This window comes from Pontibacter sp. LHS1, from assembly GCF_058932855.1.
In genome coordinates, this window is the sequence record NZ_JBZYWF010000001.1 from 921,355 (window position 1) to 979,025 (window position 57,671).

General features: G+C 50.4%; 54 protein-coding genes. 38 read left to right on the forward strand and 16 right to left on the reverse strand.

Annotated features, from left to right (window positions below; translation table 11 throughout):
* Positions 1-39 precede the first annotated feature (39 nt).
* Positions 40-717, reverse strand: coding sequence for a dienelactone hydrolase family protein (locus tag AC5FXQ_RS03905; RefSeq protein WP_493601178.1), 678 nt, complete (start codon positions 715-717; stop codon positions 40-42).
* Positions 718-884: 167 nt separating this feature from the next.
* On the opposite strand from AC5FXQ_RS03905, the gene AC5FXQ_RS03910 reads away from it, so the two are divergent.
* From AC5FXQ_RS03910 to AC5FXQ_RS03935, 6 genes are all read left to right on the forward strand, one after another.
* The gene (locus tag AC5FXQ_RS03910) at positions 885-1,550 is read left to right on the forward strand and encodes a hypothetical protein (protein WP_493601179.1); all 666 of its coding nucleotides are present in this window, start codon (positions 885-887) and stop codon (positions 1,548-1,550) included.
* Between the two features lie 193 nt (positions 1,551-1,743).
* Positions 1,744-2,430, forward strand: a complete 687-nt coding sequence (gene nfi / locus AC5FXQ_RS03915; RefSeq protein WP_493601180.1) for a deoxyribonuclease V — start codon at positions 1,744-1,746, stop codon at positions 2,428-2,430.
* A gap of 68 nt (positions 2,431-2,498) precedes the next feature.
* Positions 2,499-3,476: a hypothetical protein gene (locus AC5FXQ_RS03920; RefSeq protein WP_493601181.1), complete on the forward strand. Its 978-nt coding sequence runs from the start codon at positions 2,499-2,501 to the stop codon at positions 3,474-3,476.
* 187 nt (positions 3,477-3,663) lie between these two features.
* On the forward strand, positions 3,664-6,279 hold the full coding sequence (clpB, locus tag AC5FXQ_RS03925) for an ATP-dependent chaperone ClpB (RefSeq protein WP_493601182.1): 2,616 nt from the start codon (positions 3,664-3,666) through the stop codon (positions 6,277-6,279).
* 145 nt (positions 6,280-6,424) lie between these two features.
* Positions 6,425-6,862, forward strand: coding sequence for a nucleoside deaminase (locus AC5FXQ_RS03930; protein ID WP_493601183.1), 438 nt, complete (start codon positions 6,425-6,427; stop codon positions 6,860-6,862).
* A gap of 292 nt (positions 6,863-7,154) precedes the next feature.
* Positions 7,155-8,027 (forward strand): DUF4142 domain-containing protein, encoded by an 873-nt coding sequence (locus AC5FXQ_RS03935; RefSeq protein ID WP_493601184.1) that lies wholly within the window; start codon positions 7,155-7,157, stop codon positions 8,025-8,027.
* A gap of 83 nt (positions 8,028-8,110) precedes the next feature.
* Here AC5FXQ_RS03935 and AC5FXQ_RS03940 read toward each other — a convergent pair whose 3' ends face one another.
* Complete coding sequence (locus tag AC5FXQ_RS03940; RefSeq protein WP_493601185.1) at positions 8,111-8,479, reverse strand: SpoIIAA family protein; 369 nt, start codon at positions 8,477-8,479, stop codon at positions 8,111-8,113.
* A 159-nt stretch (positions 8,480-8,638) separates the two neighbouring features.
* Between AC5FXQ_RS03940 and AC5FXQ_RS03945 the strand changes: the two genes are divergently transcribed.
* Positions 8,639-9,496 carry an alpha/beta hydrolase gene (locus tag AC5FXQ_RS03945; RefSeq protein WP_493601186.1) on the forward strand — a complete coding sequence of 286 codons (858 nt, stop codon included), beginning with the start codon at positions 8,639-8,641 and terminating at the stop codon, positions 9,494-9,496.
* A 2-nt stretch (positions 9,497-9,498) separates the two neighbouring features.
* Here the strand turns inward: AC5FXQ_RS03945 and AC5FXQ_RS03950 are convergent, their stop codons facing one another.
* Complete coding sequence (locus AC5FXQ_RS03950; RefSeq protein WP_493601187.1) at positions 9,499-10,713, reverse strand: lactonase family protein; 1,215 nt, start codon at positions 10,711-10,713, stop codon at positions 9,499-9,501.
* 222 nt (positions 10,714-10,935) lie between these two features.
* Between AC5FXQ_RS03950 and AC5FXQ_RS03955 the strand changes: the two genes are divergently transcribed.
* On the forward strand, positions 10,936-11,529 hold the full coding sequence (locus AC5FXQ_RS03955; protein WP_493601188.1) for a HupE/UreJ family protein: 594 nt from the start codon (positions 10,936-10,938) through the stop codon (positions 11,527-11,529).
* 73 nt (positions 11,530-11,602) lie between these two features.
* Positions 11,603-13,939, forward strand: a complete 2,337-nt coding sequence (locus AC5FXQ_RS03960) for a M1 family metallopeptidase (protein ID WP_493601189.1) — start codon at positions 11,603-11,605, stop codon at positions 13,937-13,939.
* 139 nt (positions 13,940-14,078) lie between these two features.
* Here AC5FXQ_RS03960 and AC5FXQ_RS03965 read toward each other — a convergent pair whose 3' ends face one another.
* Both AC5FXQ_RS03965 and AC5FXQ_RS03970 read right to left on the reverse strand, forming a co-directional pair.
* Entirely contained in the window at positions 14,079-15,425 is a 1,347-nt protein-coding gene (locus AC5FXQ_RS03965; RefSeq protein ID WP_493601190.1) for an NAD(P)/FAD-dependent oxidoreductase, read from the reverse strand.
* Positions 15,426-15,638: 213 nt separating this feature from the next.
* On the reverse strand, positions 15,639-16,226 hold the full coding sequence (locus AC5FXQ_RS03970) for a carboxypeptidase-like regulatory domain-containing protein (protein WP_493601191.1): 588 nt from the start codon (positions 16,224-16,226) through the stop codon (positions 15,639-15,641).
* Between the two features lie 160 nt (positions 16,227-16,386).
* On the opposite strand from AC5FXQ_RS03970, the gene AC5FXQ_RS03975 reads away from it, so the two are divergent.
* From AC5FXQ_RS03975 to AC5FXQ_RS04035, 13 genes are all read left to right on the forward strand, one after another.
* Positions 16,387-16,773 carry an ArsR/SmtB family transcription factor gene (locus tag AC5FXQ_RS03975; RefSeq protein ID WP_493601192.1) on the forward strand — a complete coding sequence of 129 codons (387 nt, stop codon included), beginning with the start codon at positions 16,387-16,389 and terminating at the stop codon, positions 16,771-16,773.
* A gap of 139 nt (positions 16,774-16,912) precedes the next feature.
* Positions 16,913-17,614 (forward strand): YjjG family noncanonical pyrimidine nucleotidase, encoded by a 702-nt coding sequence (locus AC5FXQ_RS03980; protein WP_493601193.1) that lies wholly within the window; start codon positions 16,913-16,915, stop codon positions 17,612-17,614.
* A 117-nt stretch (positions 17,615-17,731) separates the two neighbouring features.
* The gene (gene pruA, locus AC5FXQ_RS03985) at positions 17,732-19,366 is read left to right on the forward strand and encodes an L-glutamate gamma-semialdehyde dehydrogenase (RefSeq protein ID WP_493601194.1); all 1,635 of its coding nucleotides are present in this window, start codon (positions 17,732-17,734) and stop codon (positions 19,364-19,366) included.
* 354 nt (positions 19,367-19,720) lie between these two features.
* Positions 19,721-20,095, forward strand: a complete 375-nt coding sequence (locus tag AC5FXQ_RS03990; RefSeq protein ID WP_493601195.1) for an NADH-quinone oxidoreductase subunit A — start codon at positions 19,721-19,723, stop codon at positions 20,093-20,095.
* An 80-nt stretch (positions 20,096-20,175) separates the two neighbouring features.
* Positions 20,176-20,730, forward strand: a complete 555-nt coding sequence (locus AC5FXQ_RS03995) for an NADH-quinone oxidoreductase subunit B (protein WP_007655226.1) — start codon at positions 20,176-20,178, stop codon at positions 20,728-20,730.
* A 5-nt stretch (positions 20,731-20,735) separates the two neighbouring features.
* Positions 20,736-21,242 (forward strand): NADH-quinone oxidoreductase subunit C, encoded by a 507-nt coding sequence (locus AC5FXQ_RS04000; RefSeq protein WP_493601196.1) that lies wholly within the window; start codon positions 20,736-20,738, stop codon positions 21,240-21,242.
* Positions 21,243-21,257: 15 nt separating this feature from the next.
* Complete coding sequence (nuoD, locus tag AC5FXQ_RS04005; protein ID WP_493601197.1) at positions 21,258-22,508, forward strand: NADH dehydrogenase (quinone) subunit D; 1,251 nt, start codon at positions 21,258-21,260, stop codon at positions 22,506-22,508.
* A gap of 52 nt (positions 22,509-22,560) precedes the next feature.
* Positions 22,561-23,094: an NADH-quinone oxidoreductase subunit NuoE gene (gene nuoE, locus AC5FXQ_RS04010; protein WP_493601198.1), complete on the forward strand. Its 534-nt coding sequence runs from the start codon at positions 22,561-22,563 to the stop codon at positions 23,092-23,094.
* Positions 23,095-23,157: 63 nt separating this feature from the next.
* Entirely contained in the window at positions 23,158-24,504 is a 1,347-nt protein-coding gene (gene nuoF, locus AC5FXQ_RS04015) for an NADH-quinone oxidoreductase subunit NuoF (protein WP_493601199.1), read from the forward strand.
* A gap of 59 nt (positions 24,505-24,563) precedes the next feature.
* Positions 24,564-25,544, forward strand: coding sequence for an NADH-quinone oxidoreductase subunit G (locus tag AC5FXQ_RS04020; protein WP_493601200.1), 981 nt, complete (start codon positions 24,564-24,566; stop codon positions 25,542-25,544).
* Positions 25,545-25,547: 3 nt separating this feature from the next.
* A complete protein-coding gene (nuoH, locus tag AC5FXQ_RS04025; RefSeq protein ID WP_493601201.1) occupies positions 25,548-26,609 on the forward strand; it encodes an NADH-quinone oxidoreductase subunit NuoH in 1,062 nt (353 codons plus the stop codon).
* 74 nt (positions 26,610-26,683) lie between these two features.
* On the forward strand, positions 26,684-27,193 hold the full coding sequence (locus tag AC5FXQ_RS04030; protein WP_493601202.1) for a NuoI/complex I 23 kDa subunit family protein: 510 nt from the start codon (positions 26,684-26,686) through the stop codon (positions 27,191-27,193).
* 4 nt (positions 27,194-27,197) lie between these two features.
* Positions 27,198-27,716: an NADH-quinone oxidoreductase subunit J family protein gene (locus AC5FXQ_RS04035; RefSeq protein ID WP_493601203.1), complete on the forward strand. Its 519-nt coding sequence runs from the start codon at positions 27,198-27,200 to the stop codon at positions 27,714-27,716.
* A gap of 53 nt (positions 27,717-27,769) precedes the next feature.
* On the opposite strand, the gene AC5FXQ_RS04040 is transcribed toward AC5FXQ_RS04035, so the two are convergent.
* Positions 27,770-28,711 carry a DUF6929 family protein gene (locus AC5FXQ_RS04040; RefSeq protein WP_493601204.1) on the reverse strand — a complete coding sequence of 314 codons (942 nt, stop codon included), beginning with the start codon at positions 28,709-28,711 and terminating at the stop codon, positions 27,770-27,772.
* 507 nt (positions 28,712-29,218) lie between these two features.
* Here AC5FXQ_RS04040 and nuoK point away from each other — a divergent pair.
* The 4 genes from nuoK to AC5FXQ_RS04060 are packed head-to-tail and all read left to right on the forward strand — an operon-like array spanning position 29,219 to position 34,454.
* Positions 29,219-29,548 carry an NADH-quinone oxidoreductase subunit NuoK gene (gene nuoK / locus AC5FXQ_RS04045; protein WP_191182755.1) on the forward strand — a complete coding sequence of 110 codons (330 nt, stop codon included), beginning with the start codon at positions 29,219-29,221 and terminating at the stop codon, positions 29,546-29,548.
* 46 nt (positions 29,549-29,594) lie between these two features.
* The gene (gene nuoL / locus AC5FXQ_RS04050) at positions 29,595-31,556 is read left to right on the forward strand and encodes an NADH-quinone oxidoreductase subunit L (RefSeq protein ID WP_493601205.1); all 1,962 of its coding nucleotides are present in this window, start codon (positions 29,595-29,597) and stop codon (positions 31,554-31,556) included.
* 12 nt (positions 31,557-31,568) lie between these two features.
* Complete coding sequence (locus tag AC5FXQ_RS04055) at positions 31,569-33,029, forward strand: complex I subunit 4 family protein (protein ID WP_493601206.1); 1,461 nt, start codon at positions 31,569-31,571, stop codon at positions 33,027-33,029.
* Positions 33,030-33,062: 33 nt separating this feature from the next.
* On the forward strand, positions 33,063-34,454 hold the full coding sequence (locus tag AC5FXQ_RS04060; protein WP_493601207.1) for an NADH-quinone oxidoreductase subunit N: 1,392 nt from the start codon (positions 33,063-33,065) through the stop codon (positions 34,452-34,454).
* Positions 34,455-35,137: 683 nt separating this feature from the next.
* Here AC5FXQ_RS04060 and aspS read toward each other — a convergent pair.
* Together aspS and AC5FXQ_RS04070 are read right to left on the reverse strand one after the other, a co-directional pair.
* Positions 35,138-36,895 (reverse strand): aspartate--tRNA ligase, encoded by a 1,758-nt coding sequence (gene aspS, locus AC5FXQ_RS04065; RefSeq protein ID WP_493601208.1) that lies wholly within the window; start codon positions 36,893-36,895, stop codon positions 35,138-35,140.
* 444 nt (positions 36,896-37,339) lie between these two features.
* Entirely contained in the window at positions 37,340-38,188 is an 849-nt protein-coding gene (locus AC5FXQ_RS04070) for a glycerophosphodiester phosphodiesterase (RefSeq protein WP_493601209.1), read from the reverse strand.
* A 146-nt stretch (positions 38,189-38,334) separates the two neighbouring features.
* Here AC5FXQ_RS04070 and AC5FXQ_RS04075 point away from each other — a divergent pair, with 146 nt between their 5' ends.
* Complete coding sequence (locus tag AC5FXQ_RS04075; RefSeq protein WP_493601210.1) at positions 38,335-39,957, forward strand: glycosyltransferase family 39 protein; 1,623 nt, start codon at positions 38,335-38,337, stop codon at positions 39,955-39,957.
* Here AC5FXQ_RS04075 and AC5FXQ_RS04080 read toward each other — a convergent pair.
* Positions 39,954-40,370 (reverse strand): GtrA family protein, encoded by a 417-nt coding sequence (locus tag AC5FXQ_RS04080; protein WP_493601211.1) that lies wholly within the window; start codon positions 40,368-40,370, stop codon positions 39,954-39,956. The two genes, AC5FXQ_RS04075 and AC5FXQ_RS04080, sit on opposite strands and share 4 nt — an antisense overlap.
* Positions 40,371-40,936: 566 nt before the next feature.
* Positions 40,937-41,368, reverse strand: a complete 432-nt coding sequence (locus tag AC5FXQ_RS04085; RefSeq protein WP_493601212.1) for a hypothetical protein — start codon at positions 41,366-41,368, stop codon at positions 40,937-40,939.
* A 212-nt stretch (positions 41,369-41,580) separates the two neighbouring features.
* Here AC5FXQ_RS04085 and AC5FXQ_RS04090 point away from each other — a divergent pair, with 212 nt between their 5' ends.
* The 3 genes from AC5FXQ_RS04090 (at position 41,581) to AC5FXQ_RS04100 (ending at position 43,377) form a co-directional block, all read left to right on the forward strand.
* The gene (locus AC5FXQ_RS04090; protein WP_493601213.1) at positions 41,581-42,132 is read left to right on the forward strand and encodes a hypothetical protein; all 552 of its coding nucleotides are present in this window, start codon (positions 41,581-41,583) and stop codon (positions 42,130-42,132) included.
* 97 nt (positions 42,133-42,229) lie between these two features.
* Complete coding sequence (locus tag AC5FXQ_RS04095; RefSeq protein WP_262502671.1) at positions 42,230-42,679, forward strand: nucleoside deaminase; 450 nt, start codon at positions 42,230-42,232, stop codon at positions 42,677-42,679.
* 89 nt (positions 42,680-42,768) lie between these two features.
* Positions 42,769-43,377: a superoxide dismutase gene (locus tag AC5FXQ_RS04100; protein ID WP_493601214.1), complete on the forward strand. Its 609-nt coding sequence runs from the start codon at positions 42,769-42,771 to the stop codon at positions 43,375-43,377.
* 164 nt (positions 43,378-43,541) lie between these two features.
* On the opposite strand, the gene AC5FXQ_RS04105 is transcribed toward AC5FXQ_RS04100, so the two are convergent.
* Complete coding sequence (locus AC5FXQ_RS04105) at positions 43,542-45,782, reverse strand: protein-disulfide reductase DsbD family protein (RefSeq protein WP_493601215.1); 2,241 nt, start codon at positions 45,780-45,782, stop codon at positions 43,542-43,544.
* A 403-nt stretch (positions 45,783-46,185) separates the two neighbouring features.
* Between AC5FXQ_RS04105 and AC5FXQ_RS04110 the strand changes: the two genes are divergently transcribed.
* Positions 46,186-46,497 carry a hypothetical protein gene (locus AC5FXQ_RS04110; RefSeq protein WP_493601216.1) on the forward strand — a complete coding sequence of 104 codons (312 nt, stop codon included), beginning with the start codon at positions 46,186-46,188 and terminating at the stop codon, positions 46,495-46,497.
* 189 nt (positions 46,498-46,686) lie between these two features.
* Positions 46,687-48,024: a hemolysin family protein gene (locus tag AC5FXQ_RS04115; RefSeq protein ID WP_493601217.1), complete on the forward strand. Its 1,338-nt coding sequence runs from the start codon at positions 46,687-46,689 to the stop codon at positions 48,022-48,024.
* Positions 48,025-48,063: 39 nt separating this feature from the next.
* On the opposite strand, the gene AC5FXQ_RS04120 is transcribed toward AC5FXQ_RS04115, so the two are convergent.
* Positions 48,064-48,585: a gamma carbonic anhydrase family protein gene (locus tag AC5FXQ_RS04120; RefSeq protein ID WP_493601218.1), complete on the reverse strand. Its 522-nt coding sequence runs from the start codon at positions 48,583-48,585 to the stop codon at positions 48,064-48,066.
* A 189-nt stretch (positions 48,586-48,774) separates the two neighbouring features.
* Positions 48,775-49,755, reverse strand: coding sequence for a radical SAM protein (locus AC5FXQ_RS04125; protein WP_493601219.1), 981 nt, complete (start codon positions 49,753-49,755; stop codon positions 48,775-48,777).
* 188 nt (positions 49,756-49,943) lie between these two features.
* Between AC5FXQ_RS04125 and AC5FXQ_RS04130 the strand changes: the two genes are divergently transcribed.
* Together AC5FXQ_RS04130 and AC5FXQ_RS04135 are read left to right on the forward strand one after the other, a co-directional pair.
* Positions 49,944-50,336: a RidA family protein gene (locus AC5FXQ_RS04130; RefSeq protein ID WP_493601220.1), complete on the forward strand. Its 393-nt coding sequence runs from the start codon at positions 49,944-49,946 to the stop codon at positions 50,334-50,336.
* A 209-nt stretch (positions 50,337-50,545) separates the two neighbouring features.
* Entirely contained in the window at positions 50,546-51,148 is a 603-nt protein-coding gene (locus AC5FXQ_RS04135; protein ID WP_493601221.1) for a porin family protein, read from the forward strand.
* A 93-nt stretch (positions 51,149-51,241) separates the two neighbouring features.
* On the opposite strand, the gene AC5FXQ_RS04140 is transcribed toward AC5FXQ_RS04135, so the two are convergent.
* Positions 51,242-52,774: an AbgT family transporter gene (locus AC5FXQ_RS04140; RefSeq protein ID WP_493601222.1), complete on the reverse strand. Its 1,533-nt coding sequence runs from the start codon at positions 52,772-52,774 to the stop codon at positions 51,242-51,244.
* 164 nt (positions 52,775-52,938) lie between these two features.
* On the opposite strand from AC5FXQ_RS04140, the gene AC5FXQ_RS04145 reads away from it, so the two are divergent.
* Positions 52,939-53,838, forward strand: a complete 900-nt coding sequence (locus tag AC5FXQ_RS04145; RefSeq protein WP_493601223.1) for a S66 peptidase family protein — start codon at positions 52,939-52,941, stop codon at positions 53,836-53,838.
* Between the two features lie 26 nt (positions 53,839-53,864).
* Complete coding sequence (locus tag AC5FXQ_RS04150; protein WP_493601224.1) at positions 53,865-54,422, forward strand: hypothetical protein; 558 nt, start codon at positions 53,865-53,867, stop codon at positions 54,420-54,422.
* A 92-nt stretch (positions 54,423-54,514) separates the two neighbouring features.
* On the opposite strand, the gene AC5FXQ_RS04155 is transcribed toward AC5FXQ_RS04150, so the two are convergent.
* Positions 54,515-55,222: an endonuclease III domain-containing protein gene (locus AC5FXQ_RS04155; RefSeq protein WP_493601225.1), complete on the reverse strand. Its 708-nt coding sequence runs from the start codon at positions 55,220-55,222 to the stop codon at positions 54,515-54,517.
* Between the two features lie 189 nt (positions 55,223-55,411).
* Here AC5FXQ_RS04155 and AC5FXQ_RS04160 point away from each other — a divergent pair, with 189 nt between their 5' ends.
* The gene (locus tag AC5FXQ_RS04160; RefSeq protein ID WP_493601226.1) at positions 55,412-56,104 is read left to right on the forward strand and encodes an MBL fold metallo-hydrolase; all 693 of its coding nucleotides are present in this window, start codon (positions 55,412-55,414) and stop codon (positions 56,102-56,104) included.
* 90 nt (positions 56,105-56,194) lie between these two features.
* Positions 56,195-56,857: a DUF2238 domain-containing protein gene (locus AC5FXQ_RS04165; RefSeq protein WP_493601227.1), complete on the forward strand. Its 663-nt coding sequence runs from the start codon at positions 56,195-56,197 to the stop codon at positions 56,855-56,857.
* A gap of 62 nt (positions 56,858-56,919) precedes the next feature.
* Here AC5FXQ_RS04165 and AC5FXQ_RS04170 read toward each other — a convergent pair whose 3' ends face one another.
* Positions 56,920-57,585, reverse strand: a complete 666-nt coding sequence (locus AC5FXQ_RS04170) for a YiaD family glycine zipper/OmpA-like lipoprotein (RefSeq protein ID WP_493601228.1) — start codon at positions 57,583-57,585, stop codon at positions 56,920-56,922.
* Between the last annotated feature and the right edge of the window lie 86 nt (positions 57,586-57,671).

Here is a 57,671-nt window from a genome sequence, read left to right on the forward strand (position 1 = left end):
TCAATTAATCATTCACTCCTTCACTCAATCACTCATTCACTAACTTTCTCTCAGCGGGTGCTGTTTGCCAGGCTCCAGATATTTCCGGAACCAGTCGGTGGCTAGTTGGGCGGCCATTTCCAGTGCTCCCGGTTCTTCGAACAAGTGGGTGGCATCCGGCACAATCTCCAGGTCTTTGAGGCAAAGCATCTGGTCCTGCGCCCGTTTGTTCAGTTCCAGCACGTCTTCGTCTAGTCCTCCTACGATCAGCAGGGTCGGGGCTTGCACATCGGCCAGCACCTCGTTGGCCAGGTCAGGACGCCCACCACGACTTACGACAGCACCAATTATGTCTGCCCCCAGGGCAGCAGCGGCGCTTATAGCAGAGGCCGCTCCGGTACTGGCTCCAAACAGACCGATGCGCAGGTTTTGGGTATGCTCGTGATGTTGCACCCAATTCACTGCGTCGATCAGGCGCGTCGTGAGCAACTGTATATCAAACCGGTTTTCCTCTCGCTGGTCTTCCTCTTCGGTGAGCAGGTCGAACAGCAGGGTTGCAAATCGGGATCGCTGCAGATGGTCTGCCACAAAGCGGTTGCGCGAACTGAGTCGGCTACTGCCGCTGCCATGCGAAAAGATCACCAGTCCTTTTGCATTCTCCGGCACGGCCAGGTCGCCGATGAGCCGCACGTTCCCGGCCTCTATCTGTACGCTATCGTTGAATATTAAATTTGCCATTTAGTTTGTTTTCGTTTGTAAAGCTTCAGTTTGATTTACGTCTTGAAATAGCAATAGTTAAAATACGGTGTTTGTCAAAGTCCTCAGGTATAAGCCGCACGGCTCAAAACAGCGTATAGTAGCTATACCTAGAATCGAGACCTATGCGTAGCACTATTTTAACTTTAATGGCTTGCCTGCTACTGTTGCCATGTGTAACATCCTGTGGGTCCGGCGACTCAGAGCAGAGTATGGCAGAGCAGCGGGCAGATGAGCATCAGCGGCTGGAAGAGGTACAGGAAGAGCATCTCCGTAGAGGACTTGTCCCAAACCAGGATACCATGGCTTTTGCGCAGGCCTTTTCTCTCTTCATGACCTCCTTACAGACATCCGATGCTGACATTTTGAATCAGTTCATCCATCCAGACCATGGGTTTTGGGTCATCGAACAGCCTGGAGCCATGCCTAAGATGACGCGCGTCACCAACATCCGTGATTTCAAGCGGGAGTTCCAAGGCAGGTCTTTCTTCACTGTCGGGGACGAGGTAAAAACCTGTGACCTGCAGGAAGAGGCATGGCCTTCCTTCGACTGCGCAGACATGAACTACGACAAAGGCCAATCGGGCTATAGCAAAGACGGCTGCTTCGTTTCAGGTCCCTCTCAGTTTCAGCAGAGCGGCTACTGGGACTACGCCAGCCTCTCAGATACAGAGATTAAGCAGATAAAAGCCACCCTGCCTCTTTTGCAAAGATCAGTGTTGCACACGGCCACTTCCTTCGAGTTTCACTTCGGCCCTGTAGACGGTCAGTGGCGATTGCTTTTCGCTAAACTGATCCACCCCTGCAGTGCTTAAGTCATTTTTGAATGGGTGAATGAGTGATTAACACGAAATCGGCTCCTTAAAGCTAAATATGTCTGCGTTATAAGCAGAGAAGAAATAAGAGAAATAAAGAAAACTGAACAGCTAGAGCAACCAAACGTAATTTCAATCAAAAAAACATTCACACATTCACTCATCCACTCAATCACTCCTTCAGAAATTCCCCATGGCCTACTACCGACGCTTCGATCAGCCTGCTCCCGATCCTGCCCTGCTTGCCCGCCTGACCGAGCAGCAACGGGAAATGCAGGAGCGAATCATCATCCAGAAGCCTGATTTTGATCTGAAGCTGATCTCCGGCTGTGACTCTTCTTTTGTGGGGGAGGATCATATACTTTCGGTTTTTGTGCTGCTCTCGTACCCAGAGCTGGAGGTGCTGGAAAAGGTATGGCATTACGGTGAGGTGGAACTACCCTATGTCCCAGGCTTTCTGTCATTCCGCGAAGCGCCCAACCTGCTCAAGGCCTACGAGAAACTGCAGCAGAAGCCCGACCTGATTATGGTGGACGGTCACGGCATCTCCCACCCGCGCCGCTTAGGTATAGCCACTCACCTGGGTCTGCACCTCAATAAACCTACTATGGGCGTCGCCAAAAAAGTGCTCGTGGGCAGGTATAAGGAGCCGGATGTGTTCAAAGGAGCCATCTCACCACTCGAATATAAAGGGGAAGTGGTAGCCAATGTGCTCCGCACCAAAGACAATGTAAAGCCTGTTTTTGTGTCTCCCGGCCACCTGATGAACCTGGCATCAGCCACCGAGATTGCATTGGCTTGTGCGACGAAGTATAAACTGCCGGAGCCGACAAGATTGGCGGATCATTATGCGGCGGTGTTCAAAAGTGAGGTCAAATAATCTCTCCCTCCTGCTTCACTATCTGAAGGATAAGTATAGTTTTGTAATTTATACTTTACCTAATATATATGAAGCAACTTTACTCCCTTTTTATCCTATTCTTTCTTTGTACGACCAGCCTACTGGCTCAGCAGGATTCAACCGTTTCTTATATCGCTTACTGGCACAAAGGGGAAGTTCAGAAGTACAAGGTGATCAAAAAGAAACTTGAGCACCGAAACGGCAAAGAGACAAAGAACGAGGTGAAGTCGTACCTCACCAGCTTTACCGTGCTTGACTCTACTGCCACATCCTATCTGATCGAGTATAAATATGAAAATACGCTTTTCGACAGTTCACCTGATATGACCAGGCAGGCGGCATCCCTAGGCGAAAAATATCGCTACCTGACGGTTAAGTACAGAACTGATGAATACGGCACATTTGAGGGTATCGAAAACTGGAAGGAAGTCAGCAAAATGATGAATGACGCTTTCGCCCTGGTCATAAAGAACACGGAGGGCGCTAAAAAACGTGATCTTGAAAAAGCCATGCAGCCTCTAAAAGAAATGTTTTCATCAAAAGAAGGCATAGAAGGCCTTGTATTCAAGGAATTACAAAGCTTCCATGGTCCTTATGGGGGTATGTTTAGTCTGGCAGATACCATTCGGTATGAAGACGTTTTACCTAACCTAATGGGAGGCGACCCAATAAAAGCAAATGCCTCCATATACTTTCAACCTATCGACTATGAAAACGGAACTTGTACTTACATCAACGAGCTCAATCCTGACTCAGAAGATATCCGCAACATGATCACCGACATGATGGGCAAGATGTTGGCCGGAACAAGTTTTAAATCCGCTGCTGAAAAGAAAGAACGGATGGAGGAAATGCGCAAAGCATTTGCCGAAATGAAAATGGATATAAGGGATTACAACACCTATACCTATGACCTGGCCAATTCATGGCCGACTTTGGTAACATCAAAACGCACGATCGTGATGGAGCTACCCGAAGATGCTGGCACAAGAGTAGACGAGACAATCATAGAACGGGTATACTAGCCAAATCAACATGCCATTGAAGGCTTCGCTATACAAGTGAGGCTTTTTTATGCCATTGTGTCTACTTAAATCGAAATCGCCCAATTTAAACTGCCATAATTTCAGTAAAATCACATTTAAATCCCATTGGTGCATCCTTTGCTCTCTAGCTCGTAGAACTAAAACTAAGGGGAAAACACATAGGGATATGAACTTTAATAACTATACCATCAAAGCCCAGGAGGCCATTCAAAAGGCCACTGAGATAGCAGGCGGGTTTCAGCAGCAGGCTATCGAGACTGGGCACATTTTAAAAGCGATACTGGAGACGGATGAGAACGTCACCAGCTTTTTACTCAAGAAACTGAACATCAATGGCAACATCCTGCACACCAAGCTGGATGAGACGGTAGCGGCTTACCCGAAAGTGAGCGGTGGCAGTCCATACCTGGCGAACGATGCGGCGGCGGCCTTGCAGAAGGCCACGGCATACCTGAAAGAATTCGGCGACGAGTATGTGGCCATCGAGCACATGCTGCTGGGCCTGCTGGCTGGCCGCGACAAAGTGGCTGGCATTATGAAGGATGTGGGCTTCAATGAAAAAGATCTTAAAAAGGCGATCAAGGAACTGCGTGGCGGTGCCAAGGTAACGGACCAGAATGCGGAGGCGAAGTATAATTCGCTTAAGCGCTACGCCCGTGATCTGAACGAAATGGCCCGCAACGGCAAGATCGATCCGGTGATTGGTCGTGACGAAGAGATCCGTCGTGTGCTGCAGATCCTGAGCCGCCGCACCAAAAACAACCCGGTATTGCTGGGTGAGCCTGGTGTGGGTAAGACTGCCATTGTGGAAGGTCTGGCACAAAGAATTGTAGCCGGCGACGTACCTGAAAACTTGAAGAACAAGACGTTGATGAGCCTCGACATGGGTCTGCTGGTGGCAGGTGCCAAGTATAAAGGTGAGTTCGAAGAGCGTCTGAAAGCGGTGATCAAAGAAGTGGTGGACGCTGAGGGCGAGATCGTGCTTTTCATTGATGAGATCCATACCTTGATCGGTGCCGGTGCAGGCGGCGAGAGTGCCATGGATGCTGCCAACCTGCTCAAGCCAGCCTTGGCGCGTGGTGAGCTGCATGCCATCGGTGCGACTACTCTGAAGGAGTACCAAAAGTACATCGAGAAGGACAAGGCGCTTGAGCGTCGCTTCCAGGCCGTGATGGTGGACGAGCCAAGCGTGCAGGACGCTATCTCGATTCTGCGCGGTATCAAGGATAAGTATGAGGTACACCATGGGGTGCGCATCAAAGACGACGCCATCATTTCGGCTGTGGAGCTGTCGAGCCGCTACATATCCGACCGCTTCCTGCCAGACAAGGCTATTGACCTGATGGACGAGGCGGCGGCGAAACTGCGTATCGAGATTGACTCACTGCCGGTGGAGTTGGACGAGATTCAGCGCCGTATCATGCAGCTGGAGATCGAGCGGGAGGCGATTCGCCGCGAAAACGACAAAGACAAAGAAGCGGTGCTCTCCAAAGAGATCGCTGACCTGAGTGGCAAGCGCGATGACCTGAAAGCCAAGTGGCAGAACGAAAAGCAGATCATCGAGGGCATTCAGAAAGAGAAAGAGAACATCGAGAACTATAAACTGGAGGCTGAACAGGCCGAACGTGCCGGTGATTACGGCCGTGTGGCGGAGCTGCGCTATGGTAAAATACAGGAGGCTGAGGCCAAGCTAAAGCAACTACAGGAGCAGGTACGCCAGATGCAGGGTGAAAACCCGATGCTGCAGGAGGAAGTCACTTCCGAAGACATTGCCGAGGTAGTAGCCAAGTGGACCGGTATACCCGTGAGCAAGATGCTACAGAGCGACCGCGAGAAGCTACTCAACCTGGAGCGCGAACTGGGTCGCAGAGTGGCAGGCCAGGAAGAAGCCATTGAGGCCATCTCTGACGCTGTACGTCGTAGCCGTGCCGGTATGCAGGACCCCAAGCGTCCGATCGGTTCGTTCATTTTCCTGGGCACAACAGGTGTGGGTAAGACCGAGCTGGCCAAAGCGCTGGCCGACTACCTGTTCAACGACGAGAACGCGATGGTGCGTATCGATATGAGTGAGTACCAGGAGCGCCATGCCGTGAGCCGTATGATCGGTGCGCCTCCAGGATATGTGGGTTATGACGAAGGTGGTCAGCTGACCGAGGCCGTTCGCCGCAAACCATACTCGGTGGTGTTGCTCGACGAGATTGAGAAGGCACACCCGGATGTGTTCAACATCCTGTTGCAGGTGCTCGACGATGGTCGCCTGACCGACAGCAAGGGCCGTGTGGTGAACTTTAAGAACACCATCATCATCATGACCTCGAACATCGGTTCGCACATCATCCAGAGCAACTTTGAGCGCATGGACGAGTTCAACCACGATGAAGTGATCGAGCGCACCAAGGACGAAGTGTTCGAGCTGTTGAAAAAGTCGGTGAGACCGGAGTTCCTGAACCGTATCGACGAGCTGGTGATGTTCCGTCCGCTGAGCCGCCAGGATATCCGCAAGATCGTTTCGATTCAGTTCGGCCACATCCAGGACCGTCTGGAAGAGGCAGGTATAAAACTGATCGCAACCAACGAAGTGCTGGATTACCTGGGCGAACAGGGTTACGACCCGCAGTTCGGTGCCCGCCCGCTGAAGCGTGTGCTGCAGCGCCAGGTGCTCAACGAGCTGTCGAAGGAAATATTGGCCGGTACCATAAACAAAGATTCTGTAGTAGAGGCGGTACTAGAAGGCGGGCAGATTCGTTTCAATAACGTGGACATTGAGTTGCCCACCGAATAATGAATTGATTGTGTATTAAGAGTAAAGTTTAGTTGAGCAAAAGGCTTTCCCGTATGGGGAGGCCTTTTTGTTTTTATAACCACTCCCAATACTCAGCCGTACCCAAAGCACGAACAATTCACACATTTTAATAAGAGCTATACCTATGGACGAATTCATGCAACTGGCAATCGACGAGGCAAAGAAGGGCCGCAGCGAAGGCGGTATACCGATCGGCTCGGTGCTGGTAAAGGATGGCAAAGTAGTTGCCTCTGGGCACAACAAACGGGTGCAGGAGAACAACCCGATCCTGCACGGCGAGATGGACTGCCTCAACAATGCCGGCCGCATCGGCTCCTACCGCAACACCGTGATCTACTCCACCCTGATGCCTTGCTACATGTGCGCCGGCACGATCGTACAGTTCAAAATACCTAAGGTAGTCGTGGGTGAGTCCAAGACCTTCAGCGGCGCTCGCGAATTTATGGAGTCGCACGGCGTGGAGGTGGTGGACCTCAACCTACCTGAGTGCATCAACATGATGGAGGACTTTATAAAAGAAAAGCCTGAGCTCTGGAACGAGGATATTATGGAACTGGAGTAGGAGGATGTATACCTTGAAAGTAAATAGGTTTGATTGATCATAAGGCTTTCCTTATAGGGAGGGCTTTTTGTTATTACCCTCACAGGCATAAGCCCCACCAGATTTGTCTCTTTCTTAGTTTCTATACCTTCAAAGAGTACATGCTACTATCTAGGATTTTCATAAAAATTATCATTCCGGAACTGTTTTAAACAGAAGAAGCATACACTAGAGCAGGTAAGATACCATACATCAACCAGCATCTTCTTTTGTCGTATATACATGTGAAATTGTATAATATTAATTATTGGCTATGAAAAAACTAACTTATTTGTTTGCAGCAGGTGTACTGTTAGCAGGCACTGCATGTAGTGGCACAGACACAGGCACTACATCATCTCCAAACGACACAATGGGCACTACGACCGGCTCTACTACAGGAAGTACAACAGGATCAACAACGGGTGGAACTACCACAGGAGGTACAACTGCTGGAACTACCTCAGGTACTACAACGGGTGGTGGCACGACAACCGGTACGACTTCGGGAACAACTAGCGGCACTACCACAACGGGTACTACCACAGGAACCACAACCGGCACTACTGGTGGAACCACTACAGGTACAACAACTGGCAGTACAACCGGAACAACCGGTGGTACTACCACGGGTACAACGGGTGGAACTACCACAGGAGGCACTACAACCGGAGGAATGAACACTAGCGGTGGAGGCAATATGACTTCCATGACCAATATGGATGATGCCACTTTCATGATGACAGCTGCCAGCAGTAACTTGTTAGAGATTCAGGCTGGTAAGATGGCTGCAGAAAGAGCTACAAATCCTAAAGTGAAAGAATTTGGCAAAATGATGGTGGACCATCACACCAAAGCCACTCAGGAAATGAAACCTCTGGCATCGAAGATGGGGGTTACATTGCCAACAACCCTGATGCCTATGCACAAGACAATGCTTGATAAGCTCTCCGATCAAACAGGTGCTGATTTTGACGAGGCATATATGGACCTGATGGAGACGGCCCATAAAATGGACATCGCCATGTTTGAAGCTAAAAGTGAAAATGCAAGCTCACCAGCAGTGAAAGCATTTGCGGAGAAAACACTACCTATGCTTCGTTCCCATCACAAACTGGCTGACGAAACTGAATCTACAGTAGATTAATTTATTCACAAATCTGCCTTAAAAGCGTCAATGGTTATGATACTGTTGGCGCTTTTTCATTTACTATTCACTTTCTTCAGGAGCTAATCCTCCCCCCCTTCCAGCACATACCGCATGGCCTGTTCCTTATCGGCGAGGTCATAATAGCGGATGCCGTGCTTTTTCACGGTGCTGGCCAGCTTGGCTGACATTTCCTGCCACTTCTTCTCCCCTACCATGGCTACACGCCCGTAATCGAGTCCGTGAATGACATCGAATAGGCCGTTCTCGATCGCTGCCACCGGATTCAGCCAGTCCACATCCACCATCTCGTAGTAGATGTGTGTTTCTTCGTGCTTGAGCATCAGATCGCGCACCATGTTGCGGTATTGGTCGAAGTCAGGTATAGTCAGTTTGTCGCGCACGCGCACGGCCAGTATGTTGTCGCGGGTTTCAGGTAGTATTTCGAGCATCGTTCTTCTTTTTGGTTCTACCTATACATACGCACATACTTCCGAAACTTTACAGGCAGGTATAGCCGGCACAAACTGAGCAGCAGGAAAATAACGCCGCACTTCAGCATTTTGCTCCCGAATGCCTATTTTGCAGGCTCAAGCTTTCTGATCAAAAAGATGACACTTATACGCTATACCCTTGCCCTTCTCCTGACGCTTACCCTCTTTACAGCCCAGGCCAAAGTGGATACACTGGTTATCCAGAGCCCTTCGATGCAAAAGACCCTGAAGGCCGGCGTGGTGACGCCCGACAGTTACAAGAAGAAAAAGAACGGTCCCTATCCGGTGCTATACCTGTTGCATGGCTACAGCGGCAACTTCAGCAACTGGCTCAAGGTGCCGCCTCAGAAGGACCTCCTCCAGACGATGGCCGATAAGTATCAGCTCATCATCGTGACACCCGACGGGGGCTTCGGCAGCTGGTATTTCGACAGCCCGGTCGACAAAGCGAGCCAGTACGAAACATTTATCACGCAGGAACTACGACAGGAGATTGAGAACAGGTATAGAACTCTAACGGAACGCAACGGCCGTTTTATCTCCGGTCTGAGCATGGGCGGGCACGGGGCGCTATACCTGTCGGCACGGCATCCGGAGCTATACCTGGCAGCCGGCAGCATGAGTGGCTCCCTCAATGTGTCAGGTATAGATCGCCAGAATCTGATTCCCAGTATAGAGGCCGTGCTCGGCCCAAAAGCGGGAAACGAGCAGGTATACAAGGCTAACTCCATTGTGCACATGGTGCCGCAGCTCAAGCAAAGCGGCGTGCAGCTGATCATTGACTGTGGGGTGGATGATTTCCTGATCGAGGACAACCGCGAACTGCACCGCCGCCTGGTCTACGAAAAGGTGCCACACGAATACATAGAGCGCCCCGGAGCCCACAGCTGGGCCTACTGGGGCAATGCGCTGGAGTACCACCTGCTGTTTTTCCAGAAGGTGCGGGCTGCAACCGAGCAACAGGCAGCCAAATAAGTTTACCTGAACGCCTGCACCACTTTGAGGCATACGGGCTGACTTACTTCTGTCGCATGACCGGTTGGATTTAATCTGCCTGTCGCTTTGTCTACCCTGAAAGAGACGATGTTGTCTGAGCGCTGGTGTGCCACTAGCAGTATATTACCTGTCAGGTCTAAGGTAAAATCGCGGGGCCAGTCGCCACCTGATTTTTGGTGCTGCACCAGCATCAGTTTACCGGTTTCGCCATCTATGGCGTATACCACGATGCTATTGTGCCCTCGGTTGGAGCCATACAGAAACTTCCCGTCTGCGGATACCTTCACGGCGGCACAGGAGTTTTCGCCTTTGTAATCATCAGGCAGTGTGCTGATTGTTTGCAACTCAGAGAACTCGCCTCTTTCACTGTCATAAGCCAGAGCGGTCATGGTGGAGTTGAGCTCGTTAACTACATAAGCATAACGACCACTTGGGTGAAAAACCATATGCCGTGGACCAGCACCGGGCTGGGCAGCAAAAGCGGTTGTTCTGCCTGTTACAGCAGCTTTCTCGGACTCCAGGTTATACCTTAAAATTTCGTCCGTACCTAAATCCACTGAAAAAGCAAACCTGCCATCCGGACTGGGACCGATCCAGTGCGCATGGGCTGCCTCCTGGCGCTCTTTGTTTGGGCCTGAACCAGTATTCCGCCGATGTACAATGGTTGATTCCCCTATAGCGCCATCTCCCTGAACTGGGTACGCAACAACATTACCTCCTGTATAATTTGCGACCATCACGGTTTTGCCCGCTTCATCCAAAGCAATATGGCAAGGCGCTCCGCCATACGAAGACACTTTGCTAAGCAACTTTAGATCGCCCGTTTCTTGATTGATTGTAAAAGCACTCACAGCGCCGCTATTTTTGCCCTGATAGTCTCCTGTTTCGTTGACAGCGTACAAGAAACGCTGCTCTTTGTCCAACGCCAGGTAAGACGGATTCTCACCAGCCTTCACGCCCAGCACCTGTTCGAGTTCGCCTGTTTCTGTATTCAGCCTATAGAGCCAGATGCTTTCCTGATCGGGCTTCGCGTAAGTGCCCACGTATACCATGACGGCCGTTGGGTTTTCATCAGCTTGGGCAGTGGCTGTTTTGTCTGTCTCACGCTGCTCCGATTGGGAAAAATTACAGCTTGCCAGCAGGAATGCTATACCTGCCAGAAACGCTTTCCCATAGCTGTGTTGCTTGTGTACCATATACCTTTTTGCGTCTTAAATCTTAGGCTGAATGCTCTAAGAAACAGAAAAAACAAGTAACGTACACCATCGTCTCCACTTAAGGTTGATGTTTCTCCGGCCATACCTGTGAAATTGGTTATTTTCACCGACAGGCTATACCTGGAGCTATGCTCTTGCAAACTTCCCGGCTAAACATTAATTTGCACCTTAGCCGTTATTCCACCCTTTTATACTTCTATCGTGTCATCGGTTTTCTCTACCTACATTGAACTGGGCTTTCATCATATTTTTGATTTTAAAGCCTACGACCACATGCTGTTTTTACTGGCCCTTTGCGCCATCTATACCTTGAGCGACTGGCGCCAGGTGGTAGCGCTTGTGACCAGCTTCACTATCGGGCACTCCATCACGCTGGCACTGTCTACCTTCAACATCATCAAATTCGATACTGCGCTGATTGAGTTTCTGATACCGGTGACGATCCTGTTTACCTGTTTTATCAACTTCTTTAAGCTGAACGGCGCTGCATCGAAGCAGCACCCGATCTGGTCGTTCCACAACCTGCTGGCGATCACGTTCGGTCTGATTCATGGGATGGGCTTTTCGAACTTCCTGAAGTCGATGCTCGGTCGCAACGGTGATACGTGGCAGCAGCTCCTGGCCTTTAACATCGGCATTGAGCTGGGGCAGCTTCTGATCGTGAGCATCCTGCTGATAATTGGTTTCCTGATGATGAACCTGTTCCGAGCCAAAAAACGTGACTGGATTTTGGTTCTTTCCAGTGCAGCAGCCGGCATTTCGCTGATCCTGATGATCGAGACCAATATTTTTTAACCAGATATCAAATAAATATAGAACATTCCAAGTCTATACCTTCAAGCTAACCTAAACTCACCTTATACCTTACATGAAAAACCTAATCAGAGGATTGGCATTTTTCGGTTTGCTGGCCGGGCCCTTTATCGCCATGGCACAGGATACCAAATTCGGCCAGCTTGGGCAGGAACTGCCTACTCCTAACACCTACCGTACTGCCTCGGGTGCCCCTGGTCACCAGTACTGGCAGCAGCGTGCCGACTATACCATCAAGGTAGAGCTCAATGACGAGAACCAGTCAGTAACTGGCTCCGAAACCATCACCTATACTAACAACTCACCGGATGTACTCTCATACCTGTGGGTGCAGCTCGATCAGAACATCTTCGAGCCGAAGTCGATGAGCAACATGACCCAGACCGGCACCCTGCAGGACAGGATGTCGACTGCGGCCGTGGAGCACCTGACACGCGAAGCCTTTGACGGTGGCTATAAGATCAAAGCCGTGAAAGACCGCAATGGCAAGGACCTGAAGTACACCATCAACAACACGATGATGCGTATCGACCTGCCGGCGCCACTTAAGCCGAAGCAGTCCTATACCTTCAGCATCGACTGGTTCAACTACATCAACGACAACAAAGCACTCGGTGGTCGTGGTGGTTACGAATACTTCCCCGGTGACGACAACTACCTGTACGAAATGGCGCAGTGGTTCCCGCGCATGGCCGTGTACGACGACGTAAACGGCTGGCAGCACAAGCAGTTCCTGGGAGCTGGTGAGTTCGCCCTGCCTTTTGGTGACTACAAAGTGAGTATCACCGTACCTGCCGACCACATCGTAGCCTCTACCGGTGAATTGCAGAACGCCAGCCAGGTACTGACTTCCACGCAGCAGAAGCGGTTCGCTGATGCCGCAAAAGCCGATAAACCAACTCTGATCGTAACACAAGAGGAAGCCACGCAGGCTGAGAAGAACAAGGCGAAAGGCAAGAAGACCTGGGTATACAGTGCCAAAAATGTACGCGACTTCGCATGGGCCAGCTCCCGCAAGTTTATATGGGATGCCATGAACGTGAAAGTAGGCAACCAGAACATCCTGGCCATGTCCTACTACCCGAAAGAGGCGAACCCGCTTTGGGGACAGTATTCCACGGAATCGGTAGCGCATACTTTGAAGGTATACTCCAAGCACACGATTGATTATCCGTACCCGGTGGCGATCTCGGTTCACGGCCCGGTGGGTGGTATGGAATACCCGATGATCTCGTTCAACGGCTACCGTCCGGAGCCTGACGGCACTTACTCAGCCAACATCAAGTATGGCCTGATCACGGTGATCATTCACGAAGTGGGACACAACTTCTTCCCGATGATCATCAACTCCGACGAGCGCCAGTGGACCTGGATGGACGAAGGCCTGAATACCTTCATGCAATACATTGCTGAGCAGGAGTGGGAAAAAGGCTATCCGTCGCGCCGTGGTGAGCCAGCTAACATCGTAGACTATATGAAGAGCGCCAAAAACACACAGGTGCCGATCATGACCAATTCGGAGTCAGTGCTGCAGTTTGGTAACAACGCCTACGGCAAACCGGCTACAGCCCTGAATATTCTGCGCGAGACGGTAATGGGCCGTGAGCTATTTGATCATGCCTTCAAAGAGTATGCAAACCGCTGGGCCTTCAAACACCCGATGCCGGCTGACTTTTTCCGCACCATGGAAGACGCATCCGGCGTGGACCTCGACTGGTTCTGGAGAGGCTGGTTCTACACTACCGACCACACCGACATTTCTATTGAAGGTGTAAAATGGTATACCATCGACTCTCAAAATCCGGATTTTGTGAATGCCCAGAAGCGTGAACAGCAGAACAAGGCGCCACAAACCCTGTCGCAGCAGCGCAACCTGCAGGACATCAAGCGCACCCGTCTGGACGAGCGCCCTGAACTGGCTGACTTTTATAACAAGTATGACCCATTGGCTACCACTGCCACCGACAAGGAGCGCTACCAGCGTTTTTATGCTTCACTGACTGATAACGAGAAGAAAGTACTGGACTCCGGCCTGAACTTCTATGAAGTAGGCTTCAGGAACCTCGGCGGCCTGGTAATGCCGCTGATCGTGCGCATGGAGTATGAAGACGGCACTGATGAGGTGGTGAACATACCTGCCGAGATCTGGCGCTATAACAACGAGGAAGTAACCAAGGTGTTTGTAACTGAAAAGCCGGTGGTTAGCTTCACGCTGGATCCGTTCCTGCAGACTGCCGATACGGACCTGTCCAACAACAGCTACCCGCGCCGTATGGCACCTTCGCGTTTCGACCTGTTCAAGCAGAGCCGCCAGCAGCAGCTGAACCCGATGCAACAGCAGCGCCAGGAATCAAGCCGTGGAAGCAATGGCAATAGCGGATCAAACCGCTAAGTTCTAGCTGAATTAACTTAACCTGCCACTCCCAAAAGGGAAAATAAGAAAGGCCCCAGATTCAGGCGAATCCGGGGCCTTTCTTATTTCTAGTTACTGCAAGCCAACAATTAACAATCCAACAATTAGCAATTATACTCTACTCCATATTATACTTGTCCACAAACTGCCGCTTCGCCCGATCTCCTTTCCGCACGAAAGGCCGGATGATCAGACGTGTGCCGTTTTCATAAGTAAAGAACTTATAGATCCAGTTACTGAGTACGACCAGCTTGTTGCGGAAGCCGATCAGGTACATGATGTGCACAAAAAGCCAGGTAACCCAAGCTAAGAAGCCACCCAAGTGGATATCTTTCGGCAAATCAGCTACAGCGCGGTTACGGCCGATAATCGCCAGTGAGCCTTTGTCGAAGTACTCAAACTCCTCCATCTTCTCCCCTTTAATCAGGCGCTTCAGGTTTTTGGCCAACAGCTTGCCTTGCTGTATGGCAGGCTGTGCCACGCCCGGATGACCCTTTGGCCACTTATCCGTCTTCATCAAGGCTATATCACCAATTGCAAATATGTCTTCGTAACCCAGCACTTGATTATAGCGGTTCACTAGTATGCGTCCGCGCTCTACCGACTCAGCCGGAAGACCGTCTATTAGCGCACCCTGCACCCCGGCCGCCCATACCAGGGTTTGAGCGTGGATCTGTTCACCGCCTTTGATAGTGGCCACATAGCCGTCGTAGGACTCTACCAAAGCATTTAGCCGCACATTTATACCAAGCTCTTGCAGGTATTTCAGCGTCTTCTCGCTCGACTCCGGCGACATTGGCGGCAGCACGCGGTCCATACCTTCCACGAGGTAGATGTTCATTTTACTGAAGTCTACACCCGGATAGTCAGTGGGCAGGATGTGTTTGCGCATTTCAGCCAGAGCTCCAGCAGTTTCGACACCAGTCGGTCCTCCGCCCACAATCACAAAGTTGAGCAGACTTTGCTGCAGATCCGGGTCAGCGGTCATGCTAGCCTGCTCGAAGCACTGTAAAAGCTGGCTACGCAAATTCAGGGCATGTGGAATCTGTTTCAGCGGAAAGGCATTTTTCTTCACTTCTTCGTTGCCGAAGTAGTTGGTCTTGGTACCTGTCGCGATGATCAGGTAATCGTAAGGTAAATCACCCACGATGGTATGAACGGTCTTGGCAATGGGGTTCACGCCATTTACTTTAACCAGGCGGAAGTGGAAGTCCTCGAACTCGTCGCTACCGAACATCTTGCGCAGCGGCTCGGCAATGGAGTCTGGCTCCAGACCGGCAGTGGCCACTTGGTAAAGCAGCGGCCAAAAGCCATGGTAATTCTGACGGTCGAACATCACAACCTGAAAGTCTTTACACTTCAGTTTCTGTGCCACATTTATCCCCCCAAATCCACCGCCGATGATCACGACGCGGGGCTTGGTGGTGTCAGGTATATTGAGCGAAAGTTTATCTATATCCAGCATATAGTGAATTTTATTTGATGAAAGCACATAGGGCCCCGACCAATGCGAGGCCAATCTGTATACGTTTCTTTCTATATTGGAGGCTAACGAAGCCTGTTGATGTTGGTTACTTTTGGTGCAATTTGGAGCGCTGCGCAGGCTTTCCGGGCCATAAAAAAAGCCCGGCTCAGGTATAGCTATACCTGAGCCGGGCTCCTCTAAATCTTTGGGCTACTACTTCTTGTTGTTAAACTCTCCGTTCCGGAGCATGTCGAGCAGTTTGATGATTGCAAACGGGCTGACGGTCGGGAACATATTGCGTTGCTCCTGCCGCTGCACCTGCTGCATGTTCCAGGCCCGGAAGTTGGCGTTCCCGTCCATCGGCGTTACACTGAAGAGCTCTTCGAGCCGTTTGGGATCGAGATTCCGCATGGCGATGGCCATGCCGTCGTCCGGCAGCTTCACAGCCAGCACGGCCTCCCTGAAGTCACGCTCCGTTGGCCATGGAAACACCTGTACTTCAGGCAGCTGCGTCGGATCTTCCTGCATCTGCATGATAATGGAGTAGCTCTGGCTCTGGTAGTTTTTCGGTATCTTCAAGTATTGCTTTTTATAACCAATGGCACTGAACACGACACTGTCACCGGTCAGTACAGGCACCGAGAAGAAACCATAGGCATTTGTCTGGGTGCCGCGGCTTGTTTTGGGCACAAACACGTTCACGCCGGCTACGCCGTAGAGGCTGTCGCCGATGGTAACGAAGCCAGTCAGCTGCACTACCCGCTTATGGCCCTGTGCTGCCGCCTCATTGGGCGATCCCATTATCAGGAAAGCAAAAAGGGCCAGGGGCAACAGAAGGCCGAGGGCACGCTTATTTGTAAGTAGTAGTCTTTGTAATTGGGGCATCATGTAGTACAATAATACTTCATATAATTTTATTATAGCAGCTTTTGCCTAATTTTGTTCTGACACGCTTTCAATTATGAGGTTAAAACACTTCAGTCTTACCTTCGGTGAACAGATTTTAAAGGCGCTCGCAGACGACTCGCGGCTGCGCATGCTGCACCTGATCCTGCGCAACAAGGAAATGTGCACTTCAGACCTGGAGCATGTGCTGGACTTCACCCAGACCAAGACTTCACGCCACCTCGCCTACCTGCGTAATGCCGGTTTGGTAGCACCCCGTAAACTCGATCAGTGGGTGTACTACTCCTTAAAGGAAGAAGCATCCGATTTCGTTCAACAGATCTTTGCATACCTGGAGCGCGATGCCATGCTGCAGAAAGACCAGGAGACTTACCGTATCCTGTACTCTAATCGCGAGCTAGCCGTTAACCGTATGCAAACCCGCCGGTGGACAGACAGTTAACTACTATAAGACAGGTTTTTAGTTCATTGGTTTAAACTGTGACATAGAACTTTTAGTATACTTTAACCTGTTGCTTTGGCGCATATTTTTAAAACATACTGCCCGGCAAGCCGTTTCTCTTTAGCTGACACCTTTATTTATGAAACCATACAAACACATCTTCTTTGACCTCGACCATACCCTGTGGGACTTTGAGAAAAACTCCGAGGAGACCCTCTATACCCTGTACCACGAGTTTGGCCTGGCTGAGTTTGGCAAGTTCGACTGCGACTCTTTTTATAAGAAGTACAAGTTTGTGAATTACCTTCTGTGGGATCTCTATAACAAAGGCAAAATTGATCAGAAAGAGCTGCGAGAGACCCGCTTCGTCAAAACTCTAACCGGCCTGGGCCTCGAACCACATCAGGTACCGACAGGTATATCCGAGGCCTACACTGACCTGTGTCCGCAGAAGACAGCCGTATTCCCCTATACCTTTGAGGTGCTCGAGTATCTGAAACCAAAGTATGGACTCCACATCATCACTAATGGCTTTAAGGATGTGCAGTACATCAAAATGAACGGCTCCAAACTAACGGATTACTTCGGCGAGATTGTGACCTCAGAATGCTGCGGGTACAAGAAGCCCGACAAACGCATTTTCGAACATGCGCTGGACCGTATCAAAGTACATTCGGAGGAGTGCCTGATGATTGGCGACAACTTAGAATGCGACATTGACGGTGCCAGACTTGCAGGTATAGATCAGGTGTTTTTTAACCCGGAGAAGAGTAAAAGCAAGCTTTCGCCCAAACCTACCTACCACATCCACTGCCTGAGCGAACTGCAGGCTATGTTATAGCAAAGCTATACCTTCCTCAGGCCGGAAAATAAAATAATTCGCCTTACCTTTGTATAGCAGGCTGCTCTGAGCAGTCTGTCGAATGTCTTATTCTGAATCTGTAAAATATCAAAAGAGATGGCAACAGGATTTTTTAGAGTACCAACACCAATAAACGAACCTGTAAAATCGTATGCACCGGGCTCCCCGGAGCGCGAGGAACTGCAGCGCACTTATAAAGAACTCAAGTCGCAGGAGATCGATGTGCCGATGTACATTGGTGGCGACAAGGTATACACTGATAACAAGAAGCCGATGCTTCAGCCGCACGACCACCAGCACATTCTGGGTCACTTCAGTGAGGGTGATGCGTCACACGTGGAACAAGCCATCAACGCGGCACTTGCTGCGCGCGAAGACTGGGCGAACATGGGCTGGGAGCACCGCCTAAGCATTTTCCTGAAGGCAGCCGAGCTGTTGGCTGGTCCATGGAGAGCACGCATGAACGCGGCCACCATGCTGGGTCAGTCGAAGAACGCCTACCAGGCCGAGATCGACTCTGCCTGCGAACTGATCGACTTCCTTCGCTTCAACGCTCAATACGCTACTGAGATCTACCAGATGCAGCCGGAGTCTTCTCCAGGCGTATGGAACCGCATGGAGCACCGTCCGCTGGAGGGTTTTGTTTTTGCTTTGACACCTTTCAACTTCACGGCCATCGCCGGTAACCTGCCAGCTTCTGTTGCCATGATGGGTAACGTAGTGGTATGGAAGCCTGCCAACACACAAATCTATGCCGCTCAGATGATCATGGAGCTGTTCCGCGAAGCCGGTCTTCCGGATGGCGTGATCAACCTGGTATATGTAGACGGCCCTACGGCTGGTGATGTGATCTTCAAGCATGCTGACTTTGCCGGTATCCACTTCACAGGTAGCACAGGCGTGTTCCAGCATATCTGGAGAACAATCGGTGAGAACATCCACAAATACAAAACTTACCCACGCATTGTAGGTGAGACAGGTGGTAAGGACTTTATCATGGTGCACCGCTCGGCTGATGCGAAGCAGGTGGCAACAGGTATCGTGCGTGGCGCTTTTGAGTACCAGGGCCAGAAATGCTCTGCCGCCTCGCGTGCCTATGTGCCGAGCAACCTGTGGGATGAAGTAAGAGAGTACGTGATTGAAGATCTGAAGTCCTTCAAAATGGGACCGCCAGAGGATTTCTCTAACTTCATCAACGCGGTAATCGACGAAAAGTCATTCGACAAGATTGCCAAGTACATCGAGAACGCGAAGGAAAGCAACGAAGTAGAGATTATCGCAGGTGGTAACTACGACAAGTCTAAGGGCTACTTCGTAGAGCCGACCGTGCTGTTGTCGCACAACCCGCTGTATGTAACCATGTGCGAGGAGATCTTCGGACCGGTTATCTCGATCTACGTGTATGACGAGAACAACTACGAAGAGACGCTGGAGCTTGTAAACTCAACGTCGCCATACGCCCTGACAGGTGCGATCTTCGGTCGTGACCGTTATGCCGTGGAGCATGCCACAAAGAAACTCAGCGACGCTGCCGGTAACTTCTACATCAACGACAAGCCGACAGGCGCCGTGGTAGGTCAGCAGCCATTTGGTGGCTCCCGTGCTTCCGGTACCAACGACAAGGCCGGCTCTATGCTGAACCTGTTGCGCTGGGTGTCTGCCCGCTCTATCAAAGAGACGTTTGTGACGCCAGTAGACTACCGCTACCCGTTCCTGGGAGAGAATAAATAAGGTATAGCTTATACCTGAAGTATAAAGCACCACGCTCGCAAGGGCGTGGTGCTTTTGTTTTTATACCTGTAGGCGTTGTCTATCATGCATGGGCTAGCGTGGACGCTTGCGCCATAGCCCCGCCCAACCCATGTTCCAACACCTACCCCGCTATACCTGAGAATCCTTTTTAAAACCACCCGCTTTTAAACCAATCCCGTCCTCCTCAGTCCAAAAACTCAGAGAATTGCATTCACACCGACCAATAATACTTTAGAACCATTCTTAACGCTGTTTACATTGGATATAGTCTTTTGATTGTTGGCTATTTATACCTAATTTTGCTCCCAAATTTCAATAAAGCATTACAGCAATATGGAAACTACTGGTACTCAGTATCTACCGTCGGACTACCTTCCTATTTTGATACAATTTGCGGCAGCGCTTGGCTTCGTTATTTTCGCGCTGGTGGTGACCCATTTACTCGGTCCGAAAAGAAAAAGTGAGGTAAAAAACGCCTCTTGGGAAAGTGGTGTGGAGTCGGTGGGCGATGCCCGTACCCCTATCTCCTACAAGTACTTCATCACGGCCATCCTGTTCGTGCTGTTCGATATTGAAATTATCTTCATGTACCCTTGGGCAGTGAACTTCCGCGAATTCGGTCTGGAGGGCTTTTTACCCATGATGTTATTCCTTGGTGTGATCCTTGCAGGCTTCTTCTACGAGATTAAAAAAGGCATTCTCAAGTAGTTCGGCACCAGTAAACTTTTCTAGGGTAAACGGTGTTTTTGCAGGGGTAAATGGAGATTAAAACTCAGAATTTCAGAAACATGAGCGATACAAATAAAGATATAAACATGGTGGAAGCGCCAGAGGGACACAGCGGCGCTGGTTTTTTTGCTACTTCCTTTGAGAAAGTGATTGGTCTGGCGCGTGCGAACTCGCTTTGGCCATTGCCTTTTGCCACTTCTTGCTGCGGTATCGAGTTTATGGCGACCATGGGCTCTACCTACGATATTTCACGTTTCGGTTCGGAGCGCCCAAGCTTCTCGCCACGTCAGGCCGACATCCTGTTGGTAATGGGTACCATCGCCAAGAAGATGGGACCTGTTGTAAAGCAGGTATACGAGCAGATGGCAGAGCCACGCTGGGTGGTAGCTGTTGGTGCTTGCGCTACGTCAGGTGGTATTTTCGACTCGTACTCTGTACTGCAAGGTATAGACCGCGTTGTGCCGGTTGATGTATATGTACCGGGTTGCCCGCCAAGACCAGAGCAGATTCTGGACGGCTTGATGCGTGTGCAGGATTTGGCTAAGAACGAATCACTACGCCGCCGCCACTCACCTGAATATCAGGCACTTTTGGCTTCTTACAACATTAAATAAGCAGCATGGAGCTTACGAACGAAAACGTACTCGGTAAACTGATAGCGCAGTTCGGTGAAGAGAACATCGTAGATGCCTACAATCCGGATGGCATTATGACTTTCACGACAAACCGTGAGAATATCATTGCCCTGATTCAATACCTGTATGACGACAAGGACCTGCAGGTGCAGTTCCTGACGACCATGGCAGGTATACACTTCCCGGACCACAAAGGCCGTGAGTTGTGCATGATGTACCAGTTGCACAGCCTGCGTCATAATTACCGTCTGCGCATCAAGGTATTCGTGCCTGCAGAAGATCCGGTATTGCCGACGCTGACCAACATTTACGCCACCGCCAACTGGATGGAGCGTGAGGCCTATGACTTTTACGGTTTCATCTTTACCGGTCACCCGAACCTGATTCGCATCCTCAACATCGAGGAGATGGAGTACCACCCGATGCTCAAGCAGTATCCGCTGGAAGACCAGACGCGGGAAGACAAAATCGATACTTATTTCGGACGCTAAGCCAGATAAACCACTATGGCTACTGATAATAAAACAGCTGATACTGATCAGTTACAGGAATTCCGCGACAACCGCGACCTGAAACTGCAGGACAAAAAGAACGAGAACCTGACGACCCTGAACCTGGGTCCGACGCACCCGGCGACACACGGTATCTTCCAGAACATCCTACAGATGGACGGGGAGGTGATCATGGACGCCGTGCCGACGATCGGGTACATACACCGTGCTTTCGAAAAGATTGCCGAGCGACGTCCGTTCTACCAGATTACTCCGCTTACCGACCGCATGAACTACTGTTCGTCCCCTATCAATAACATGGGGTACCACATGACAGTGGAGAAGCTGCTAGGTATAGAGATTCCAAAGCGTGCCCAGTACATCCGTGTGATCATGATGGAGCTGGCCCGTATTTCCGACCACCTGATCTGTAACTCGATCCTGGGTGTGGACTCCGGCGCTTTCACCGGCTTCCTGTACGTGATGCAGGAACGTGAGCACATTTACGATATCTACGAAGAGGTTTGCGGTGCCCGTCTAACGACCAACATGGGTCGTATTGGCGGTATGGAGCGTGACCTTTCTCCAAAAGCCTTGCACCTGATTGGTGAGTTCCTGAAGCGCTTCCCGAAGGTATGGGCGGAGTTCGAGAAAATGCTGACCCGTAACCGTATCTTCATCGACAGAACGACAGGAGTTGGTGCTATTACAGCGGAGCGTGCCCTGAACTACGGTTTTACAGGTCCAAACCTGCGTGCCACTGGCGTGGATTACGACGTGCGCGTGATGAACCCTTACTCTTCTTACGAAGACTTCGAGTTTGAAATTCCGGTTGGCGAAAAAGGCGATACCTATGACCGCTTCCTGGTGCGCAACGAAGAAGTATGGCAGAGCTTGAAAATCATTGAGCAGGCTTACAAAAACCTGCCGGAGGGCTCTTACCATGCCGACGCACCGCACTACTACCTGCCACCAAAGCAGGAGGTATACACCAGCATGGAAGCGCTTATCTATCACTTTAAAATTGTGATGGGTGAGATTGACGCTCCAAAAGGCGAGGTATACCACAGTGTGGAAGGCGGTAACGGCGAGCTTGGTTTTTACCTGATAAGCGACGGTGGCAGAACGCCATACCGTCTGCACTTCAGAAGACCTTGCTTCATTTACTACCAGGCTTACACTGAGATGATTAAAGGCGGTCAGCTGGCCGACGCCATCCTGACGCTGAGTAGCCTGAACGTGATTGCCGGCGAACTGGACGCATAATACATTATTATATATCATCTAACACCGGCTCTTGTCGGTGACATTTACAAAGATGGCAGAGACTATAAACGCATTTAAGTTTTCTGATAAGGCCCTTGTTGAGATTCAGCGCTATATCAGCCATTACCCGGAAGGACGCCAGAAGTCTGCCCTGTTGCCAGCCCTGCACGTTGCGCAGGCGGAGAACAACGGTTGGGTGAGTCCTGAAGCGATGGACGCAATTGCCGAAATCCTGAACATACAACCAATTGAGGTATACGAAGTGGCTACTTTCTATACCATGTTCAACCTGAAGCCGGTTGGCAAGCACGTGCTCGAGGTATGCCGTACAGGCCCTTGCTGTCTGCGTGGTGCCGACCAGATGATTGACATGCTGAAGCAAAAGCTCAACATTGAGGAAGGCGAAACAACCGCTGACGGTATGTTTACCCTGAAGCCGGTAGAATGCCTTGCTTCTTGCGGAACAGGCCCGATGCTGCAGGTGCGCGAAACTTACTACGAGAACCTGGACAGCGAAGAAGCAGTGGACCAGTTCCTGGAGATGATGCGCAACAAAGAGGTGGAAACACCGGAGTGGGCAAAGTAATTCATTGATAAATCAGGCAGCCAGCCTTAACACAGCGACTGCCGAGCTATATATCCTGTTACAATGGGAATCAAGATATTAACCGAACATATTAACGTACCGGGTATCGAAACCTTGGAGGTGTATCGCAAGCATGGCGGCTACCGTTCGGTAGAGAAAGCCATCAAAACGATGACCCCGGATGAGGTGGTGGAAGAAGTGAAAACATCGGGCCTGCGTGGTCGTGGTGGCGCTGGCTTCCCGGCCGGTATGAAGTGGAGCTTCCTGGCAAAGCCAGAGGGTGTTCCGCGTTACTTAGTTTGCAACGCCGACGAATCGGAGCCGGGCACATTCAAGGACCGCGTGTTCATGGAGAAAAACCCGCACGCCCTGATTGAAGGTATGATTACTTCCAGCTACGCGCTGGGCGCGAATACATCTTACATCTACATCCGTGGTGAGCTGTTGTTCATCCTGCGCATTCTGGAGAAAGCAATTGCAGAAGCGTATGCAGCGGGTTTACTAGGCAAAAACATTCTGGGCTCAGGCTACGACCTGGACCTGCATGTGGCGCCGGGTGGTGGTGCGTACATCTGTGGAGAGGAAACTGCCCTGTTGGAATCATTGGAGGGCAAGCGTGGCAACCCACGTAACAAGCCGCCATTCCCAGCTGTGAAAGGTCTGTTCCAGTCGCCAACGGTGGTGAACAACGTGGAGACCATCGCGTCTGTGCCATGGATTGTGAACAACACGGGTGCAGAATACGCCAAAATAGGTGTAGGCCGTAGCACAGGCACCAAGCTAATTTCTGCCAGCGGTAACATCAACCGTCCGGGCGTTTACGAAATCGAACTGGGTGTGCCAGTAGAGGAATTTATCTACTCTGACGAGTACTGCGGTGGTATCTGGAAAGGCAAGCAACTGAAGGCCGTAGTGCCAGGAGGTTCTTCTGTTCCGATTCTGCCAGCTGACCTGATTCTGAAAACAGCTGCCGGCGAGCAACGCCTGATGACGTACGAATCGCTGTCTGACGGTGGTTTCGTGAGCGGCTCTATGCTGGGTTCAGGTGCCTTCATCGTATTCGACGAAGACCAATGCATCGTGCGTAACACGTGGAACTATGCCCGTTTCTATCACCACGAGTCATGCGGACAGTGCAGCCCTTGCCGTGAAGGTACAGGCTGGATGGAGCGCGTGTTGCACCGCATTGAGCATGGCCACGGTCACCAGCAAGACATCGACCTGTTGGTAAGCGTAGCCAAGCAAATCGAAGGTAACACCATTTGCCCGCTGGGTGACGCGGCAGCCTGGCCAGTAGCCAGCGCGATCCGTCACTTCCGTGATGAGTTCGAGTGGCACATCAAGCACCCACAGGAAGCTACGGCTCCGGGCGCGGTATACAGAGGACAGTTAGCGGCAGCTACTGTATAATTTAAGTTTAATTAAGCGCTTGCTATACCTTGGTAGGCAGGCTTTGAATAAAATAAAAGATGGCTAAAATAACATTTGACGGCATCGAGGTAGAGGTTGAAGATGGAACCACCATCCTGCAGGCCGCCCGTAAAATCGGTGGTGATGTAGTGCCCCCTGCCATGTGCTTTTATACCCCGCTGAAAGGCAGTGGCGGTAAGTGCCGTGTGTGCCTTGTGAAGGTTACGCAGGGTTCTGCCCGCGACCCACGCCCTATGCCGAAACTGGTTGCTTCGTGCATCACGCCAGTACAGGACGGTATGGTGGTGGAAAACACAACCAACGAAGAAGTACTGAACGCCCGCAAGGGTATCGTGGAGATGTTGCTGATCAACCACCCGCTGGATTGCCCTGTGTGCGACCAGGCTGGTGAGTGTGACCTGCAGAACCTGTCCTACGAGCACGGTGTGAGCGCAACCCGCTACGAGGAGCCGCGCCGTACTTTCGACAAAGTAGACCTGGGTCCTTACATCCAGCTGCACATGACGCGTTGCATTCTGTGCTACCGTTGTGTGTATACCGCTGACCAGATTACCGAAAAGCGTGTGCATGGCGTGTTGGGACGTGGCGACGCAGCTGAGATTGGTACTTACATCGAGAACGTAATCGACAACGATTTCTCCGGCAACGTGATTGACGTGTGCCCGGTGGGTGCTTTGACAGACAAGACATGGCGCTTTAAGAACCGCGTATGGTTCACGAAGCCGATGAATGCGCACCGCGATTGCCCTACTTGTAGCGGTAAAGTAACCCTGTGGGGACGTGGTGACACTGTGCTTCGCGTAACCGCTCGCAAGGACGAGTACGCCGAGGTGGAAGAGTTCATCTGCAACACCTGTCGTTTCGACAAGAAGGAGATGACTGACTGGACCATCGAAGGACCGCGCCACATCGACAGAGGTTCTGTTATCTCGGCCAACCACTACGAATTGCCTGTAGTGAACGTGCCGATCGTGCCGAACCTGCCTAAATCTACTGTTAAAAAAATGCCAACGGAATAAAGCATGGATTCTGTAGTTCTCATATACAAGGGTATTTACATTCTGGCCATTTTCGGTATTTCGTTACTGATTGCGACCTACTCAACTTACTTTGAGCGTAAGATTGCCGCTTTCATTCAGGACCGTGTAGGCCCGAACAGAGCGGGCCCGATGGGTTTGCTGCAGCCACTGGCTGACGCGGGCAAGCTGTTCTTCAAAGAGGAGTTTATACCTGCCAAAGCAAATAAAATGCTTTTCATCTTAGGCCCGGGTATAGCGATGTTAGTAGCGGCCATGTCGAGTGCGGTAATTCCGTTTGGCGATACGCTTATCATAGGCGAAACATCCTTTGACCTGATTGCCATTGACGTGAACATTGGTGTGCTCTACATCTTCGGGGTGGTGTCGCTGGGTGTGTACGGCCTGATGATTGGTGGCTGGGCTTCAAACAACAAGTTCTCCTTGCTGGGCGCTATCCGTGCAGCTTCTCAGAACATTTCTTACGAACTGGCCATGGGTCTGTCGCTGATTGCGGTGCTGATGCTGAGCGGCTCTTTGTCGCTGAAAGTGATTGCAGAGCAACAGGCGGGTTTTAACTGGAATATCTGGTACCAGCCACTAGGCTTCCTGATTTTCCTGATTTGTGCCTTTGCTGAGACCAACAGAACACCATTTGACTTACCAGAGTCGGAAGCCGAACTGATTGGCGGTTACCACACCGAGTATAGCTCCATGAAATTGGGCATGTACCTGTTTGCTGAGTACATCAACATCTTCGTGGCTTCGGCTGTGATGGCGACACTGTACTTCGGTGCTTACAACTTCCCGTTCATGGACAACCTACGCAATGCGTTTGATGACCCTGTTCTGGGTAACAACGTGGTGACCATACTGGGTGTTGGGGTAATGTTTGCGAAAATTTTCGCTTTCATCTTCTTCTTCATGTGGGTGCGCTGGACACTGCCACGTTTCCGCTACGACCAATTGATGAAACTGGGCTGGAACATCCTGATTCCGCTGGCGATTCTGAATATCCTGCTTACGGGCGGAGGTATTCTACTCTACGACTATTTTACACAAGGATAACGAAATAATGAATGCTACCATGCCAGACGTTGTTGTAGACAGACAGCATAGACAGTAATCATAATCGAGATATAATGGAACCACTATCAAATAGAAAAAAGAACGTAGCACAAAAGGAAATGACGCTTTCTGAGCGCATGTACCTGCCTGCTATCGCTCAAGGTTTGGGAATTACACTGAAGCACTTCTTCAAAAAGAAGGCGACGATAAACTACCCGGAAGAAACGCGCCAGCGCAGTGAAATCTGGCGTGGCCTGCACGTGCTGAAGCGCGACGAGAACGGTGCCGAGCGTTGCACGGCCTGTGGTCTGTGCGCTGTGGCCTGCCCTGCCGAAGCGATTACGATGACGGCTGGCGAGCGCAAGAGAGGTGAAGAGCACTTGTACCGCGAAGAGAAGTACGCCGTGACTTACGAAATCAACATGTTGCGTTGCATTTTCTGCGGCCTGTGCGAAGAAGCCTGCCCTAAGGCTGCTATCTTCCTGCAGGATGATAAACTAGCGCCAGCCCGTTACGAGCGCGACGAATTCATTTACGGCAAAGACCGCTTGGTAGAACCGTTAAAAACCACTGAAACCAAATAATCCGATGACAGAAAGTCTGTTTTTCTTCTTTGCTTCGCTAACGCTGCTTTGTGCCTTGATGGTTGTAATTTCCAAGAACCCGGTATATAGCGTTATCTTCCTGATTCTGACATTTTTCACTATATCAGCGCACTACATCCTGCTGAACGCCCAGTTTCTGGCAGCAGTTAATATAATTGTGTATGCGGGTGCCATCATGGTACTTTTCCTGTTCGTACTGATGTTCATCAACACCGGTAAAAACGTAGAAAGCACCATTAAAAAGAATGTGCTACCTAAAATTGCAGGTGCTATTGCAGGAGGTTTGTTATTTACAGTAGTTGTAGCCGCTCTGAAAGATGTAACACTCGGCCACCCGGACCCGGCGACTTTCAACTCGCAGGTAGGTATGGTAGAGAACTTGGGCAAAGTGCTTTTCACGAAGTATATGCTGCCGTTCCAGTTAGTAGCGGTGCTGTTTCTGGTGTCTATGGTAGGTGCTGTAATGATAGGTAAGCGAGAAGCGGGAGAACAGAACTTCTAATCAAGTTATAGCTTAGAAATTGAGAAAGCCAGCGCTGCAAAGTGCTGGCTTTTTTATTGCGCTTCACTCAACAACACTTCCAGCAACTCCGAACCACCTTTATCATCATCCGAAACCACTACCAGTCTATACCTGCCCTTTCCTTCGCGCTTCTGCACGACCAATGATTCTGCCTTGCCGGTATAAGGCTTGCCATCCGCTTGCAGGATAAGCGTGGCAGGAACTTCTAAAGTGTTTTGTTTTCCAATCCCACTGAAAGGAATGTAACCGATGAAACTTCCTAGCACTTCGCCGTCTCCGTAGGCATCGTTGGTGTCTTCCAGTGAAGCCGTGAAGAAAAGCTTGTCATCATAGACATAGGCCCCGGAAAAACCAGCTTGCAAATTGTTGAGGTCTGGTAAACGGAAATAGCTGAGCTCGGGCTGTGGAGGTTGAGCGCCTGGTTCTCCTAATAGGTAAGGTATAAACTCCGACAGACGGTACGAGATGAGCACATTCTGCCCTGTGCCGATGGCCCGTTGCAACAGGTATAGCTTGCCATGCCCAGCCGCCACGCCTTCGATATTCAGTAAGCTTCCGCCTAAGGTATCTGCCTCTTGCTCGAGCTGCTGGTAAAGCGGATCCATATCGACAGTTCGGGCACCGTGCGCTCCGGCCCCTTCCCGACAAATATCATCGCCGCAAATGTTGTACAGGTAAGCTTTACGACGAGTAGGCGCTGAACCAGATCCCATCATCAACAGGTAGGGTTTGCCCTGGTGCTGCAGGAGTGTCAACCCTTCTAAATCGGCTTTATCGGCTTTGGCTACACGGCCGTTCTCGAAGCCAGCCGTATCAAAAATAGCTTCCTGAGACTCTAGCTTAAAGTTTTTATCCAGACGATACAGATAAGGAGAATCGTCACCAACTACATAATAATGGTCGCCCAGCATTTCAAGTCCTGAGGCAGAAGGCAGGTTATCGTAATGTAAGGCTTGTGTGATAGTGGCTTTCATGTTAAGTTCAGGTATAGCGGAATCGCCGTTCGTTAAAGCGGCAGGCTGCTGGCACGAGAGTAATGACAGCGTGATTATAACAAGGTATAAGCATCCTAAAAATCGATTCATAGAAATTGAACGCTAAATAAGATATAGCCGACCCCAATTGCGGAATTGCTCACACAAGGTGTAGGCTGATTTAAACTCACCAAAATTGACAAAAACTAATCTATTCAGAAGAACTAATACCTACGCAAACGCTTAAGCAAGGTATGGGATATCTCGTAACACAAAACTTACCGGCTAGCTCTGCCCCAGTTTTTTTATACTAAATAAGGTATAAGAAAGGCTGCGGCTCCAAACACCCAACATCCGACAAAATATAAATCTTTCGGGACAGCCTGCTCAGGCGAAAACTACCTAAGAAGATTAGAAATATGTTATGGATTTTACAAAAATGGGGATAACTTTGCGACTTGATTTCAGAATTGTAATTTACCAGTAATACGTTCAGCACCCTAGACGATGAACCAAATGCCAGAGGTTATCCGGACCATCCCGCTTGAATTCTACCTTTACTTTAGCACAGCCCTTTTCGCCATTGGCGTAATCGGCGTTCTCACCAGACGAAATGCAATTGTCATCTTCATGTGCGTCGAGCTGATGCTCAATGCCGTGAACGTACTCATGGTCGCCTTATCATCTTATCGCTCTGACCCGAACGGACAAATCTTTGTGTTCTTTATCATGGCGGTAGCGGCGGCGGAAGTAACGGTTGGTCTGGCTATCATCGTGATGATTTACCGCAACATCCGCTCGACGAACGTGCAATTGCTTAACTACCTGAAGTGGTAGCCCATACCTTATCTAACCTGAATAGCTTAACTAAATCATACGCTAAATGCAAGAAGTAGTAATGCCCATCAACAATCAGGAAATGGCGCTGCTGTGTTTGCTTGTGCCGCTCCTGCCGTTCATAGGCTTTCTGATTAACGGACTTGGCAACCGCAAATTGCCCAAGGCCCTTGTAGGTCTGCTAGGCTCTGGCACGGTGCTGGCCTCTTTTCTGATATCAGTATACCTGTTCATCGACTTCACTTCCAATGGCAGTCGTCCTTACATCGTGGACCTTTACAACTGGTTCTCGGTAGGTAGCCTCGAGATTGGTTTCTCGTTCATGATTGACCAGCTCACCCTGCTGATGTTGCTGATGGTGACAGGTATAGGTTTCCTGATCCACGTGTACTCAGCTGGGTATATGAGCCACGACGAAGGCTACGGCAAGTTCTTTGCCTACCTCAACCTGTTCATGTTCTCGATGTTGCTGCTCGTGATGGGCTCTAACTACGTGATGATGTTCGTGGGCTGGGAAGGCGTTGGTCTTTGCTCCTACCTGCTGATCGGCTTCTGGAACAAAAACCATAACTACAACAATGCAGCCAAGAAAGCCTTTATCATGAACCGTATCGGTGACTTAGGCTTCCTGCTGGGCATTTTCCTTATCTTCATCACCTTTGGTAGCGTGAGCTACCCGGAAGTGTTCCTGTCTGCCTCGCAGATGACGGGCCTGACTGACAGTGGTGTGATGATTGCGATTACGATGCTCCTGTTTGTGGGTGCGATGGGTAAGAGTGCGCAGATTCCGTTGTTTACATGGCTTCCTGACGCGATGGCGGGTCCTACGCCAGTTTCAGCCCTGATTCACGCCGCAACCATGGTAACGGCGGGTATCTACATGGTGCTTCGCTCTAATGTGCTGTATGTGCTGGCTCCGACTACGATGGAGTTTATTGCTATCATCGGTCTGGCTACTGCCCTGTTGGCTGCTACCATCGGTCTGGCGCAGAATGACATCAAGAAAGTGCTAGCATACTCTACCGTTTCGCAGTTGGGCTTTATGTTCCTGGCACTCGGTGTGATGGCCTTCTCTTCTTCTATCTTCCACGTTCTCACACACGCATTCTTCAAAGCCCTCCTATTCCTTGGTGCTGGTTCTGTGATTCACGCGGTGAGCAACGAACAGGATATCCGCAACATGGGTGGCCTGCGCAAGTGGTTGCCGATTACGTTCATTACCTTCCTGATTGGTACACTCGCTATCTCAGGTATACCGCCGTTTGCTGGTTTCTTCTCGAAAGACGAATTGCTGGCGCACGTATTTGAGCACAACAAGCTGATGTGGGCACTTGGCCTGCTGGCTTCGTTCATGACTTCGTTCTACATGTTCCGTCTCTTGTTCCTGACCTTCTTCGGCAAGTTCCGTGGCACGGAGGAACAGCGTTCACACCTGCACGAGTCTCCTTCTTCTATGACCATTCCGCTGATTGTACTGGCTATCCTTTCCACTGTAGGTGGATTCATCGGTCTGCCAGCCGTTTTCAGCGATACGCATACCTTGGGCAACTTCCTGTCGCCTATCTATGACCTTGCCCGCCGTGCAAACGGTGCCGCACTGGAAGCGCCGCACATCGACCACGCCACGGAATACATCCTGATGGCCGTATCGGTTGTCGTGTCAGTTATCGCGATTATCATTGCCTACATCCTATATGTGAAGAAAGAAACAGTGCCAGCTCCGGAAGGAACGCGCCTGTCTCCTATCCACAACCTGATCTACAACAAATACTACATTGACGAAATCTACGACACAGTGTTCGTGCGTCCGGTAATGGCGATGTCTACCGCTTTCCACCGCTTTATTGACGTGGTGGTGGTTGACGGCATTGTGAATGGCTTCGGCAAGTTAGTTATGCTGAGCGGCCGCGTTCTGCGTCTCACCCAAAGTGGCGTGATTGGCTTCTATGTGTTTGTGATGGTGGCCAGCATTGTTCTGATTCTATTTTTAAACTTCTTTATCGCTTAAGGTTCTAAGAAGATGATTACAGCTCTATTACTTTTCTGGCCTGCCCTAGCTGCACTGCTGGTGTTGCTTATCAAAGGCGAAGGTGCCAAGAAAGTGGCTTTTATAGCAACGCTTGTTGAGTTTGCCATTGCCCTGTTTGCAATCGTAAACTTTGTTCCAGACGCCACTACACAGTTCGCCCTCAATATGCCTTGGGTGGAGCGTGCAGGTATAGGATTCAGCATCGGCATGGACGGCATCAGCCTTCTGATGGTGCTCCTGACGACCTTCCTGGTGCCACTTATCGTGCTTTCTTCTTTTAAGCACGATTACAAGAACCCACACGTATTTTATGCGCTGGTACTGTTCATGCAGACAGGTTTGATCGGTGTGTTTGTGGCAATGGATGCATTCCTGTTCTACTTCTTCTGGGAAGTGGCCCTTATTCCGATTTACTTCATCGCAGCCATTTGGGGCGGTGCACGCAGAATACCAGTTACCTTTAAGTTCTTTGTATACACGATTTTCGGTTCGCTTTTCATGCTGGCCGCGTTCGTATACCTGTACTTCCAGACGGCTGGCACAGACCTGGCAGCGCACTCTTCTAACGTGAACGCCTTCTACCAACTGTCACTGGACAGCGCGACACAGAGCTGGATTTTCTGGTTCTTGTTCCTTGCCTTCGCTATCAAAATGCCAGTGTTCCCATTCCATACCTGGCAGCCAGACACCTATACCGAGTCTCCTACGCAGGCGACAATGTTGCTAGCTGGTATCATGCTGAAAATGGGTATCTACGGTGTGCTGCGCTGGTTACTGCCAGTTGTGCCGCTAGGTGTGAGCGAGTGGTCTGATGTAGTGCTCGTACTTTCTATCATCGGTATTGTGTACGCCTCCATCATTGCTATCCGTCAGCGCGACATGAAGCGCCTGATTGCTTACTCGTCTATCGCGCACGTTGGCCTGATTGCAGCGGGTATCTTCACTCTGAACGAGCAAGGTCTGCAAGGCGGTGTTATTCAAATGCTGAGCCACGGTATCAACGTGGTAGGCTTGTTCTTCATCATCGACATCATCTTCCGCAGAACCAACACAAGAGAGATTGCCAGCCTGGGCGGCATCACGCAGACCACGCCAGCACTTTCTATCATATTCCTGATTCTGTTGATGGGCTCTGTAGCACTTCCACTTACAAACGGCTTCATTGGTGAATTCCTGTTGCTGTCGGGTGTGTTCCAGTACAACCACTACTTCGGCGCTGTGGCTGGCCTGACCATCATTTTGGGTGCGGTATACATGCTGCGCATGTTCCAGGGTGTGATGTTCGGCACGAAGTCAGAAGCCACGGAAGTATTCGCTGACCTGACATTCCACGAGAAAGCTGTGCTGATTCCGCTGGTGATTATGGTTTTCTGGATTGGTTTGTTCCCGAACACTTTCCTGAGTATTTCAGAGCCTGCGGTTGGACAACTGCTGAGCATTATCAACCGATAGTCCGCACGATAAAAGAAACGATATTAGAACGACATGATTTCGATTATACTTCTATCTGGATTTGGGATCATAAGCCTCTTCGCGGGTTTCCTGAAATCTAAAAGAGTCCTGTTACCGATGGCGCTGCTGTTTCTGGCAGTGGTGTTCGGTATTAACCTCTTCGACTGGGACCAGAACCAGAGCTACTTCAGCAACATGCTTACCATCGACAATTTCGCGGTGGCTTTCACGGGCATTATGGTACTGTCAACGCTTCTTATCATCCCTTTCACGCAGCACTTTGCTACCCGCAATGACGAGAATCTCGGCGAATATTATGCCCTGATTCTGTTCTCGTTGGTGGGGGCCATCATGATGGTGAGCTATAACAACATGCTGATGCTGTTTGTAGGTATAGAGATTCTCTCCATTGCCATGTATGTGTTTGCGGGCAGCGACAAAAGTAGCCTTCGCTCCGCAGAAGCGGCCCTGAAATACTTCCTGATGGGTTCGTTCTTCACAGGTATACTGCTCTTCGGTATCGTGATGATTTACGGTGCGACCGGCACATTTAACATCGCTGAGATTGCCGGTTCAGCTGAAGCTTTGGGTAATGGCGGTGTGAACAACGTGATGTTCATGCTGGGTGTACTGATGATTATCATCGGTATCTCCTTCAAAGTGTCAGCCGCTCCTTTCCACTTCTGGACCCCAGACGTATACGAAGGCACGCCTACGGTTTGGACGGCTTATATGTCCACGGTAGTGAAGACAGCTGGTGTTGCTGCTTTCTACAAACTGATGGACGCGGCCTTTGCCGCTTCTTACCCAGCTTGGATGCCAACACTGGTTGCCATCATCGTGCTGACGCTCCTGATTGGTAACGTAGGCGCTGTGGTGCAGCAAAGCATGAAGCGTATGCTGGCTTACTCCAGTATCTCGCACGCAGGCTACCTGCTGATGACACTGCTTGCATTCAACGAATTCTCCACTTCCGCTATCCTGTTCTACTCGTTCGCTTACTCCACTGCTTCTATCGCCGCTTTCGGTGTGCTGCAACTCGTAGCGAAACAGCGTGGTAGCGAAAACTACGAAGCGTTCAACGGCTTAGGCAAAACCAACCCGCTGCTGGCTTTTGCTGTAGCGGTGTCGATGCTGTCGCTGGCAGGTATTCCACTGACGGCTGGCTTCTTCGGTAAGTTCTTTGTGTTCTCTGCCCTGATAGAAAACCCTGATATGATGTGGCTTATTGTAGTAGCGGTTATTCTGGCTGCTGTAGGTATATACTACTACTTCCGCGTGGTTATCGCGATGTACCTGCACCCTGTAAATGAAGAGCACACAGCAATTAGGTCTACCAGCTTTATGAATTTGATGCTGATTATCATTACAGCGCTGACGATTCTGCTAGGTATAGCGCCTGCGCTGTTGAGTGATGTGCTGTAAGGTATAGCAAGATGATATAGGAAGCGGCTGCTCTGTAGAAGAGCAGCCGCTTTTGTTTTATGTCTATACCTTGCTGGCGTAGCTGCGCTATTCCCATTGGCAAATAATATTATTCCATTGCTTCACCTGTGCGGTGGGTAGGTTATACCGCAAGTTTAGCGTCAGCGCAAATGTGGTTACACATGACGACCAGTTTGTAACTGGCGTAGCGGCTGCAGTTTATAGGGCGACTGGCCTTGTATTATAGCTTGCCCTGGCCGGCCCTACTTTTTTCTTGATAAAAAAATAGAGGGCCCCTACCCCCAGTAGGCAAAAAAATCAAGACGCTCCAGATCGAGGGGCCCTACCCCCACTCGCTGAACGCTCTTGACAGGGGGACCCCTTCACCCCCAACAGTGGAGCGCCACAAGGTACACCTGGCTAATGCTATACCTTCGTTGCTTCCGTGCAAGGTTAGTCTTCCTATACCTGCCAGGGGTTTGAGATGGGCGAAATGAAACTGATACCTGTTGAATGGCAACGGCAGAAAAGCCCCCCTCCTGTTTTTAGGAGGGGGGCTGGGGGGAGGTAATCGTGCACGAAAATCCTGTCAATCATTAAATCCTGAAAATCCTGATTCAGACAACAAGAAAAAAGGCTGTCCGATTAGGGCAGCCTTTTCTATAACTCTGTATACCTATACCTTACGACGGCAGGTTCTTCATTTTGATATGCAGTTCATCCAGCTGCGCATTCGCAATTGGCGAAGGTGCGTCGATCATGACATCGCGGCCTGAGTTGTTTTTCGGGAAAGCGATATAGTCGCGAATGGAGTCGGAGCCGCCGAAAAGCGAGCACAGGCGATCGAAACCGAAGGCGATGCCACCGTGTGGCGGTGCTCCGTACTCGAAGGCGTCCATCAGGAAGCCGAACTGCGCTTTGGCCTCGTCGTTGCTGAAGCCCAGCAAGCGGAACATCTGCTCCTGCAGACGGCGGTCGTGGATACGGATAGAGCCACCACCTACTTCCACACCGTTGATCACCATGTCGTAGGCATTGGCACGAATATCGCCCGGGCGGTCATCGATCAGTTCGAGGTCTTCTGGCTTAGGCGACGTGAACGGATGGTGCATTGCATGGAAACGGTTGCTGTCTTCGTCCCACTCCAATAGAGGGAAATCCACTACCCACAGTGGTGAGAATACATTCTTGTCACGCAAACCAAGACGCTCGCCCATCTCCAGACGTAGTTCATTCAGGGCTTTGCGGGTTTTGTCTCTTCCACCAGCCAATACCAGAATCAGGTCACCCGGCTCAGCGTTGAAGGCCGTAGCCCAAGCCTGCAAATCTTCAGTGGTATAGAACTTATCAACAGATGACTTCACCGTGCCGTCTTCCTGCACACGGGCGTATACCAAGCCAGTTGCCCCGATTTGCGGACGCTTCACAAAATCTGTCAGTTCGTCGAGTTGCTTGCGGGTATAGCTGGCGGCACCTTTGGCGTTTATACCTACTACGAGTTCAGCATCGTCGAATACTTTGAAGCCTTTGTTCTTCACCAGTGGATTCAGCTCCACGAACCGCATCTCGAAACGGGTGTCCGGCTTATCGGAGCCGTAAAACTTCATGGCGTCGGCATAGGTCATGCGCGGCAAATTCTGGATATGCACCCCTTTCACTTTCAGGAACAGATGACGGATCAGGCCTTCAAACGTATTCAGGATATCCTCTTGGGTCACGAATGAAAGCTCGCAATCTATCTGAGTAAACTCCGGCTGGCGGTCGGCACGCAGGTCTTCGTCGCGGAAGCACTTTACGATCTGGTAGTACTTATCAAAACCCGACACCATCAGCAATTGCTTGAAGGTCTGCGGAGACTGTGGCAGCGCGTAGAACTCGCCTGGATTCATGCGGCTTGGCACCACGAAGTCGCGGGCACCCTCTGGGGTAGACTTAATCAGCACCGGAGTTTCTACCTCAATAAAATAATGCTCGTCCAGGTAAGCGCGTACGGCACGCATCATTTGGTGGCGCAGCTCCAGGTTGCGGCGCACAGGCGTACGGCGCAGGTCGAGGTAGCGGTACTTCATGCGCAGGTCGTCGCCACCATCTGTCTCGTCCTCGATCATGAACGGAGGCAACTTGGCAGCGTTGAGCACTTCTATTTTAGAGGCGTGAATCTCGATATCGCCAGTCGGGATCTTGTCGTTTTTAGAGTAGCGTTCAATCACTTTGCCTACTACCCTGATTACGTACTCGCGGCCAAGGCCTCGGGCTTCTTCAAACAGGTGAGCAGGCGTTACGCCGTCTTCAAATGTGAGCTGTGTGATGCCATAGCGGTCGCGCAGGTCAATCCAGAGCATGCCGCCCTTGTCGCGCAGGCGCTGTACCCAACCAGTCAGTACAACCTCTTCGCCTACATTGTCTATTCTTAGTTCACCGCAAGTATGTGTCCGGAGCATAAATGTCGTTTTGTTATGATATAGTGCAAAAGTAATAATTGTTTCACTGTTGTGCCGCGAAAAACAAGGCTTCAGAAGGTATAATCTTGTAGAGTTAATCTCAGGTATTATCAATCACGTTATTATACCCAAGGTCGTTTCATACAAGGAAAACATGTGTGAAGTCACCTGTCATTCTGGAAAGAAACTTGGTTGAGAAAGAGGACCCCTGCCCCCGGAGGTTAAGCCTATGGCTACTTGTGGGAGTAGGGGCCCTCTTCTCCAAGATCCTTTCAGGATGACAAACAGTGTAAAATGAAATATCTCTAAGTTATTATACCTTAACTGAAATTACCCAAAATTAGGAACTTAATCATGAAACGCAGTTTGTTTACCTTCCGCAACATCGCCCTGGCGTTTATCCTGCTGGCGCTTCTGCTCATGCTGGTAGGATAACCCAAGTGATTATTTGCCATCCAGCAGCGAGCGCATGCGCTTCACGTTATTGACCTGTATGGCGTCGGGCTCCATCTCCAGCATTTTGGCGATACTCCCTTTCGATTTGCCTCCGAAAAGCACTACCTGTAAACCCTGTGCTCTCGCCCTAAGCAGTTGCTCCCGGCTCACATGTTTTCCATTGGCAGTCACACCATGCAGCTTGTTGTCCAAGGCTTCCTGCGCCGAAAGATCGAAATCCTCGCCTGCATCCAGCATCAGCACTGCTTCCGGCTCCAGTTCCTGCACCGTGTGCAATATAGCAGGCTGATTGAAAATGAATGCCAGTTTCTCAACAGGGTAATTGTATTTACGAAGCAAACCCAGGACTGACTCAGCATAAAAGGCATTGCGGCTGTCGTCGTGGTTGCGGATATCGATGTGCAGGTAGGGCAGTTCCGGATAGGTCTGGAAGCGCTGCAGCATGGCTTCCATTGTGATGATCTCTTCACTGTGAAAAAAGTCATATAAAACACCTCCCTTATATCTAAGACCTACTACATCAGCAGCCGATAGGTCTGCGATGATACCTGCACCTTCGCTCATCGTCTCCAATGTGTTGTCATGGTAGAGTATCGGCACGCCGTCCTGGCTTACGTGCACATCCACCTCCACTCCATCGGCGCCGTCTTCTTCCATAGCCTTTACAATAGAAGCCATGCTGTTGGCAGGCAGCGGATTGTAAGGGTTAATAGGAGAGAAAAAGCCGGAACCGGCATGGCCCATCACCAAAATATTGCGGGAGTAAATACCTGATTCAGGCTGCAGAATGTTGTACACACTCAGTGCCAGCGTAATTATACCAAGTACTAGAATCAAAAGGGTGGTGCTTTTCCGCGTTAGAAAAGTGGGCTTGTCCTTCGGCTCAGTCAAATTCATACACAAACTTAAGTGTATATCTTTTAACTTTGGAACGGATTTTCTTAAAAAATCATAGGTCAATCCATATTATCTAATATTACCCTATGTCATTCTCTCCTCAAACCGCTCCTGAAAAGCTGACTACGGCTGATCAAGTTGGCGTCCATAACCGGCTCATGGTGCCGCTGTCGCTGATTATGCTGATCGCCTTTGTCATCCGCATGGTGGCCGCCTTCTTTTCAAAGGGCTTTGCCTTTCACGACGATCACTTTGACGTGATCACGATCGCACAGCACTGGCTCTATGGCTTACCTTCGTGGCTGCACGAGCCCATGCCGCCGCGCCACAGTATGTTTTATGCAGGTATACACTATGGTTTGTTTTACCTGATGGAGAGTATAGGTATCACGAATCCGGATACCAAAATGACGATCGTGCGGGTGCTGCACGGCCTGTACTCGCTGCTGATCGTGTACTATGGCTACAAGATAACGGAACGGCTTTCGAACCAGGCCAATGCCCGCATTGTGGGCCTGATGCTGGCGCTGATGTGGTTTATGCCTTTTATGAGTGTGCGTAACCTGGTCGAGATGGTGTGCATACCACCCTACCTGGCAGCCTTCTATTACATGCTGAAGCAGGATGAACGTAAGCGAAACCTGCACTACCTGTGGGCAGGAGCGCTGTTTGCGCTGGCTTTTGTGTTTCGTTACCATGCGGCACTGTTTTTAGCCGGCGCTGGACTGGTGCTGCTTTACCGTCGTCAGTGGAAAGATATCTTTTGGTTAGCGCTGGGCTTTATACTCATGGCCACACTGATCCAGGGCACCATCGACCTGATTTTCTTCGACTATCCTTTTCACTCGGTCGTTACTTATTTCTTCTACAACGCCGACAATGCCTATAACTACAGCACCGGACCGGTATACCGTTTCCTGCTGACCATACTTGGCTTCATGGTTCCCCCCATCAGCGTATACCTGCTGCTGGGCTACAGCCGCACGGCCAGACTGGCACCCATGCTCTTTTGGGCTGGGTTATTGTTCTTTGTCGTACACTCACTTTTCCCGAACAAGCAGGAGCGTTTCATTTTGCCGCTCTTCCCGCTTATCATGATCCTGGGAGTGATCGGCTGGCAGGATTTTGTGCGTACAGCTAAGTTCTGGCAGGGCCGCAAAAAACTGCTGGCTGCCAGTTGGGCCTTCTTCTGGATCATCAACATTGTGGTGGCCGTGGCGATGTCTTTCACCTATACCAAAAAGAGCCGTATAGCGCCGCTGGTATACCTGTCGGAGAAGCAGGATATGGACGCGGTACTGCTCGAGTTTGGCAACTCTTCCATGAAACAGCCGCCGCTCTATTACCTCAACCGCCTGGCGGCAGAGTTTCACGAGTACCACTTCAACCACAAGCGCGACTGGGACGAGTATAAGGCTGGTAAGCCGCTGCCACAGGATTTTGTAATGGCCTTTAGCCTGAACGGAGAAAAGTCGCTGGACAGCCTGCAAACCGAGCTAAGCCTATACCCTTACCAACCTGACTATGTCGTGGTGGTGGGCCAGAAAGACATGGAAGAACGCATGCAGCGGATCAACAGCCTGTATCCTGCGCTGGAGTTGGAAACGACTATCACGCCTTCGCTCTACGACCGTGTGCTGCACTTCCTCAACCCACGTGTACACAAAGATGAGCATGTGCGCATCTACCGCATTCAGGGCCAGAACTAGCGGGTGAAGGTATAGAGGTAGTTGAGCAGGAAGTTCCAGATGAAAACGATAACGATCGCAAAGAATTTGGAGACGTAGAAGTTGAGCTTCACTTTTTCGGTGAGCAGGTATACGATCAGGTTGTTGATAATCAACCCGGCCACGGCCACGAGCAGGAACTTGGAAAACTGCCAGCCGATTTCAGGGTCAATGCTGTGGAAGGTCCAGAGGCGGTTGAGGATGTAGTTGTTGATGCTAGCCAGGATAAAACCCAGGCTGTTGGCCACATACTTGTTCCAGCGCAGCCTTTCCTTTACCAGAAAAGTCACGCCAAAATCAATCATGAGACCGGTAAAGCCTACCAAGCCAAACTTCAGGAATTTAAGAAAGAAAGCGCCTATACCTTCGGACATGCCGGCAGTTGGAGTGTGCAACTGATTTAACCTACGATTTAGCAGGTAAAATTAAGGACTTTAGCACACAGTGGCAACTTCTATTAAGCGAAGCATAGGCAGGTTTGGTCGATAAAATATATTTATTTGTATAGTATATTTTGATATATCTGGCTAAGCAGCTTACTTAGTGTCGCCTAGGTATAGCCCTGCGAAACCTTGGCCTAGAATACCACTCCCCTAGTACCTGACTTGGTTTTCTGATAGAATTTTTATGCTATATTCGCGCCGCGTTCAAAATCGCCGTGCGACTGTTGTATACCTGAGCTGTTCGTACCGGAGGTGCTTCCTGACTTTTCTTTTATCTACTGTTAAACTTTTTAGTACACAGCACGGTTAAGAAGTCAAGATTGAAAACACGGCTCAGTTTTTGACAACTGATTTAAAGACATTGCTTTGGAGCTCCCCGCTCCGGCAATTATAGGCATACTTGTTTAAGGTGAGATGTAAGTAAGTTGCCGACTTGCAACCAAAAAACACAACGACACAACCAAAGAGAAGCCATACCTGCTAGGTATGGCTTCTCTTATTTTAGGCTATCTTTCAGCTTATTTAAAAAGCCCTCCGAGCTTGTCTCCCATACCTTTCGGCAGTTTATCGGTCAATCCGCCGCCCAGCATGCCCATCAGATCCGACTGGCTGTTCACGTTGCCGCCTATCTTGTTCATCAGAAACGACACAACGAAAGGCCCCACTTGCTTTGCCACAGACTCGGGTATACCTACTTTAGAAGTTAGATCCCCTATATAATTTTGGATGGTACTGTTCATGGCCGGGCTGTCCTGAGGCGCTTTCTGGCCTTTTAGCATGTTCATGATTCCCCCGGTATCTCCACCCGAAGCCTCCTTCTTCAGCCCCTCCGTCACATGTTCTTTGGCCAGGTCCACCGACTGGTTGGCTTGTCCCGAGTCAAGGTTGAACTTGTCCTGCAGCTCCCCGGTCAGCTGCCCTTTTACGCTGTTGATGATGTTTCCTAACATAGCTTTTACGTTTACATGTTATTTAATTTCAGGCAGCTGGAATTATACCGCTAAGTCCAGCTGTTTCATTTTTAACGTCATTCACCTACAGAAGATATAAAACCACAGGGCATACGCTCTGATCAGGCACTGCTGCGGCTTTGGCAAAATAATTGCTACTGTCTATCACAGTCCTTAATATTTGATACCTTTGCCCGAACAATCCTATGAACATGCGCTACTTAGCCTTTTTAGCTATTATCCTGATTGCCGGCGTAGCCCTGGCCGACACCAAACTCAAGAAGATCCAGATCACTAAGGAGGTCAGCATTATGCTGCCCCGCGATTTCACACCGCTACCAGATGATGGCATTGCCCGTAAGTACCCGGCTGCCAACCGACCAGTGGCCGTTTACTCCAGCCCCAATGGTCAGGTGGACTTCAGCATGACGCAGAAGCGGTCGCAGTTTGGCGCACAGGATCTGAACATGCTTCGTGACGTGTACAAGGCTAACCTGCTGGAGCGCTTCACGAAGGTGGATTTTATCAGAGACGAAGTAGCTACCATCAATGGCCGCGATTACATTGTGTTTGAGTTTGTATCAGTGATGGCCGACGAGCGCTCTGGCAGTCATCTGTCGCCGGTGCAGAAGTATAGCGTCATGCAGTACACCGTGCAGGGCAATCAGTTGATGGTATTCTCCATGCACATGCCGTTTATGATGAAAAACAACTGGCAGGACACAGCCCGTGAGATCATGGGCTCAGTTAGAATAAAAAATTAAAAGCGACTAAACCTATACCTGGTTACTGAGGCCTCTCCTTTCCCGGAGGGGCTTTTTTGTGTATCTTGTGCAAAAGCGAACAATTATACCTATACCTGTGGACTTACTATCTATACACAGCGACGACCATTTTATGCAGGAAGCCTACCGGCAGGCGACCTATGCCTTTGAGGAGGGGGAGATTCCGATCGGGGCTGTGGTTGTGAGCAACAACCGCATCATTGCCAAAGCCTATAATCAAACTGAAAAGCTGAATGACGTAACCGCCCATGCCGAGATGCTGGCCCTCACCGCTGCTGCCGAGTACCTGGGAAATAAGTACCTGCACGACTGCACCCTGTACGTGACCGTAGAACCCTGTGTGATGTGCGCAGGAGCCAGCTATTGGGCACAGCTCAAGCGGGTAGTATTTGGAACACCTGAACCGAAGCGCGGTTATAGAAGAGTCGGGAATCTGCTGCACCCCAAAACCGAAATGGTGAGTGGCGTGATGGCACAGGAGTGTGCCGAACTGATGGCTTCGTTCTTTGCAGCCAAAAGAAAATAACTATCTTTGAAACTCACATTTCAAATGCATACGTACACCTATAAATCTGTACGCATGCTATTTTTTCACACATAAAACCACATAAAACTATGGCTTTCGAATTACCGAAACTACCTTACGCCTATGACGCGCTTGAACCACATATTGATGCGCGCACGATGGAAATCCACCATACTAAACACCACCAGGCCTATACCGACAACCTGAACAAGGCGATCGCGGGCACTGAGATGGAAAACATGAGCATCGAGGAGATCATGCGCAATGTGAAAGAAGACAACAAAGCAGTTCGCAACAACGGCGGTGGTTACTATAACCACAACCTGTTCTGGACAATCCTTTCTCCAAACGGCGGCGGTCAGCCTTCAGGTGAGATAGCTGATGCTATCAACTCTGCCTTTGGCTCATTTGATCAGATGAAAGAGAAGTTCAATGCGGCTGCGGCTACACGCTTCGGTTCTGGCTGGGCCTGGCTTTGCGTGAAAGACGGGAAGCTGGAGATCTGCTCTACACCAAACCAGGACAACACCCTGATGCCATTCGCAGAAGGATGCGGCGGTCAGCCGATCCTGGGCCTTGATGTATGGGAGCATGCTTACTACCTGAACTATCAGAACCGTCGTCCGGACTACATCAATGCTTTCTGGAACGTGGTGAACTGGGAAGAAGTAACCCGTCGCTACAACGAGACGAAGTAAAAGACGCGGGATATCAGCTATCCCTTCAAAACAAGAAAGCCCCACCTCTACAGGTGGGGCTTTCTTGTTTTTGACCTCACAGTGTGCGTAGCTCCTGTGAGAGTCTGTATTTTCCCGTATCGGGCAAGGCATTCACAGGTCTGAAGACACTGTGAGGTCTACCGTTACTTCTTCGCGACCTGCTTCTGCTTGTTATAAGCCTCTACGCCCGCATCGAGAAACTTCACGAAGTTTTCTACGCTTCGGTCATAAGCAACTGGCTCTACCAGCATATTCTCTTTTTCGTCCATCAGCACGTAGTAGGGCTGTGCGTTCACATTGAACTTCGTGATCTGGTAGTCGGCGTATTTCTTGCCAATGGTCTTCTTCTCTTTCCCGTCGTGTTCACTCACATACCATTCGCTCTCAGGCAGCTCTGTTCTGTCATCCACATACAGGGCTGCTATCACATAGTTTTCCTGCAGGCGTTTCAGCACCTCCGGGTGCGACCATACGTTGGCTTCCATCTCGCGGCAGTTCACGCAGCCATGGCCGGTGAAGTCAATGAAGATAGGTTTGCCCTGCTCGGCAGCACAGCGTTTGGCCTGCTCCAGGTCAAAATAGCCTTGCAAGCCATGCGGCAAGTGCAGGAAATCGCCGTATTTAGGCGTCTCGCACAGTTGATTGCCAGCCAGTGTTGCTGTGGTAGTACTTCCTCCCCCACTCTGGCGCACAATAGCATTGAGGTCGAAGTCGTGGGTGGACTGCGGAGGCAGGTAACCAGACAGCGCCTTCAATGGAGCACCAAACAGTCCCGGTATCAGGTATACAACAAAGCCAAACGTGGCAATAGCCAGGAAAAGGCGCGGCACACCAATATGCTTCAGGTCAGAGTCGTGTGAGAACTTCAGCTTACCCAGCAGATAGAAGCCCATCAGTGTGAAGATAACGATCCAGAGGGCCAGGTATACCTCGCGATCCAGGATGCCCCAGTGGTATACCTGGTCGGCAATGCTCAAAAACTTAAGCGCCAGCGCCAGCTCGATAAAGCCCAGCACTACCTTCACGGAGTTCAGCCAGCCACCGGATTTAGGCAGGCTGTTGAGCCACGAAGGGAAAACAGCGAAGAGCGTGAAAGGCAACGCGAAAGCGAGTGAAAAACCCAGCATACCCACCACTGGGCGTACCGTTTCGCCGCCAGCAGATGCGACCAGAATACTGCCCACGATAGGCCCCGTGCAGGAGAAAGATACCAGCACCAGCGTGAAAGCCATGAAGAACACCCCAATGATACCTCCTTTGTCTGCCTGCGCGTCTACCTTCGTCAGGAAGGAGCTGGGCAGCGTGATTTCGAACATGCCGAAGAAGGACATCGCAAAAATGATGAACACAGCGAAGAAGATCAGGTTAGGCAGCCAGTGTGTGCTGATGAAGTTGGCGCCGTCGGCTCCAAACAATTTGGCCACAATAGTACCCACCAGGGTATAGATAGCAATAATGGAGAAGCCATAGAGAAGGGCTTTGAAAATAGCCTGCCCGCGATTGGCGCTGCCATTGGTGAAGAAGCTCACCGTCATCGGAATCATTGGGAATACGCAGGGCGTCAACAAGGCACCAAGACCAAAGACAAAAGCAACCAGCATGAATTTCCACAGGCTTTCTGCACCCTCTGCCTCACCGGTTTCACCGGTAAGAGCCGGCGTTACCACATCACCCGCTCCGGTCGAAGCAGTATCGCTGAATGGGGCTACTTCAAGAGACTCTGTTTCCATAAGCGCCGTATCCTCTCGCACCGTCTCCGGGAGAGAAGTATCGAGTCCATCTGGGGCTGTGGCTTGGGTGGTAGCTTCTTTCGGGGACTTCTCCAGCGCTGCAGCCGATGTCTCCACCGGCACCGTAGCAGGCGTAGCGGCTCCACTGGCTGCTGGTACTTTTATCTGGGCATTGGTAAAGGCAAAGTCATCATCAAACGGAATACACTTGCCATCGACATCAGTACATACCTGATACTCGTAAGAGCCTTTTACAACCAGGTCAGGCTGCAGCACCTTGATCTTCTGTCTAAACTGGGCCGTGCCGACAAAGTAGGTATACTCCCCCTCCCACAGGTCATCGTATTTCTTCTTCGGATTGATGGGCTTGATCTTACCTATCAGCTGGTAAGAAGGATGCTTAGTGAACTTAAACTCCGTCACCATCGGCCCCAGGTCAGGGTCGAAATCAGAAGAGTAGAGATACCAATCCTTGTCTATCCTGACATTAAAAATGAGCTCGACTTCCTCGCCCACTTTTACTTCCTTTTTGGAAACATCGTAGCTCCAGGAAGCAGGCTTCAGCACCTGTGCCTGCACCATTTGTGCTGCAAAGGTCAACAGGACCACAAACAGCCAGTGAAGGCGAAGCGTCAGCCTCAAGTTATTTCTCATAAGGGTATGTCTAGTTAATTCATTAAGATCAAAGAAGCCCGAAAGCCTCACTACAAAAGTAGAGATTTTGATCGAAAGCCCCATCTGTCTGGCAGCATCGATCCAACCTCAAAGACAGATGACAAGCTATTGCCCTCAAATGCCGCTCCTGGTGCTATGAATAACAGAAAGTAATAGCAGGTAGTTTCTAAACGCACTGCCAGGCTGTTAGTTCACTTATACACCCACAGACTACAATTGTATGCTTGCATACTAAAGCTCTGGTAATCAATACCCTTACACTCACCCTGTAATTCATACCGTTCACGGATATAAAGAGCTTCATTGGCCAGACGGGGAATTTTAAGAGTCCTCAAAACGTATATTTTATATCGGATTATTTACAAAACTTACATTCAAAACTATGAATACAAACTTTCAGCCACAGGAATTCACCACCATCAAAACTGTTTGCGGCAAAGAACTTAATTTCACTTTCAAGGCGATCAAGCTTGCACGCGACGAGAAGCACAACTTTCATATTGTGTACCGCACTTTCTCAGACGAATTTATTTACTCCTTCTGCAATCCCTTCCTCGATACTTCTTCAGAGCATGTTTACAGAATGATCTCCGAAGCAGAGGCTAAGGCTATCTTCATGCCCCTCCTTTCGCCGGAAAATGCCCGCGAGTTGTTCAGCACCGCCCAGGCACCCGCCATGCAGGTTCAATACTAACCACCTGAAGATGTATCAACAAGAAAAGGTGCCCTGTGGCACCTTTTCTTGTTTTAAGACAAAGCCCTGCAAGACTATGCTACGATGCCAGCTGCATGTAATCTTGCCAATAGCACATACATATATAGTAAAACCACGTATTTTAGCTTAATTTTACGCAGCCGGAAGCAAACCGCGCCGTAACACGCTATGATTTTAAACATCCTACTCACTATATTTCTGGTATTGCTTAACGGCTTTTTTGTGGCGGCGGAGTTTGCGATCGTGAAGGTGCGTGCTTCACAAATTGAGCTTCGGGCGCAGGCCGGCAGTTCTATGGCCAGGCTGGCCCAGCACATGCTCACCCACCTCGACGCCTATCTGTCGGCTACTCAGCTCGGCATCACCCTGGCATCGCTCGGTCTGGGTTGGATCGGCGAAAGCGTAGTGTCACAGATCGTGATCAATGTGATTAATTTCTTTGGCTTCCAGGGCAGTGAGGCACTGGCCCACAAAATAGCTCTTCCGATCTCTTTCGCCATCATCACGGTGTTGCACATTGTGTTTGGTGAGTTGGCGCCCAAGTCGCTGGCTATTCAGCGGTCTGAAGCCACGACGCTGGCCATTACGCTGCCGCTTCGCTTTTTCTACTACCTCTTCCGACCTTTCATCTGGGTTCTCAACGGCTTTGCCAACCTGGTGCTTCGCTCTATGGGTATTCGTCCCGTGCATGGCTCGGAGGTACACTCCCCTGAAGAACTGCGCCTGCTCTTTGAACAAAGTGCGGAGGGCGGATTACTAGTCGACTCTCAGCACGAGCTGCTCGAGAACGTGTTTGAGTTTAACGAGCGCATGGTGAAGCAGATCATGGTACCGCGCACACGCATGGTGGCCATTGATGTGAACATTCCCGAGCCGGAACTGATGGAGCTTATTTTTGAGGAAGGCTACTCGCGTCTGCCTGTCTACGACGGCTCCATTGATAATATTGTAGGGGTACTCTATGTCAAAGACATCCTGAGCCTGATGCGCCTGGGTGAGCCGATCATCATTGAAAAGCTGATGCGCCCGGCCTATTTCGTGCCGGAGACGAAGAAGATCCCACGCCTCTTGCAACAGTTCCAGCGTCGCCACATGCACATGGCCATCGTGACTGATGAGTTTGGCGGTGTGTCGGGCATCGTGACAATAGAAGACATCATTGAAGAACTGGTAGGCGAGATACAGGATGAATACGATGAGGAGGTTCCGATTGTGGAGCGCCTGAGCGACTTTGAATACCGTGTCAATGGCGCCGCCCCTGTGTCAGACGCGAACGACTACCTGCCTTTTGCGCTGCCTGAAGGTGAGGACTATGAAACAGTAGGCGGCTTTGTGACCATGATCTACGGCCACATACCAGAAGATGCAAATGAGGTAGCGGAGTTCAATGAGTACGCGATCCGGGTGCTGGAAAAATCTGACCGCCGTGTGGAGTGGGTGCTCTTTACGATCAGGGACGACTTCCGATCCCAAATAGAACCGCAAACCGAGGAACCAAACTATTAAAAACGAAGTCTATACTGCACAGGTATAGCCTTCGTTTTTTTATACCTCCGGATTGGTAAACCAGCCGCTGTACATCACATAGTTATTGGCCACTTTATCCAGGCCATCGATCTGCTCCTGACTCAGCTGTTTTACCTTTTTGGCAGGTATACCGGCATATATAAATCCCGACTCGCACACGGTGTTCTCCAGCACAATAGCACCCGCCGCTACGATGCAGTTCTTCTGCACCAGCGCATTGTCCATCACAATAGCTCCCATCCCGATCAGCACATTGTCCTCCACGGTACAGCCATGCACAATAGCATTATGCCCGATCGACACGTTGCTGCCGACGGTGGTGGCGGCTTTTTGGTAAGTGCAGTGAATCACGGCACCGTCCTGGATGTTGGTTTTATCACCAATCCGGATCGCATTCACATCGCCCCGGATCACGGCATTAAACCACACAGAGCACTCACGGCCCATCACCACATCGCCCACGATCGTAGCATTTTCGGCCACAAAGCAGTCCTCGCCCATCTGCGGACTTATTCCTTTTACAGGTAATATAACTGGCATATTCTAAATTAGAAAGTTTAAGAGTTTGAGAGTAGAGAAGTTGAAAGGTTAAGCATTTCGTAGGGACAGGTCGCGACCTGTCCGAATCGTGCATCGGCTACACCTGTTTGAATCGTACCTGAACAACAATTTAACAACCCAACCATTTAACAATTTAACCTTCCAGCAATTTAACCATTCAACAATTTATCAATTTAACAGCCTCTTCCACGTTCCTTTGCTCAGGTTGTATTTGAGGGTGCTTGGCAGGGCTTTCCAGAAGTACTTGTTTATTTCTACGGCGAAGCTGGGTTGCATGTAGCAGTTGATGGTGCAGCCCTCGCAAGCCGGCAATCGTCCCTCTAACTGCTTCAGTTCCTCCACCTCCTGGCTCAGGTATAGCTCGCCCAGATTACCTTGAATCGGAAAGCTTTTAGTGCCCAGGTGGTAGCAAGGCAATACCAGCTCGTTTTCAGGAGAGATGACCAGCGTGGTGCTGGCTGCTTTGCAAACCGGATCTGCTACCTTGTTTCCTCCGTCGCGGCGCAGCTGCACAAAGCCCTCGTTCAGGTATACGCCCTTGCGCTTCCCAAAAGCTGTCAGGTAGTCTAGTTCATCATCCGTGAGCTGCTCCCCTACTGCCACGTCATTATACTCAAAGGCAGGGTTGATGATCAGCATCAGTTTGTTGGGCTGCGTGATGCTCCGGTATACCTCTTCGAGTTGGTCCAGATTGTGACGGAACACCGTGAAAAGAATATCCGGTCGCTCACCCAGCCGCTTTGCCACTTGTATTGACTCCATCACAAAATCATAGCAGGCCACGCCACGTCCGGTATCGTGCTCCTCCTTGTGAGCAGAGTCCAGTGAAAAGTGCAGCATATCTATCTTGCCTTTCAGTCGCTCCGCCAGCTTAGGGTAAAGCATTCCGTTGGTGGTGAGCGTGGTGATGAAGCCCATGTTGTGCGCCATACCCAGCATCTGATCGATCTGGCGGTGCAGCAAGGGCTCGCCGCCCGTGAAGTCGATCACCTGCACCCCAAGCCGCTTCAGGTCCTGCAGGTTCTGCTCCACATCCTCCAGCGTAATGTAGGGCGAAGGCTTCTCCCAAATGTCACAAAACGAGCACTTTGCGTTACAGCGGTACGTAACGTAGTAGTTGCAAAGCACAGGTTTCGATCTCAGGCGCATCTGGTAGAGAGTTGTTCACTCAAAATTAAGGATTCTGCCGGAGTATCAGGTATACAAGTAGGCTGGATACTGAAATACCTGATTATAAAAATAGCTAAATTGTCTGAATCCGGACAGGTCGCTAACTATCCCTACGAAGGCATACCTATCCAATTCCTAAACTCTCAAACTATTTAACTTTCTAACTTATGAAAAGACAAAACATTTCTTCTGGCGCTGTATGGGAAGATATCATTGGGTATAGCCGTGCTGTGCGTGTCGGCAGTGTAGTGGAGGTGGCGGGCACTACGGCTACTGAGGGCGATCAGGTAATTGGTGTAGGCGATGCCTACGAGCAGACCCGGCACATTCTACAGAAGATAGAGAAGGCGCTGCAAGAAGCCGGCGTCACGATGCGGCAGGTGGTGCGTACCCGTATCTATGTGACTGACATCAGCCAATGGGAGGCTGTCGGTCGTGCTCATGGTGAGTTCTTCAGCGACATCAAACCAGCCTCAACCATGGTAGAAGTGCGGGCACTTATCAGGCCGGAGCAACTCGTAGAAATTGAGGCTACAGCTATACTGAGTGCAGAAGGATAAACCGATTAACCGAAGTGCTATACCTGATGTAGTGACTGGAGCACGCGATAAAAGCCCACATTAACAGCCAGCAAAACAAAGGAATAGTACCATAATTTAATACTGAATACCCTATATTTACACGGTTACGTACTAAAAGGCTGTTGATTATTCGTTATACCTGTGCCGATTTGGCTTCGGTATAAAATCTAGAAACTAATCTTATAGCTATGAAAAATTTAGTGCTAACTATATTTGCGCTGGTCGCCCTGAGTACGGCGGCACAGGCGCAGTTTTTAACCGGAGGTCTGAAGGCTGGTGTGGGCTCCTCCAGTGTAAGTGTACACGATGTGACCAGTAACCCTGCTGAGTACGCAAAAAAAGAATCTGTGACCAGTTACCATGCCGGTGCTTTTGCCCGCGTCAATATCCTGGGCTTTTTTATACAGCCTGAAGCTATTTTCACGCAGACCGGCGGACGACTGGAGTCTAATCCCAATACCTCCATTACAAACCGTGTATCCGACATCAAATTTAACCGGCTCGATGTGCCCATTATGGCTGGTATAAGCATCGCCAACCTGGTTCGTATACAGGCGGGACCGGTCGCCTCCAGTCTATTGAGTGCACGCCAGGAGGGACAGAGCATCAAGAGCTTTATGGAAGGCTCTGACTGGGGCTATCAGGCAGGTATAGGTCTTGATATACAGCGCCTGACCGTAGATGTGCGTTACGAGCGCATCAGCCGCAATTATTCAGATCCGTCCATGCAGAGCAACTATGACCTGGCTAACGAGCAGATCTTATTGAGTTTGGGGCTGAAGCTGTTTTAGGTATAGCCATCAGTTTGAGAACAAAACTATTTCAAACAGAACAGCCGGTGCAGGATATACCTGCACCGGCTGCTCTGTTTAGCAGCATACCTGTTAAGGCTGCGTTATGTACATTTCGGCGCCCGGACCAATTGGCAGACCAATCATGATCCAGATGATCAGCAGCACTACCCAACCGATAAAGAACACGATCGAGTAAGGAAGCATCGTTGAGATCACGGTGCCTATACCTGCGTTCTTGTCGTAGCGCTGTATGAAGGCTACGATCAAGGCGAAGTATGACATCATTGGCGAGATAATGTTGGTTACGCTATCGCCGATGCGGTAGGCCACCTGCGTGAACTCCGGCGAATAACCCAGCAGCATAAACATCGGGATGAACACCGGTGCCATGATCGCCCACTTGGCCGAGGCCGAACCCATCACGAGGTTGATCACAGCCGCCACCAGGATGAACATGATCATCAGCGGAATCTCGCTCAGGCCCATCGTCTGCAGCACATCGGCTCCGTTGATCGCCAGGATCAGGCCCAGGTTGGTCCAGTTGAAGTAAGCTACGAACTGCGCCGCGAAGAACACGAGCACAATGTAAGATCCCAGCGTCTCCATGGATTTAGACATACCACGCATCACGTCGCTGTCGTTTTTGATAGTTTTGGCGCCTATACCGTAAGCGATACCGCCAATAGCAGAAAGCAGGAAGATAAAGGCTACGATACCGGACATGAACGGCGAGTTCAGTACCTCACCTGTTTCAGGATTGCGCAGGTAGCCATCTTCGGGCAGCAAACCGCCCAGTACAAAGGCAATAGAAGCCAGAATAGCCAGTGAAGCGTAGAGCAGGCCGCGCTTTTCCTGTTTGTTCAGGCGGTCGATGCTCTGGGGCTTTTCGTCGCCGTTGTACTCCCCTAACCGCGGTATCACGATTTTTTCGGTTACCCAGGTACCCAAACCCGCCACCAGGAAGGTAGAAACGAACATGAAGTAATAGTTCGCCGCCGGGTTTACGGTATAGTCGGCATCAATAATACGGGCCGCCTCTGTAGATAGACCGGCCAGCAGCGGGTCGATGGTACCCAGCAGCAGGTTGGCACTGTAGCCACCTGACACACCGGCAAAAGCAGCCGCCAGACCTGCCAACGGATTACGGCCGGCCGCCAGGAAGATCACCGCCGCCAGCGGCACCAGCAGCACGTAACCCACTTCAGAAGCTGTATTGGAGATAACGCCTGCAAAAACGATCACGAAAGTGAGCAAACGCTTCGGCGATGACAGCACCACCAGACGCAGCACCGCACCAATCAGACCTGTGCCCTCGGCTATACCTATACCCAGCAAGGAAACGAGCACCGTGCCCAGCGGAGCGAAGTCGGTAAAGTTGGTCACCATGCGGGTCAGGATCATGTGCAGTCCTTCTGTGGAGAGCAGGTTAACCGGTGTTATGGTATTGCCTGTGCCCGGGTGCGTTACCGCCAGGTCGAACAAACTGGCTACCCACGACAGGATGATCACGAGCAGCGCAAAGCCTGCAAAGAGCGTGGCAGGGTGCGGCAGGGCATTACCGATGCGCTCCACGATTGACAGGAACTTGTCAATCCCTGACTTTTTTTTCTTGATTTGCGTCATATAAAGGTTTTTTAGATTCCCGCCAATGCAGCACTTGTTCAGGTACAGGTGCCGGGCAGTCAAGGCCATAGCAAACGGGGTTCCGAAATTGCCCAAAATTTTGCAGCCTCGCAAATTTTAGCAAAAAGCCATACCTTCGTTTATCATCAAAAATTGCTTTACCCATGATCACACCACTACAGCCCGGCGACAAAATCGCTATCATCGCTACCGCCCGTCTTATCAGCCACGAAGAAATTGCCGCCGCCATCGACATACTGAAGGGCTGGGGGCTGGAAGTGGAAGTTGGCCCTACAGTGGGAGCACAGTATGGTGTGTTTGCCGGCGATGATGCCCTGCGTCTGCAGGACCTGCAGCAGGCTCTCGACCGCCCCGACATCAAAGCGATCATTTGTGCCCGCGGCGGCTACGGCACCACCCGCATCCTCGATCAGATAGACTTCAGCCAATTCCAGAAACACCCGAAGTGGATCGTTGGCTTCAGCGACATCACCTCCCTCCTTTGCCACATCCACAGCCTGGGTATAGAAAGCGTGCACGGCATCATGCCTCTGCTCTTCCCGAAAGGTACAGAAGAGGCACTGGACAGCCTGCGTCGTGTGCTCTTCGGCGAGGAACTCAGCTATAGCACCGTCCCTCATGCCTTTAACCGCACAGGTATAGCCGAAGGCCAACTGATAGGCGGTAACCTAGCGCTCCTGCACAACGTTTCGGGCACCAGCTCCGACTTCACGACCAAAGGCAAGATCCTGTTTCTGGAAGACGTGGACGAGTACCTCTACAGCATCGACCGCATGATGGTGCACCTTGACCGCGCCGGTAAGCTCAAGGACCTGGCAGGTCTTATCGTCGGCCACTTCAGCGACATGAAAGACAATGCCATTCCTTTTGGCAAAGACGCTTACGAGATCATCGCCGAACACACCGGCAAGTATGATTACCCCGTTTGCTACGGCTTCCCGACCGGCCACGAGCCGGATAATCTGGCGCTGGTTTGCGGGAGAAGAGCAAGGCTGGAAGTTGAGGAGAATGGGGTGAGGTTGGAGTATGTTCATTCTGTCTAACTGCATAGTCCAGCCAATCACACTTTATGTATAGGATAATCTTACTTTTTTTAGCTCTCTTTAGCTTAGGCTGCAGCACAGGCAGAATTGCGTCAACCGCTAATACGAAACCCAATGAAACGATCGTATTTGGAAAACTTGCGCTCGATAGTAGCCGGCCGCTGGCGAACGAAAAAATAGTGCTGCACTTTAATGAACGGCTTTGGGGAAAGCATACCGTTTGGCTGGACGAAAACGGCTATTTTTACATGAAACTCCCGTTAGGCAATCATTTTATTTCGCTGCTTGAATACCGAGATAATATTGGGTTCTATAAAAATTTACCTCCCAACTATATCTCAGTCAATCTCACTGAGCCTGAAAAGGTCTATTACATTGGCGACATCCACTTGACCTGGACACCTGTTGAATTGGCTGATATGCGCCAGAACAAAGGGGTAGTTGGCGCAATAGCAGAAGCAGAAAAGAAGGGTGAATATGTACCCGCTTTGGTTGAATCGTCACAGCAAACAGTCAATTTCTTTAAGCAGAAGTTTATTGGCAACCAGAAGGAGATCGTGACTGAACTCGTAACAATAGAATAGCTTTGCTTAAAGCAAGGCCAAAGTAAATTATACTGATAAGTAAGCAGCTTATATTATAGACCAAAACATGCCTACCTGGGTTGTAGCTTTTATTACGCCGCCTTATCAACCCCCTTGGCCCGCACCTGGTTGTAGTAATTGCAGATCCCGTTCAGCACACACTTCTCGCACCTCGGGTACGACCAGGTACAGATCTTCTGTCCGTGCTTGAGCAGGTGTTTATGGAAGTTAAAAAGCACCACGGCATCTTTGGGCAGCATGTCCAGCAGGATGTCATGGGCTTTATTAGCGGTTACTTTGGCTCCGATCAAGCCTACCCGCTGGCTCACCCGAAACACGTGCGTGTCGACGGGGAGCACCGGCTTTTTGAAGTTGAACAGCAGTACCAGCGTAGCTGTTTTCAGTCCCACACCCGGCAGGCGTGTCAGCCAGGCCAGCGCCTCCTCCACAGGCATCTCCTCCAGAAAATCGATACTGAACTCCCCCCGCTCCTCTTTGATGATGTGCAGCGTCTGCTGTATCTGCGGCACCTTCTGTCCCGGGTAGCGGGTCGTGCTGATGGCATCGGCCAGATCATCAAAGGGGGCATTCATCACCCCTTCCCAATCACCGAAGCGCTCCATCATGGTATAGAAGGCCTTCTCCTCGTCTCTGTGGTTGGTGCGGTGCGAGAGCATCGTCGAGATGAGCTCGTGCATGTGGCTGCGACGCGGATCGAGCTTCAGGGGTTTGTACTCCTGGTTCAGCAGCTCGTGGGTGATCATTATTTTGTCTTCAGCGGGTAGTTCATATCCTTCCATTGCTCACTTGGGTTAGCCGGTTCTTAATAAACGGCTTTATGCAAATGGCGTTTCCCATCAAATAAGCTGAACAGGGCTAACGTACATGTCCGAACATTTATGCAGGAAAATTGTAATATCTTACAACAATTTATTTCAATTACCGCTATACCTGTAGTCTTAGCCCAAAACGGCATTAACTTTCATTCTATGCAAATTAAATTCTTAGGAACAGGAGGTGCCTTTGACATCGATTACCTGAACTCTGCCGCTTTGGTGACGGTGCGGGAAAAGTGTGTATTGATAGATTGTGGCTTTACGGTATACCAGACGCTGGTGCATAAAAACCTGCTGCATCGGGTGGATCATATCCTGCTCACCCACCTGCACAACGACCACTGTGGTAGCCTGGCCAATCTGCTGCTGCACAAGCATGTGGTAGAAAAAGCTCCAAAGCCAACCATCCTGTACCCAACAGACCAGTTCAAGGCGCAGGTATACGAGTTCCTGAAAATCCAGGTGAAGGACCCGGACAAGTACGTTGAGTTCGTTCCGCTTGATCGCTTTGAGGGTATAAAGGTCGTTGATACCTATGGTCTGCACTCAGAGGGCTTGCAGTCATTTGCTTACATTTTTGAAGAGGAAGACAACCGCATCGTATACTCAGGCGATCTCGGCAAGCCCGATGTGCTGTTTGACAAACTGAGCCGCATGCCTTCGCTGCCCACCTGCGTGTACCACGACATAACCTTCAACCCCGAAAACACGGGCCATACCTTTTACAAAAAGCTGCTCCCCTACATGAACGGCGTTGAGATGTTTGGCTACCACTGTGACCCTACTCAGAACCCGGGGGACAACCCGATCAGGCTGGTGTTTTACCAAAAAGACCTTTTGGCTTAGAGCATTTAATAAAAGCTTGTATCCAATTAGGCAAAACATGTGTATCAATTTAAGGTTAATGCTGCAGTACTGCACAAAACCAGTTGGCACATGACGTTTACAATGACTTTTCGCTCTAAGCATAAGCTGCCTTTCATGCGCAGGCCACTGCACATGACTTACATGGGTGTTTTCATGGCTTTCCTGGCGTACACAGGCTTTACCACGCCCGATCTGCTCAATTGGCTCCTCGAAAACTCCCTCACACTCTCTGTAGTAATCATACTGGCTGCTTTTTACAATATCTTCCGCTTCACCGACACCAGCTATACCTTAATTTTTTTGTTCATGATGCTGCACGTGTACGGCAGCTATTACCAGTATGCTGACAACCCCTTTGGTGAGTGGATGAAAGAGCAGCTTGACTTCCGGCGTAACCACTACGACCGCATCGTGCACTTTGGCTTTGGCTTGCTGCTCACATACCCCATTTATGAAATTGCAAGACGCGGTTTTAGTCTGAGTGTGTTCCTGAGCAGTGTGCTCACGCTGTCACTCGTTCTGTCACTGAGTGCCGTGTATGAAATTGTGGAGTGGATCGTGGCAGACCTCGTGTACGATGGAGACGAGCAAGGCATGGCCTACCTGGGCATGCAGGGCGATATCTGGGACGCACAAAAGGACATGGTACTCGCCTTTCTGGGAGCCAGCATAGCCATCGGGTTTGCTATTGTGCTCCGCAAGCGCCCAACTCCGTCAGCTACCGGAAACTAGCCGCACAAAAAAAGCCAGCTATACCTGAGGTATAGCTGGCTTCTCTATAAATTCTCAAATGATTATAGTTCACCGCGTTCTGCAGCTTTCTTCATTTTCTCGTTTGCAAAGATCGCGATCTCTACACGACGGTTTGCCTGACGGCCAGATGCTGTGGAGTTGTCGGCTACCGGGTGGTCAAATGCCCAGCCCTGCGTTGTGATACGGTTACGGGCAACTCCCTGCTGGGTAGCATAGCTCGCTACGGACTCAGCACGACGCTCCGACAGACGTTGGTTTAGCTCACGGCTACCGGTGTTGTCTGTATGACCCTCGATGATCACATTGGTGTCTTCGTACTTCTGCAATGTAGTGGCCAGTTTCTGAATGTCAGCCTGTGCATTTGGGCGAAGTTCAGCAGAGTTCACATCGAAAAGGATGCCTGAGTCGAAGGTGATTTTGATACCCTCACCTACACGCTCAACCTTCGCATTTTCCAGGTCACGACGCAGCTCTTCAGCCTGCTTATCCATACGGCGACCAATCAGGGCACCGGCCGTACCGCCCACGGCAGCACCTATAATGGCACCCGCCGCTGTGTTACCAGCTACTTTACCAATTACACCACCTACTACAGCACCGCCACCAGCACCGATGGCACCGCCTTTGGCCGTACGACTGGCATTACAGGATGTGAATAAGAAACCGAATACGGCCAGCACTAAAAAATAAATTCTGATATGTTTCATGTTCTTGTTTTTTAATTTTCAATTATAGTTGTCAGATTAAGCCCTTAATACTCAATATGTGTTAAAATGTTGTATCCGGATATAGC

Excerpts from the sequence above, each read along its gene's own strand:
- AC5FXQ_RS03905 (WP_493601178.1), bottom strand. The coding sequence starts at position 717 with ATGGCAAATTTAATATTCAACGATAGCGTACAGATAGAGGCCGGGAAC.
- AC5FXQ_RS03910 (WP_493601179.1), top strand. The coding sequence starts at position 885 with ATGGCTTGCCTGCTACTGTTGCCATGTGTAACATCCTGTGGGTCCGGC.
- nfi (WP_493601180.1), top strand. The coding sequence starts at position 1,744 with ATGGCCTACTACCGACGCTTCGATCAGCCTGCTCCCGATCCTGCCCTG.
- AC5FXQ_RS03920 (WP_493601181.1), top strand. The coding sequence starts at position 2,499 with ATGAAGCAACTTTACTCCCTTTTTATCCTATTCTTTCTTTGTACGACC.
- clpB (WP_493601182.1), top strand. The coding sequence starts at position 3,664 with ATGAACTTTAATAACTATACCATCAAAGCCCAGGAGGCCATTCAAAAG.
- AC5FXQ_RS03930 (WP_493601183.1), top strand. The coding sequence starts at position 6,425 with ATGGACGAATTCATGCAACTGGCAATCGACGAGGCAAAGAAGGGCCGC.
- AC5FXQ_RS03935 (WP_493601184.1), top strand. The coding sequence starts at position 7,155 with ATGAAAAAACTAACTTATTTGTTTGCAGCAGGTGTACTGTTAGCAGGC.
- AC5FXQ_RS03940 (WP_493601185.1), bottom strand. The coding sequence starts at position 8,479 with ATGCTCGAAATACTACCTGAAACCCGCGACAACATACTGGCCGTGCGC.
- AC5FXQ_RS03945 (WP_493601186.1), top strand. The coding sequence starts at position 8,639 with ATGACACTTATACGCTATACCCTTGCCCTTCTCCTGACGCTTACCCTC.
- AC5FXQ_RS03950 (WP_493601187.1), bottom strand. The coding sequence starts at position 10,713 with ATGGTACACAAGCAACACAGCTATGGGAAAGCGTTTCTGGCAGGTATA.
- AC5FXQ_RS03960 (WP_493601189.1), top strand. The coding sequence starts at position 11,603 with ATGAAAAACCTAATCAGAGGATTGGCATTTTTCGGTTTGCTGGCCGGG.
- AC5FXQ_RS03965 (WP_493601190.1), bottom strand. The coding sequence starts at position 15,425 with ATGCTGGATATAGATAAACTTTCGCTCAATATACCTGACACCACCAAG.
- AC5FXQ_RS03970 (WP_493601191.1), bottom strand. The coding sequence starts at position 16,226 with ATGGGATCGCCCAATGAGGCGGCAGCACAGGGCCATAAGCGGGTAGTG.
- AC5FXQ_RS03975 (WP_493601192.1), top strand. The coding sequence starts at position 16,387 with ATGAGGTTAAAACACTTCAGTCTTACCTTCGGTGAACAGATTTTAAAG.
- AC5FXQ_RS03980 (WP_493601193.1), top strand. The coding sequence starts at position 16,913 with ATGAAACCATACAAACACATCTTCTTTGACCTCGACCATACCCTGTGG.
- pruA (WP_493601194.1), top strand. The coding sequence starts at position 17,732 with ATGGCAACAGGATTTTTTAGAGTACCAACACCAATAAACGAACCTGTA.
- AC5FXQ_RS03990 (WP_493601195.1), top strand. The coding sequence starts at position 19,721 with ATGGAAACTACTGGTACTCAGTATCTACCGTCGGACTACCTTCCTATT.
- AC5FXQ_RS03995 (WP_007655226.1), top strand. The coding sequence starts at position 20,176 with ATGAGCGATACAAATAAAGATATAAACATGGTGGAAGCGCCAGAGGGA.
- AC5FXQ_RS04000 (WP_493601196.1), top strand. The coding sequence starts at position 20,736 with ATGGAGCTTACGAACGAAAACGTACTCGGTAAACTGATAGCGCAGTTC.
- nuoD (WP_493601197.1), top strand. The coding sequence starts at position 21,258 with ATGGCTACTGATAATAAAACAGCTGATACTGATCAGTTACAGGAATTC.
- nuoE (WP_493601198.1), top strand. The coding sequence starts at position 22,561 with ATGGCAGAGACTATAAACGCATTTAAGTTTTCTGATAAGGCCCTTGTT.
- nuoF (WP_493601199.1), top strand. The coding sequence starts at position 23,158 with ATGGGAATCAAGATATTAACCGAACATATTAACGTACCGGGTATCGAA.
- AC5FXQ_RS04020 (WP_493601200.1), top strand. The coding sequence starts at position 24,564 with ATGGCTAAAATAACATTTGACGGCATCGAGGTAGAGGTTGAAGATGGA.
- nuoH (WP_493601201.1), top strand. The coding sequence starts at position 25,548 with ATGGATTCTGTAGTTCTCATATACAAGGGTATTTACATTCTGGCCATT.
- AC5FXQ_RS04030 (WP_493601202.1), top strand. The coding sequence starts at position 26,684 with ATGGAACCACTATCAAATAGAAAAAAGAACGTAGCACAAAAGGAAATG.
- AC5FXQ_RS04035 (WP_493601203.1), top strand. The coding sequence starts at position 27,198 with ATGACAGAAAGTCTGTTTTTCTTCTTTGCTTCGCTAACGCTGCTTTGT.
- AC5FXQ_RS04040 (WP_493601204.1), bottom strand. The coding sequence starts at position 28,711 with ATGAAAGCCACTATCACACAAGCCTTACATTACGATAACCTGCCTTCT.
- nuoK (WP_191182755.1), top strand. The coding sequence starts at position 29,219 with ATGAACCAAATGCCAGAGGTTATCCGGACCATCCCGCTTGAATTCTAC.
- nuoL (WP_493601205.1), top strand. The coding sequence starts at position 29,595 with ATGCAAGAAGTAGTAATGCCCATCAACAATCAGGAAATGGCGCTGCTG.
- AC5FXQ_RS04055 (WP_493601206.1), top strand. The coding sequence starts at position 31,569 with ATGATTACAGCTCTATTACTTTTCTGGCCTGCCCTAGCTGCACTGCTG.
- AC5FXQ_RS04060 (WP_493601207.1), top strand. The coding sequence starts at position 33,063 with ATGATTTCGATTATACTTCTATCTGGATTTGGGATCATAAGCCTCTTC.
- aspS (WP_493601208.1), bottom strand. The coding sequence starts at position 36,895 with ATGCTCCGGACACATACTTGCGGTGAACTAAGAATAGACAATGTAGGC.
- AC5FXQ_RS04075 (WP_493601210.1), top strand. The coding sequence starts at position 38,335 with ATGTCATTCTCTCCTCAAACCGCTCCTGAAAAGCTGACTACGGCTGAT.
- AC5FXQ_RS04085 (WP_493601212.1), bottom strand. The coding sequence starts at position 41,368 with ATGTTAGGAAACATCATCAACAGCGTAAAAGGGCAGCTGACCGGGGAG.
- AC5FXQ_RS04090 (WP_493601213.1), top strand. The coding sequence starts at position 41,581 with ATGCGCTACTTAGCCTTTTTAGCTATTATCCTGATTGCCGGCGTAGCC.
- AC5FXQ_RS04100 (WP_493601214.1), top strand. The coding sequence starts at position 42,769 with ATGGCTTTCGAATTACCGAAACTACCTTACGCCTATGACGCGCTTGAA.
- AC5FXQ_RS04105 (WP_493601215.1), bottom strand. The coding sequence starts at position 45,782 with ATGAGAAATAACTTGAGGCTGACGCTTCGCCTTCACTGGCTGTTTGTG.
- AC5FXQ_RS04110 (WP_493601216.1), top strand. The coding sequence starts at position 46,186 with ATGAATACAAACTTTCAGCCACAGGAATTCACCACCATCAAAACTGTT.
- AC5FXQ_RS04115 (WP_493601217.1), top strand. The coding sequence starts at position 46,687 with ATGATTTTAAACATCCTACTCACTATATTTCTGGTATTGCTTAACGGC.
- AC5FXQ_RS04120 (WP_493601218.1), bottom strand. The coding sequence starts at position 48,585 with ATGCCAGTTATATTACCTGTAAAAGGAATAAGTCCGCAGATGGGCGAG.
- AC5FXQ_RS04125 (WP_493601219.1), bottom strand. The coding sequence starts at position 49,755 with ATGCGCCTGAGATCGAAACCTGTGCTTTGCAACTACTACGTTACGTAC.
- AC5FXQ_RS04130 (WP_493601220.1), top strand. The coding sequence starts at position 49,944 with ATGAAAAGACAAAACATTTCTTCTGGCGCTGTATGGGAAGATATCATT.
- AC5FXQ_RS04135 (WP_493601221.1), top strand. The coding sequence starts at position 50,546 with ATGAAAAATTTAGTGCTAACTATATTTGCGCTGGTCGCCCTGAGTACG.
- AC5FXQ_RS04140 (WP_493601222.1), bottom strand. The coding sequence starts at position 52,774 with ATGACGCAAATCAAGAAAAAAAAGTCAGGGATTGACAAGTTCCTGTCA.
- AC5FXQ_RS04145 (WP_493601223.1), top strand. The coding sequence starts at position 52,939 with ATGATCACACCACTACAGCCCGGCGACAAAATCGCTATCATCGCTACC.
- AC5FXQ_RS04150 (WP_493601224.1), top strand. The coding sequence starts at position 53,865 with ATGTATAGGATAATCTTACTTTTTTTAGCTCTCTTTAGCTTAGGCTGC.
- AC5FXQ_RS04155 (WP_493601225.1), bottom strand. The coding sequence starts at position 55,222 with ATGGAAGGATATGAACTACCCGCTGAAGACAAAATAATGATCACCCAC.
- AC5FXQ_RS04160 (WP_493601226.1), top strand. The coding sequence starts at position 55,412 with ATGCAAATTAAATTCTTAGGAACAGGAGGTGCCTTTGACATCGATTAC.
- AC5FXQ_RS04165 (WP_493601227.1), top strand. The coding sequence starts at position 56,195 with ATGACGTTTACAATGACTTTTCGCTCTAAGCATAAGCTGCCTTTCATG.
- AC5FXQ_RS04170 (WP_493601228.1), bottom strand. The coding sequence starts at position 57,585 with ATGAAACATATCAGAATTTATTTTTTAGTGCTGGCCGTATTCGGTTTC.